The organism is Methylobacterium sp. E-066, from assembly GCF_022829635.1.
GTDB lineage: Bacteria > Pseudomonadota > Alphaproteobacteria > Rhizobiales > Beijerinckiaceae > Methylobacterium.
Genome location: NZ_JAKSYO010000089.1, coordinates 1 through 57,671 on the forward strand (window position 1 = coordinate 1; position 57,671 = coordinate 57,671).

Here is a 57,671-nt window from a genome sequence, read left to right on the forward strand (position 1 = left end):
CGTGCGACGACGACGAACGCGTGCCGTCATTGCGAGCGCAGCGAAGCAACCCAGCGCAGCGCGCGATCCCCGGACGTAGCGTTGCCCTAGGTTGCTTCGCTGCGCTTGCAATGACGGTGGGCGGTGAGAACCTATGCCCCCCGCGCCGCCGCGGCGGCGCCGTAGCCAGCCCGCCGTCCGAAGACGACGCCGGAGGTCAGACCCGAGCCGCCGGGATAGCCGTTGAAGAACACGCCGCCGACCATCTCACCGCAGGCGTAGAGGCCTGGAATCTCGCTGCCGTCCTCGCGCCGGACGCCACCGCTCTCTCCGACCTCGACGCCGCCATACGTGAAGGTGATGCCGCCGGTGACCGGGTAGGCCTTGAACGGCCCGGTCTCAATCGCTTGCGCCCAGTTCGACTTCGGCAGGGGAAGCCCCTTGGTGCCGCGGCCGTCCTTCACGGTGGGGTCGAACGGGACGGTGTCGTCCACGGCGGCGTTGAACTCGGCGATGGTGCGCTTGGCCGCCGCGCGGTCGATGCCGTCGAGCTTGTCCAGGAGGCCGTCGAGCGTGTCGGCCTCGACGAAGTGGGCGTCGTGGAACCGGTACTCGCTGTAGAGCAGGTGATCGACCTCGGCGTCGAAGATCTGCCAGGCGACGTGGCCGGGCTGCTCCATGATCGAGCGGCCGAACTGGGCGTAGGTGTAATTGCGGAAATTCTTGCCCTCGTCGACGAACCGCTGCCCCTCAGCATTCAGCATGAGGCCCAAAAAATAGCAGATCTTGCGGTAGTGCTTGCGCTCGCCGTGGGGCAGGAAGAGGTTGCCGTAATCGGGGGTGTGCAGGTCCATCGGCGTGGCGTGGCAGCCGCCGTAGAAGCCGTGCGGCTTGGCGCCGAGTGCCAGCGCCATCTCCAGCCCGTCGCCGCGATTGTGCGGGGTGCCGCGCACCCGGGCCTTGTCCCAGCCTTCGCCGATGAAGCGCGTGCGCAACTCAGGGTTCGATTCGAAGCCGCCGCAGGCCAGGATCACGGCGTTGGCCCGGAACGCGCCCTGGGGCGTCTCCACGCCGACGACGCGGCCCGCCTCGACGATCAGCCCCGTGGCCGGACAGCCGTAGCGGATTTCCCCGCCGGCCTTGGTGAAGGCCTCCAGCTCGGCCCGGGCGAGCCCGAAACCCTCGTCGTGGGTGGCGAGCGTCAGGCCGCCCCAGAACACGAAGCGCCCGTCCTTCTCGAAGGATTGCCGTGCATAGATCGGCTCGAACTTCACGCCTTGCGTCGAGAGCCAGCGCAGGGCCGCGCCGCTCTCGTCGATCAGGATGCGCTGCTCGCGCGAGAGCGGCCGGCCATCGTTGAAGCCGAGCAGGTCGGACTCGAAAGTCTGGGCCGTATAGGCGCCGAAATCGGTGCGCGGCAGGCGCGGATCGTCCGGGTCGGCCAGCAGCGGGAGCAGGTCGTCGTTGCCCTGGTAGACGAACCGCATGGCGCCGGCCGTGTAGGCGGTATTGCCGCCGGCGAGGTCCGGCTCGGCCTTCTCGATCATCAGCACCGAGGCGCCGCGCTCGAGGGCGGCGAGGCCGGCGCTCATGGCAGCGTTGCCGGAGCCGACCACCACGACATCCCATGATCCGTCCGGACGATCCTGCATCCCCGCCTCCATCGCTCTATTTCCAATATTGTATACGCTCGCATGCAATCGGCTGCAAGCGTTCCGGACGGCGTGGTTTCAGGCTAAGGCCCCGGTCGAGGAGAGCCTGGCATGAAAGCGAGTGAGTCGGAGCGCTCCAACGGCGTCGCCGCCTATGAGCGTCTGCTGCAAGCGATAGAGGACGGCGAGCTCGCCCCCGGCAGCCGCCTGCGCGAGGCGGAGCTGGCCGAGCGGTTCGCGATCAGCCGCACGCCGGTGCGCGAGGCGCTGGGCCGCCTGGAGGCGCAGGGCCTCGTCGCGCACGAGCCGCATCGGGGCGCCAGCGTGGCGCAGCTCGATTACGGCCAGGTCAGCGAGCTCTACGACATGCGCGAGGTGCTGGAGGGCACGGCCGCCCGGCTCGCCGCGATCCACGCGAGCGCGGTCGAGACCGAGATCCTGGAGGAGATGATCGCCCGCGACCGGACGCTCACCGGCGACGCGGCGGCACTGGCCCGCAACAACCGGCTGTTCCACCGGCAGATCCACGCGGCGGCGCGCAACCGCTTCCTGCAGGGCACCCTGGAGACGATGCGGCTGTCGCTGGTGCTTCTCCCCGGCGCCACGACGCTGGCGGCTCCCGAGCGCGCCGGGGAGTCCCTCGACGAGCACGCCGCGATCATCGCGGCGATCCGGGTCCATGACGGCGACGGCGCCGAGGCGGCGGCGCGCGCGCATATCCGCGCCGCCTTCAAGGCGCGGATCCGGATCTGGCAGGGGGTTTAGGGACCTCGCCCTCAGGCGTGGGCCGGAACCCGCGCGTCCCGCGGCCCGCCGCGGAACAGCGCGAGCGTCGCGACGATGCCGCAGGCGGCGGCCGCCATCAGCCAGTAGCTCGGCGCCGCCCGGTCGCCGGTCTGGTCGATCAGGTAGGTCGAGACCATCGGGGTGGCGGTGCCGAACAGGGCCGTGGCGAGGCTGTAGGCCAGGGAGAAGCCGCTCGCGCGCACGCGCGCCGGCACCACCTCGGACAGCGCCACGATCATCGCGCCATTGTAGACGCCGAAGAAGAACGACAGCCACAGCTCGACCCCGAGCATCTTGCCGAAGGTGGGATCGGCCACGAGCCAGTGCAGGGTCGGATAGGTGGTCAGCAGCGACAGGACCGAGATCGTCAGCAGCACCGGCTTGCGCCCGACCGCGTCCGAGAGCGCGCCGCCGACGGGCAGCCAGATGAAGTTGGTGATCGCCACGCACAGGGTGACGATCAGGCTGTCGGTCTCGGTGAGCTTGAGGACGTTCTTGCCGAAGGTCGGGGTGTAGACGGTGATCATGTAGAAGGTCACCGTGGTCATGGTCGACAGCATCATGCCGAGCAGCACGATCCGCCAGTTGGCGGCCACCGTGGTGAGGATCTCGCGCGTGCCCGGATGATGGGTCCGCCGGGCGAATTCCTGGGTCTCCTGCAGGGAGCGCCGGATGAAGAAGATGAACGGCACGATCAGGCAGCCGATGAAGAACGGGATCCGCCAGCCGAAATCGCCGATCTGCTGCTTGGTCAGGTAGGCGTTGAGCCCGTAGCCGATCACGGCCGCGAACATGATCGCCACCTGCTGGCTGGCCGACTGGAACGCCGTGTAAAAACCCTTCCGCCCAAGGGTAGCGATCTCGAACAGGTAGATCGAGACCCCGCCGATCTCGACGCCGGCGGAAAAACCCTGCAGCAGGCGCCCGGCCAGCACGATCAGCGGCGCGGCGATGCCGATCGTCCCGTAGCTCGGGCAGAAGGCGATCAGCACCGTGCCGCTCGCCATGATTGCCAGCGTAACGATGAGGCCCTTCCGGCGCCCGATCCGGTCGATATAGGCGCCGAGGACGATCGCCCCGAGGGGCCGCATCAGCGCGCCGAGCCAGAAGGTCCCGAAGGTCAGGAGCAGCTCGGTGGTCTCGTTGCCCGAGGGGAAGAACGCCCGCGAAATATAGCTGGCGTAGAACCCGAACAGGAAGAAGTCGAACATCTCCAGGAAGTTGCCGCTCGTCGCGCGGAGGATCGCCCCGATCCTGGATTGCAGAGTCGCCTCGACGGCGCCCGGATCACCGGCCATGACGCAACGCTCCGGATTTCGCGTTCAAACGCCGATCCATTTCATCGCGATGATCGTCCCGGTCACGGTCAGCGCGCCGCCGATCCGGGTTGCGATCTGGGCAAACGGCATCAGCGCCATGCGGTTGGCCGCCGTGAGGATCGCGACGTCGCCGGTGCCGCCCTGGCCGCTGTGGCAGGCGTTCACGATGGCGGTCTCGATCGGGTACATCCCGAGCGCGCGGCCGACGAAGAAGCCGGTGACCATCAGCGTCGAGACGGTCGACACGATGGTGATCAGGTTCACCAGGGTGAAGGCCGCCATCAGCTCGTTCCAGGGGGTGAGCGCCACCCCGATGGCGAAGAGCAGCGGATAGGTCATCGAAACCTGGACGAACTTGTAGACCACGAAGCCGCCGGCCTGAAGGTGGGGCGACACGGCGCTGCCGAGCTTGGCGAACACCGCCAGGAACAGCATCGCCACCGGCGCCGGCAGGCCGACGAGGTGGTGGGCGATGACCCCGAGCAGGTAGAGGGTGATGGCCGTGAGCCCGGCCGCGCCGATCGTGGCGGCGTCGATCTGGCCCCGCGCCGCCTCGGAGCGCGCCTGCGCGTCGCTCGATTCCATGCCCTCCGCGCCGGGCTGGAGCCGGCCCTCGCCGGTGAGGTGGGGATAGCGCTTGCCGACGGCGTTGAGGGTGCCGGCGAAGATGATCGCGGTGAGCGAGCCGAGCATCACCGGCGGCAGCACCTGGGCGAAGACGACGCCCTGCTGCTGGCCCAGGATCGCCGCGTAGCCGATCGAGAGCGGGATCGCGCCCTCGCCGACGCCCCCGGCCATGATCGGCACGACGATGAAGAAGAAGGTCTTGTAGGGGCCGAGCCCCAGGGCGGTGCCGACCAGGGTGCCGACGATGGCCGCCGCCACCGAGCCGACCGCGAGCGGCGCGAAGATCTTGAGGAAGCCCTTGATCAGGACGTCGCGATCCATGCCGAGGATCGAGCCGACGATGATCGTGGCGATGTAGATGTAGAGGAAGTTGGTGAACTTCGTGAAATCGAAGATCGCCTTCTCCATCTGCGGCGGCACCAGCTTGTAATAGACCAGCGCCGACGGGATGAAGGTCGCGAAGATCGCGCCCGCGCCGATGTTGCGCAGGATCGGGATGCGCTTGCCGATCTCCGCGCAGGTGAAGCCGCCCATCACCAGCACGGCGATCATGGTCGGCCCGTCCGGCTTGACCTCGCCCTCCTGGACCAGGACCACCAGCAGGATCGCCACGATGACGTAGAGCGGCAGCGGGATGATGCCGATCTTCATGTCGACCAGGCGCCACCAGCCCTCCGGCCAGAACCGCGACGCGCGGCGCGCGGCGACCGGGTCTTCGGCCGATGCCGGCACGGGGCTGGTCGAGGCGGAACTGGTCATCGGCTTCCTCCGGACTTCCGACCACGCGCGGGCCCTTCCGGCCTTCGCCGCACAGCCCCGGTCGCCGCGATGGTGGCGACTGGGGCCGCGCGGTCGGCGGAGATAAAGTCGATTCCGGCGTATCAGCGCCCGCCGAGACCGGCAACGCGAACCGCGGAACAAAGCGCGCAACCTGTATTGGGGACAGGGATTAAGGCGGCTTCTCAGTCTCGATGCACGGACGCGCGACGCGAAACGGCCCGGCGGGGGGCCGGGCCGAAAACGTCGCGATGCGGGGGCCGGCTCCGGGATCGGGGTCGGCCGGTCGGATCAGAAGTCGCGCTGCACGCGCAAGCGCACGTGGGTCATCGAATCCTGCGTCGCGGTCCGCGGCACGAAGGTGCCGTTGTTGATGGCGGCAACGGCACCGTACGCACCCGGGCCCTTGTCGAGGTCGATGACCCGGCCGCTCTTCACGCCGACCTGCGTGTAGAAGGCCTCGACGCCGATATCGAGGTCGGTGACCGGAGACCAGATGAGGCTGCCGCCGAGCACGTACTGGTAGGTGTCCCGCAGGGCCTGGCTCAGCTGGTAGAACCGGGTGCCGGGCACGCCGACGCCGTTGGTGCCGAAGCTGTTGCCGCTCGGGTTCACCAGGCTGAACAGCGCGCCCTGGGCCAGGCGGGCGCCGGCCGAGAAATCCTGCTCCCCGTAGGAGCCGAACAGGGCCGAGCGCCATTCCGGCGACCAGTAATGCAGGTACGACGCGACCGCCGAGAAGCTGGTCGAGGTCTGGAGCTGGCCGGTGAACGGATTGATCGACGCGTCGGCGAAGTACTGCTCGAACTTCTGAGTGTCGAAGCCGGTGTTGGACTGCGCGTAGCAGCCGGCAATCATGCAATAGCCGGCATAGCTCTGCGCGCCGTTGGCGTAGGCCCCCTGCAGGTAGAGGGTATCGCCGGGGGCAATCGACGGCAGGTTGAACTTCACGCCGCCCTGCACGCCCCAGCCCTGGACCGAATTGGCGTGCCGGATCCCGGTGAGCACGCCGCCCGCGCCCGCGGCCGTGGCGGTGCTCAGGTTGCCGACGTTGATCTCGTGCGTGGCGGCCGAGAGCTGAGCCGAGCCCCAGGCTTGGTCGACCCGTAGGGCGCCGACGAAGTCGGGCAGCCGCGAGCGCTGGACGGTGTCGACGTTGCCGTAGCGGGACGGCCGGCCGTCGGTGTAGCCGACGAAGGTGGGGGTGAGTGCGTTCCCGGACGGCGAGAAGACCGGCGAGCGGGTGTAGACCGGGTCTTCCACCGACAGGGTCGCCGACACGCCGTTGCCGAAGGTGCCCGTGTAGGCGAGCAGGTTGGTGGACGAATTGTCCGAGCCCGAGGTCGCGCCGTAGAATTCGAAATCGTGGGCGTAGAAGTCGTAGAACGACGACGCGCGACCGGCGGTCAGGCCGGCGAACTGGATGAACGCCTTGTCGACGTTCACGTATTGCTGCGCCTGGCCCCGCTCGTCGACGCCGGTGGCGCCGTAGGCCTGGCCGATGCGCAGCATCGTCCCGGAATGGATGACGCCCGTGCGGGAGGCGGCGTCGAGGCGCACGAAGGCGCGCAGGGTGCCGTAGGCGGTCTGGGTGCGGGCATCCAGGTTGAAGCGCGCCAACCCGCGATAGCCCGACGTCTCGCCGACAGCGCCCGGCTGGCGGCTGGACGATGTCTGGTAGGCCCCTTCGAACCGGGCGCGGCCCGAGATGCGCAGGCAGGTATCGGTGCCGGGGATGTAGAAGAAGCCGGCGCCGTAGGCGGAGCAGACGCGGACGTATTCGATCGGCGCGGCCTTCTTCACCGGCAGGTCGGCGGCGTGGGCGGCTCCGGCCGCGGTGAATGCGGTGACGGACCCAAGCAAGAAACGATTCAATAATCTCATCAAGACCCCCAGATATTTTGAGCCTACGGCGGCAATGCGTTTCGCATGTCCTGACTATTGCAGGATTTTTCTTATGTTTTATGTTCTGTAGAAGATTGATCCGAGACTTAGGAACCGGAATTCATCTTTCGACGTTCATCCTGCGATCGCGGTCTTTAGCGAGCAACATTTATTCCATGATTCGTCTTCGCATTTACGCTGATGTTGCTAATCCGCCACGTTAAATGTACCTATTATTGTTCGGTCTATATGCAAATATTCGACATCAAATCATTCAATGGGAAATGATCACTTGCGCTATCGCTGTTTTGACACGCGCCCGATGCAGCGGATCATCTGATCTTGAGGGGCGGCGGACGAGGCGGCCGGCCTGCTGAACCGATGGTGTTCCTGCCACTGCCGGCAGGCTGCCCTCGCCTATCGGTGGTGGGCGCCGCTTGGGCCGCCATCCTGACGGGCAGTGGCCACGCTGATCCTCGCCAGCGAATCGCAACCGCCTTCGATCACCTTCAGCCGTATGCGCAGGCGCGGTGCCCGGAAGCCATTGGCCGGGGGAGCGTCGCGACCGGTCGGCACGACGACGCCCGCAACACAAAGTGGCCCGGCGCGGAGCCGGGCCTCAAACGTCGCATCGCACGGGACCGGGACCGAAGCCCCGGTACCGATGTGTCGGATCAGAAGTCCCGCTGGACGCGGAGGCGGATCTGCGAGACCGAGTCCTGCGTCGCGGTGCGCGGCACGAAGGTGCCGGCGTTGATGCCGGCGACGTTGGCGTAGGCCGTCGGGCTCTTGTCCGAGTCGATGACCCGTCCGCTCTTCACGCCGACCTGAGTGTAGAAGCCCTCGACGCCGATATCGAGATCTCTCACCGGCGACCAGATCAAGCTCGCCCCGACCACGTACTGGTAGCTGTCGCGCAGGGCCTGGCTCAACTGGTAGAACCGGGTCCCCGGCACGCCGACGGCGTTGGCGCCGAACGCGACGGCGCCGTTCGGGCTCACGAGGCTGTAGGCCGCGCCCTGCGCCAGACGGGCGCCGGCCGAGAAATCCTGCTCGCCGTAGGAGCCGAAGATGGCGGAGCGCCATTCCGGCGACCAGTAATGCAGGAACGAGGCGACCGCCGAGAAACTGGTTGAGGTCTGCAACTGGCCGGTAAACGGGTTGATCGACGCATCGGCAAAGGACTGCGCGAATTTCTGACCACCAAAACCGGTATTGGCCTGCGCATAGCAGCCGGCAATCATGCAATAGCCGACATAGTTCTGCGTTCCGTCGCCGTAGGCGCCCTGCAAATAGAGGGCATCGCCCGGGGCGATGAACGGCGTGTTCACCTTCACGCCGCCCTGCACCGCCCAGCCCTGGACCGAACCGGTATGCGCAACACCGGTGATCACACCACCAGTGCCGTCGGCCGGGGCGGTACTCAGGTTGCCGACATTGATCTCGTGCGTGGCGGCCGAGAGTTGCGCGGAGCCCCAATCCTGCTCGACGCGCAGGGCGCCGACGAAGTCGGGCAGCCGCGAGCGCTGGATGCTGTCGATGGTGCCGTAGCGGGACGGCAGGCCGTCGGCATAGCCGACGAAGACGGGGCCAACCGGGGTCGTGGCCGTGGTCGCGTAGGGCGCGAAGACCGGCGTGCGGCGGTAGACCGGGTCTTCGACCGACAGCGTCGCCGAGAACCCGTCACCGACGGTCGCCGTGTAGGCGAGCAGATTGGTCGACGACGTATCCGAGCCGGAGGTGGCGCCGTAGAACTCGAAGTCGTGGGCGTAGAAGTCGAAGTAAGACGCCGCACGACCGGCGGTCAGACCGGCGAACTGGATGAACGCCTTGTCGACATTCACATGTTGCTGCGCGCGGCCGGCCTCGTCGACGCCGGTGGCGGCGTAGGAATGGCCGATGCGCAGCTGGGTTCCGGAATGGATGAGACCGGTGCGGGAGGCGGCATCGAGGCGCACCAGGGCGCGCAGGGTTCCGTACTCGGTCCGGGTGCGAGCATCGAAGTTGAAGCGCAACAGCCCCCGATAGCCCGACGTGTCGCCCGTGCCGGTCTGGCGCGAGTAGGTCGTCTGGTAATTGCCCTCGAACCGGGTCCGGCCTGAGATGCGCAGGCAGGTATCGGTGCCGGGGATGTAGAAGAAGGCGACGCCGTGGGTGGTGCAGATGCGGACATACTCGACCGGTTCGGCCTTCTTCACCGGCAGGTCGGCCGCGTGCGCCGCGCCGACCGTGGCGAAAGCAGCGGTAGAACCAAGCAGCAGGAAACGATTCGATAGACTCATCAATGCCCCCAGATGTTTGAAGCCGATAACGGCAACCCTCCTCGGCTTCCCCCATCTGTCGAAGGATTTTTTCTCATTTCGCTTGTTGGCGGAATATTTATTCCAAATCTGGCGGATTAATCCCGTATTTGGACGATTATCCTGCGTTTCAGTTCTTTAGCGAGCAACAGTCATTCTTGACTTTATCTGTCCATTTGCGAATTTGTTGCATAAAAGCAACGAATAAATATCAGTTTTATGGAACAATCATATAAATACACGGTGAGTCGATCATTGATTTGGAAAAGTTCTATCGCATTACTATCGTTCTTAGGCAGCGGCTGACGCGTCCGATTGTCTAATCGCGATAGCCCGCGCATCCCTGAGCGGTGGGCGCCGAGGGCGCCGGCCATCGAGCACCTCGACGGTGCTGTCGTTCCAACCGGGCTTCGGAGGCGTGCGCTGACTCGGCACCGGGTCGTCGCGCCGCAGGCCGGGGCCGTGCGTCGCTTCGAAAGCCGCAACAGAAAAAGCCCGGCGCGGAGCCGGGCCTTAGACGTCGAAATGCACCGGGCGTGAGGCCCGGCGCCGATAGGTCGGATCAGAAGTCGCGCTGAATGCGGAGGCGGATCTGCGAGACCGAATCCTGCGTCGCGGTGCGCGGCACGAAGGTGCCGGCGTTGATGCCGGCGACGTTGGCATAGGCGGTCGGGCTCTTGTCGAGGTCGATCGCCCGGCCGCTCTTCAGACCGATCTGCGTGTAGTAGCCCTCGATGCCGAGATCGAGATCCTTCACCGGCGACCAGATCAGGCTCGCACCCGCGACGAACTGGTAGGTATCGCGCAAAGCCTGGCTCAACTGGTAGAACCGGGTCCCCGGCACGCCGACCGCGTTGGTGCTGAAGGTGTTGATGCCGTTCGGGTTCAGGAGGTTGAAGGCCGCGCCCTGGGCAAGGCGGGCGCTCCGGGAAAAGCTCTGCTCGCCGTAGGAGCCGAAGACGGCCGAGCGCCATTCCGGCGACCAGTAGTGCAGATACGACGCCACCGCGGTGACGCTGTTCGAGGTCTGCAACTGGCCGGTGAACGGGTTGATCGTCGCGTCGGAAAAGGACTGGTTGAACGTCTGGCCCTGGATCGTGGCGGCGTTCGGGGACGCTGAGCCGCTGAACGCGGAATAGCCGGTGTAGAACTGGGCCCCGTCGCCATAGGCGCCCTGCAGGTACAGGGTGTCGCCGGGCGCGACGAACGGCGCATTCAGCTTCAGGCCGCCCTGCACCGCCCAGGCCTGGACGCTGTTGGTATGGGCGACGCTGACATTCGCACCGGTACCGAGCGCGATGTTGCCGACGTTCAACTCATGCGTCGCGGCCGAGAACTGGGCCGAGCCCCAGGTTTGATCGACGCGCAGGACGCCGACGAAGTCGGGCAGACGCTCGCGCTGGATGGTGTCGATGTTGCCGAAGCTTGACGGCACGCCCCGGATGTAGCCGACGAAGACGGGGCTGACCGGGGCAGCGCCGCCCGACGGCGCGAAGATCGGCGTGCGGCGGAAGACCGGATCTTCCACCGACAGGGTCGCCGACAGGCCGTTGCCTAAGGTCGCCGTGTAGGCGAACAGGTTGGTGGAGGCGACATCCGACCCCGCAGTGGCACTCGAGAGCTCGAAATCGTGAGCGTAGAAGTCGAAGAACGAGGCGGCACGACCGGCGGTCAGGCCGGCGAACTGGATGAACGCCTTGTCGACGTTCACGACCTGTTGCGCGCGGCCCGTCTCATCGACGCCGGTGGCGGCATAGGCTAGGCCGATGCGTTCCTGAGTGCCGGACCGGCCGACCCCGGAAGCGCCGGCGCGGCTGCCCGCATCGAGGCGTACGAAGGCGCGCAGGGTGCCGTAGGCGGTCTGGGTGCGGGCATCCAGGTTGAAGCGCAACAATCCGCGATAGCCCGAGGTGTCGCCGCTGTTGGTGCCGGCTTGCCGGGTATAGGCGGTGATGTATCCGCCCTCGAACCGGGCGCGACCGGAGACCCGCAGGCAGGTCTCGGTTCCGGGGATGTCGAAGAAGCCGGCCCGAAAAGCGGAGCAGATGCGAACGTACTCGATCGGCGCAGCCTTCTTGACCGGCAGGTTGGCCGAATGGGCGGCTCCAACCGCGACGAACGCTGCGGGGAAGCCGAGCACGCAACGTCTCAATAATCTCATCCCGGCCTCCGATATTTTACATCAAACTTAGAGATATTTTTTTCAACTATGCTTTATTATAATAGTAAATGCCGTTCTATATTTATAAATATGCGTCTATTGTGCCCTTTATACGTTGATAATATACATATTCTGCATTTCACAACGCACCGGAGCAAGATTTATCTCGAGAATAAAATTACATTTACGCGCTTGTTGCTGCAAAACAACATATCAGTCATAAACATTATTGGTAATATTATTGAATAGACACCGGTACTTACAGAAAATATCGCATTTTTATTTTAAATAAGTGCTGTCATATTGGAAACGAGAGGTATTTATTTAATCACGCCGGATGGGTAGGCGGCGCGACCGGCCGGCAAATTGGACCGATGTTCCCGCCGGCGGACGTCGCACAGGTCCTTCCCGGCGGCGCCGTCGATCGGGAAGCGGCACCGCTCTCAACCCGCTGGCGTCGCCACTCCGGAGCGCGCGCGACCCGGCTCGAACATGCCGAGAGACACGGGCTCGCCGATGATCGAGGTCGAGGCCGCGATATCTTGGGGAACGGCGAGCACGACGATACCCGCGACAAAAAAAGGCCCGGCGCGGGGCCGGGCCTTGAAAGTCGAAATGCACGGGGACCGGCGCCGGGGCCAAAGCCTCGGCGCCGGTGTGTCGGATCAGAAGTCGCGCTGGACGCGGAAACGGACCTGCGAGATCGAGTCCTGCGTCGCGGTGCGCGGCACGAAAGTGCCGTTGTTGATACCGGCGACGTTGGCATAGGCCGTCGGGCTCTTGTCCTGGTCGATCGCCCGGCCACGCTTCAGGCCTATCTGCGTGTAGTAACCCTCGACCCCGATATCGAGGTCCTTCACCGGCGACCAGATCAGGCTCGCACCGGCGACGAACTGGTAGGTGTCGCGCAGCGCTTGGCTCAGCTGGTAGAATCGCGTGCCCGGCAGACCAACGGTGTTGGACAGGGGCGACGCAGTCACGAGATTGTTGATCAGGCCCTGGCTGAAGCGAGCCGTCTTCGCAAAGTTCTGCTCGCCGTAAGAACCGAAGAAGGCCGAACGCCATTCCGGCGACCAATAGTGCAGGTACGATGCGACGGCCGTGACCGTCTGCGACGTTTGCAGCTGACCGGTGAACGGGTTGATCGTCGCGTCCGAGAAGTACTGCGTCAGCTTCTGGCCCTGGATAGTGGCCGCGCTCTGCTGGTAGGAGCCACTATAGGCGGAGTAACCCGTATAGAGCTGCGCGCCATCGGCGTAGGCGCCCTGGAGGTAGAGCGCGTCGCCCGGCGCGATGAACGGCGTGTTGATCTTCAGGCCGCCCTGCACCGCCCAGGCCTGGACGCTGTTGGTGTGAGCGATGTTGACGTTCGCGCCAGCGACCGGGGTCGTTGCGATATCACCGACGTTCAGCTCATGCGTCGCGGCCGACAACTGAGCCGAGCCCCAAGCTTGGTCGAGGCGCAGGACGCCGACGAAGTCGGGCAGGCGCTCGCGCTGGACGGGATCGATGCTGCTGACGACGGTCGGAACGCCCCGGGTGTAGCCCACGACAACCGGGCTGGTGAGCGGGCTTCCGGAGGGGCCGTTCGGCGCGAAGATCGGCGTGCGGCGGAAGACCGGATCTTCGACCGACAAGGTCGCCGACAGGCCGTTGCCGAAGGTCGCCGTGTAGGCGAACAGGTTGGTCGAGGCGTTGTCCGAGCCGAGGGTGGCGGCGGTGATCTCGAAATCGTGGGCGTAGAAGTCGAAGAATGACGAGGCGCGACCGGCGGTCAGGCCGGCGAACTGGATGAATGCCTTGTCGACGTTCACGTATTGCTGCGCGCGGCCGTTCTCATCGACGCCGGTGGCGGCATAGGCCTGGCCGATCCGCTGCTGGGTGCCGGACTGGCCGATTCCGGAATAGCCGGTGCGGCTGCCAGCATCCAGGCGCACAAAGGCGCGCAGGGTGCCGTAGGCGGTCTGCGTGCGGGCATCCAGGTTGATGCGCAGACGCCCCTGATAGCCCGATGTATCGCCGTTGTTGGTGCCGGCTTGGCGCGAGTAGCTGGGCATGTAGCCGCCCTCGAACCGGGCGCGGCCGGAGACCCGCAGGCAGGTGTCGGTGCCGGGGATGTAGAAGAAGCCGGCCCCGAAGGCGGAGCAGACGCGGACGTACTCGATCGGCGCCGCCTTCTTGACCGGCAGGTCGGCGGAATGGGCGGCTCCGATCGCCGCGAAGGCGGCGGCCGAGCCGAGCAGTGAGCTCTTCAAGAGCTTCATAGATATCTCCAAAGCTTCGAGACTCGATAACAACAACGACTCCGGATTATCCGGTCGTCGCAGCGTTTATTTTTGTTTTATCTGCAAATTTGACGGCAGACTTCAGAGATATCTCGCGTCCGAGATTCCTCTTCGCCGGTCCATATGGTGGATCCGCGCTTATCCGAGCAACATCGATTTCATATCGACTCAATGATTGCTTTATGTTGTTGCACACTCGCAACGTGCTGGAAGTAGTTATAAGTATTATTTTTCGGAATTTGGATAATATAACTATCGCCACGTCGGATATTTATTACGATTTATATCGGCCATATATCAGAAACTTGGATAATTACATTCCGTCACTTGCAACGGATGCAGACATGCCTTGGCGCATGGGCCCAGCGCTCGCATTGGCCCGCAGAACCGCCTCGTACATCTGTTGAGCCGGCAAGGTTCAGCACCACATCGTCCAAACGCGACGGCCACGAAGGCCGGCGGCTGGCGCGCCCGCGCTGACGGTGATTCGAACGGATGGGAGAATCACTTCGGGGATGCGCGCATTCTGGCTGCCGCGGCAGCGCCCCCAAGGGTTGGTCGCGCTGCCGCGCGAGTCCAATTCCACCTCGACGAGGCCGACGCCCAGGCCGGACGACTTACCGCCCCCTGGTGTGGGCGCGGGTCGAGAACATCGGGAAGGCCGCTATCGCATCCCGCCGGACTCAGCGTCCAAGGGCTTTGGCCGGGGCAATGGCCGCCTCGGTCTCGGCGTGGCATCGGATAGGTGGCCGGAGGCCGGGACAGCGTGAGGAGCGGACAGACGGTCCGCAGCGGCCTGTCCGGTGGAGCGAGACGGCGCCCGACACGAGTCGGGATACGCGCGAGGCAGCGCCATCGATTCGCGGCGCAGCACCAGGCGGGATACGCGGCACCGGTCGGGCCTGAGCCATGCCTCGGCCGAGGTGGGCCACGAGAGGCTTGGCGGAAGGACTACGGGCGACGCCTGGGACGCCTGGGATGCAAGATCCCGCCTGTCCGTGCTGCGCGCAACGAAAAAGGCCCAGCCGAGGGCTGGGCCTTGAGATCCGTGATGCACGGGGGTCGGCGCCGGGATCGTATCCCCGGCGCCGCGTTTGCGGCTCAGAAGTCGCGCTGGACGCGCATGCGGAATGAGGAGTTCGAGTCTTGCGTCGTTGTACGCGGCACAAAGGTGCCGTTGTTGATGCCGGCGACGTTCGCGTAGGCGGTCGGGCTCTTGTCCTTGTCGATCACGCGCCCGTTCTTGACGCCGATCTGGGTGTAGAAGCCCTCGACACCGATATCGAGGTCCTTCACCGGCGACCAGATCAAGCTCGCACCGACAACGTACTGGTAGGTGTCGCGCAAGGCTTCGCTAAGATTGTAGAATGTCGTGCCAGGCGTACCGACGGCATTCTGACCGAAGGCGTTCGTGCCGCCCGGGTTGGCCAACGAGAACGCCGCGCCTTGGGCAGCGCGCTGGCTATTCGAGAAATTCATCTCGCCGTACGACCCGAACACGGCCGAGCGCCACTCAGGCGACCAGTAGTGCAGATACGAGGCAACGACGCTGAAGCTCGTAGACATTTCCATCTGGCCGGTGAACGGATTGACGGTCGCGTCGTTGAAGAACTGGTTGAACTTCTGGCCCTGGATGGTTGCCGCGTTCTGCGAGTACGAGCCACTGTACGATGAGTAGCCGGTGTAGAGCTGTGAGCCGACGCCGTAAGCGCCTTGTAAGTAGAGAGCATCGCCCGGGGCGATGAACGGCGCATTGATCTTCAGGCCGCCCTGCACCGCGTAGCCATACGCGTTGCTGGTGTGCGGGATGCTGATGTTGGAGCCGGTGCCGGTGCCGGCACCGTTGGCGACGTTGCCGACGTTCAACTCGTGCACAGCAGCCGAGACCTGCGCGGAGCCCCAGGCCTGGTCGAGGCGGAGAGCGCCGACGAAGTCGGGAAGACGCTCGCGCTGGATCACGTCAACAAAGCTGTAACGCGTCGGCACACCGTTAGTGTAGCCGATGAACACCGGGGCGGGCGAGTTCGTCTGGGCGAAATTAGCGATCGATGCGTTGTTCGTGATACCCGCCGGGTTGTTCGACGGCGAGTAGATCGGGCTGCGGCGGAAAACCGGGTCTTCGACCGAGAGCGTGGCTGACAGGCCGTTGCCGAAGGTCGCCGTGTAGGCGAGCAGGTTGGTGGAGGCGATGTCCGAACCCGCGGTGGCGGCGGCGAACTCGAAATCGTGGGCGTAGAAGTCGAAGAACGAGGACGCGCGACCGGCGGTCAGGCCGGCGAACTGAATGAACGCCTTGTCGACGTTCACGAACTGCTGGTCGCGGCCGAAGCTATCGATGCCGAGGCCCGGGAAGGCCTGGCCGATACGCTGCTGGGTGCCGGAGGTGCCGACGCCGGAATATCCGGTGCGGGCACCAGCATCGAGGCGCACGAAGGCGCGCAGGGTGCCGTAAGCGGTCTGGTTGCGGGCATCGAGGTTGATGCGCATGCGGCCCTGGAAGCCCGAAGTGTCGCCGACGTTGGAGCCGTTTTGGCGCGAATAGCTGGTCTGGTACCCACCCTCGAACCGGGCGCGGCCGGAGAGACGCAGGCAGGTATCGGTGCCGGGAATGTAGAGGAAGCCGGCGCCGTAGGCGGAGCAGACGCGGACGTACTCGATCGGGACCGCCTTCTTGACCGGCAGGTCGGCGGCGTGGGCGGCTCCGATCGCGACGAACGCGGTGGCGGAACCGAGCAGCGAGCTCTTCAAGAGCTTCATAGACATCTCCAAAGCTTCGAGACCCAATGATGCGGACATGTCCGGTTCTCCGGATCTTGCCGCACGTCTTGTAGGTTTGGCCTGCGTCTTAGGTGGCAGGCTCCTGCGGGCTCTCGCTTGGCGATGCCCCCGTGCACGATCACCATGTGCGAACGGGTTTCGGCGAGCAATCAGAATTCGGCTCGGATAAATTGGTTCCTGTGCGATGTTGCCGCCCGGCAACAATATCAGAACGCCTTAGCCGGCAACAGCTTGCCGGATGTAATGGTATGCTTGCCGGAGCGGCAGCGGTGCTGCCGAACCGGGCACGGCCGGTGCCGCCCCGACCGGCCGGAAGGGTCGGGGCGATCAGACCGTGTGGGATCTTCGCGAGTCACCGGCATCGCGCTGTCCGGGCGTCGGACACCCCGGTTCGGGGGGATGCGCCCGGCATCGGCTCACATCGGCGGCGTCAGGCCGTCCTTGCCGACGGCGACGCGGCGCGCCGTGATCGTGCCATCCGCGCCGCGCGCGGCGACCACGAACGCCTTGGCGCCGGGCGCGATCGCGCCCGCATCCGCGGTCTCGAAGGTGACCACCGGAGCCTGAGGCGGGACCAGGACCTGGATCGACTGGCCCTTGCCGTAATCGACCGTGAGGGTGCGCTCCGCACCGCTGCCGCTCGCCTTCACGGTGCCGTTGGTCATCGCGCTCTTCACCCGGGGGGCGTCCGGCGCGGTCGACGGCCCAGCGGCCTTCACGGTGCCGTTGGTCATGGTGCTCTTCACCGCCGAGCCGCCGGTGCGATCGGGGATCACGTCCCAATCGTAATGGCCCTCGCCGGTACCGCGCATGGATTCCGGGAACAGCACGACCTCCAGGGCCACCGGCGGCTCGCCCTTAGTGGCGGTGCCGATGAAGACACCATCCTTGATCTGGTCGAGCTGGGCCGGGACCACCCAGGACACCTTGGCGTCCGGCGCCAGGGTCATCCGCTCGCTCTTGCCGTCCAGGGTCTTGAGGGTGAAGCCGCCGTCCGCGACGGCCTCGATCGTGCCGCGCAGGCGCTCGGGCGGCGCGGCGGCCTGGGCCTGGGTGCCGAGCGTCAGCAGGCTCGCCAAGGCGAGTGTCGGGAGTTTTGCCATTTAGGGGTCCTCTCGCCGCGGAGACATGCGCGGCGAGCGTGACCTGGGACTCGGGGCGTCCGTGTCAGCCCCAAGTGCCTGTGACATCGCGACCGCCGGGCGGGGCGGTCACCCGGCCGGACCCGGAGCCGACGCTCAGGCCGGAAGCGCCAGCAGGGCCAGGCCGGCCGCCGCGACGGCGGTGCCGAGCGCCGGGGCGGCCCGCGTCGCGCCGAGCCGCGCGGCGGCGATGCCGAGGCCGATCCCGGCGCCGTGCAGAAGCGCGGTGGCGGCCAGGAAGCCGAGGCCGAAGGAGAGGCCCGAGGCAGTCTCCGGCATCTCGGCGCCGTGGGCGTAGCCGTGGAACACCGCGAACACCCCGACCAGGCTGGCGAGCAAGGCCACCGGCGCCCGCAGGCCGACGATCGCGGCGAGGCCGAACACCACGATGGAGAGCGCGATCCCGGTCTCGGTGTAGGGCAGCGCCACGCCGGCCATGCCCAGCCCCGCCCCCACGCTCATCAGCGCCAGGAACGATAGCGGCAATGCCCACAGCGCCCGGCCGCCGCGTAGCGCAGCCAGCAGGCCGACCGCGACCATCGCCAGCACGTGGTCGGCCCCCATCAGCGGGTGCAGGAAGCCGGCCTCCGCGCCGAGCGCAGCCCCGTGACCGGGATGCGCCAAAGCCGCCTGCGGCAGCAGCGCGAACGCCGCCGGAAGGCCAGCCAGGGACGAGACGAGGGGTGCGGCGAGCAGGCGCTTCATCGGTGATCCTTCGCGAGTCTGCCCACGATGTAGCGCCGATCCCGCAGCTCTGCGAGGGGCGCCGCGCGGGGGGGGCCTCAGAGCGTCATCGCCGCGTGGACCGCGTCCGGCTCCAACGGCTCCAGGAACGCCGCCCCGATGCCGTGCTCGTAATGCCGGGCGACCCGGGCCGCCCGGCTGCCGACCCAGATGGTCTCGCCGAGCTCCAGTGCCTGGTCGACCAGCAGGGCGATGCCCGAGGCCGAGACGTTGAGGACGTGCCCCGGGAAGGTCACCCCGGATTCCAGGGTGATCACGACGGTCTTCTGGGCCGGCACGATGCGGCGATGGCCGCGGATCGGCTCCAGGGAGAAGTTCTGGGCGCGTGCCAGCGTCACGAATTGCCGGGCCAGCCCGTTGAGCGTCGCGCGGCCGCCGCGGACCCAGACGACGAAGTCCTGGCCGGACACCTCGGTGATCCGCACCTCCAGCTGCCCGATATGGCGAATGCTGCAGGTCAGATCCTCACCCGCCGCCAGCCGGGCTGAGGACCGGAGCCGGATCCCCTCCGCGGTGACGTCGGCCGTAACTGCGTAGAAATCCGGCCTGCGGATGTTCCAGCAGAGAGCAGGCAGCACGACCATGTGCCGTTGGCTCGTCATGCCGGTCATCGACCTGTCATCGGTGTTCGATCCATCGACGGGCTTCTGCGATGGCGAAGCCTGCGAAGGTCTTCCGCAATTCATTAAAATCGATTCGTCTGTGGGTCGTCATCCAACGGAGACTTCAATCTACAACTCCAGGGCGCATGCAGGCCTGTAAAGGCTCAGCATCGCGAGCAACGGCGGAACTCCGGCTTCCGGTGCGCGTAACGGTCACGCCTTCGGGCGCGCCGCGCGGGAGGAGATGGGCCTTGGAGATCATCCACGACGACCCGCCGATGCCGCAAGAGATCGCCGCGGGCTTCTACCCGGCCTTCGAGGACGGCTGGCGCCGCGCCGAGATCGCCGGCCGTTTCGGGATGCTGGCCTTCGTGGCGATCTGTGCGCTCGGCCTCCTCGGGCACGGGCCGTTCAGCGAGCGCACCCGCACCAACGCGGACGATTCGATCACCATCCGGTACGAGCCGGTGGTCCGGTTCGGCGCCCCGACGATCCTGCGGCTCGACACCCGCGTGCCCCCGGGCGGCGACAAGGTCGCGGTGACCATCGCCAAGAACCTCGTCGACCTGTTCGGGCTGGAGAGCATCACGCCTCGGCCCGAGACCTGGCAGATCGCCGGCGCGAACATCCGGCTGGTCTTCCCGGTGCAACAGGGCGAGACCCGCGCGCTGATCCGCTTCACCGGGTCGCCGAGCTTCCACGGCGGCGTTGACCTCACGGCCCATCTCGACGCCGGCGAGACCCTGTCCTGGTCGCAATACGCGGTGCCGTAGCCATGAACACCGTCGTCAAGGCCGCGGCGGCCTATCTCATCGTCCTGTTCGTGATCCGGCTGATCGGGCGGCGCACGGCGAGCCAGCAGGCGCCGATCGACATGGTCGTGCTGTTCCTGTTCGGCGGCCTGAGCGTCAGCGCGGTGCTCGGCGACGACCATTCCTTCACCGGGGCGATGAGCGCGCTGCTCACGGTCGGGCTGATGCACGTCGCCGTCTCGTGGCTGAAGCTGCGCGTCGTCTGGTTCGAGCGGATCGTCGACGGCACGCCGATCGTGGTCTATCGCGACGGCATCTGGGACGAGGCGCGCATGCGCCAGCTCCGCATGCAGCAGGCCGACATCCGCACCGCCGCCCGCCAGCAGGGCCTGGACGATCTCGACAAGGTCGCGGTCGGCATCGTCGAGCGCGACGGCAAGGTCTCGATCATCGAGAAGGCGTGACCCGAGCCGCCGAGCTTGCATCGGCGCCCTCGGGGGCGCTGCGGATCATTTGAATATAGGATACGGTTTCGAGCCGGCGCCGACAGGGTCGAGCCGGCGGTTCGACATGAGCGGCGGCGGCCTCTCCGCTCCAACGGGGCGGAAGGCCGGCGGCTCGATCGCACAGGACAGGATTTCCCGTGAGAGACTTTTCCGCACCCGGACGCTCCCCGGTCTATGCCGCGAACGCCGCCGTGGCGACCTCGCACCCGCTCGCGACCCTGACGGCCGTCGAGGTGCTGCGCGCGGGCGGCAACGCCGTCGATGCCGGCATCGCCGCGGTGGCGGTGCAATGCGTGGTCGACCCGCTGATGACCGGCATCGGCGGCGATTGTTTCGCCCTCTATGCGTCGGCCGGCGCGTCCAAGCCGATCGCGCTGGACGGCTCGGGCCGGGCGCCCGCGGCCGCGACCCCCGACTGGTACGCCGAGCACGGCGTCGCGATCACGCCGACCTCGCCGCACGCGGTCACGGTGCCGGGGGCGGTCGGAGCCTGGGACCTGCTGGTGCGCCAGCACGGCACCCGTCCCTTGAGCGAGCTGCTCCAGCCGGCGATCGGCTATGCGGAGGACGGGTTCGTGATCCAGCAGCGCGTCGGCTGGGACTGGCTGCGCTGCGCCCCCCGGGTCGCGGGCGATCCCCACGCCGCCGCGACGTACCTCCCTGGTAGCGCGGCCCCGGCGATCGGCAGCGTCTTCCGCCTGCCGAAGCTCGCGGCAACGCTCCGGCGCATCGCCGAGGAGGGCCCGCGCGGCTTCTATGAAGGACCGGTGGCCGACGACATGGTCCGCCGCCTTACCGAACTCGGCGGTCTGCACACCGCGGACGATTTCGCCGCCGCCCGACCGGACGTGGTCACGCCGGTCTCGACCCGCTACCGCGGCTACGACGTCTACGAATGCCCACCCGCCGGCCAGGGTCTCGCCGCGCTGATGATGCTGAACGTGCTCTCCCATTATGACGTGGGCGCGCTGTCGGATCTCGACCGGCTCCACCTGTTCGCCGAGACCTGCAAGCAGGCCTATCACCACCGCGACGTGCTGTTCGGCGACGCCGACCTCGCCCGGGTGCCGGTGGAGCACCTGCTGTCGGATGCCTGGAAGGCCGCCGCCCATGGGGCGATCGACATGGGTCGGGCGCGGCCGCCCGAGATCTATCCCGAGATCGCCCGGGAGGTCGCGGAGGAGCGGGCCCACAAGGACACGGTCTATCTCTGCGTGGTCGACCGGGACGGCAACGCGCTGTCGCTGATCAACTCGGTGTTCCAGGGCTTCGGCTCAGGGATCCTGGCGCCGGAGAGCGGCGTGCTGCTGCACAATCGCGGCCTGTCCTTCCGAACGGAGGCCGGACACCCGAACAGTATCGGGCCGGGCAAGCGGCCGATGCACACGATCATCCCGGGCATGCTGATGAAGGACGGCCGGGCGGTCGCGCCGTTCGGCGTGATGGGCGGCCATTACCAGGCCATGGGCCATGTCGAGTTGCTATCGGGCATCCTCGACCGGGGCCTCGACGTCCAGGCGGCGCTCGATGCCCCCCGCAGCTTCGCCTATGGCGGCAGCCTGGAGCTGGAGGGCGGCATCCCCGACGCCGCGATGGCGGGCCTGATCGAACGCGGCCACCCGGCGATCCGGGCGCCGCTGCCGCTCGGCGGCGGTCAGATCATCTGGATCGATCGGAAGGCCGGCACGCTGGTGGCCGGCTCGGACCCGCGCAAGGACGGGGCGGCTCTGGGGTATTGAGGGGCAAGCCCCCTTCACGGCTACCGGACCAAAGGTGTCCGGACGCGGCGCGGGTGCCCTATCCCGTGCGAGAGGGGACAGGGTCAGGGGTGCGACCTCTCCGGAAAGACCGGGGATCCCTCAACTCAACCCTCTCTCCGCAAGCCTACGATGTTCACACATCGCTTCTGAATGAGCTGACGGCCGGACACACGCACGTCTCCCTCCCCCCCTCTGCGGGGGAGGGTGGGCCTCGCGTCAGCGAGGGTCGGGAGAGGGGAGCGACGGTGCAGAATAGGGCGCTCGCACTCACGCTTGCTCTGCTTCATCCGGAAGCCGGGTTCCCCTCTCCCGACCCCTGCTGACGCAGGGGCCACCCTCCCCCGCAGAGGGGGGAGGGAAGGCGCGGGGTGGTTTTGGAGCGCCATACCCGTCGATCGGACGGTGATCCCGAACGCGATGTGTGAATCTGGTAGCCCCGCAAGCGGGGCGAGGGGATGATCGCCCGCGCGCCTCAGCGAACGCGCAGGCTTTTGCACAGCGGGTCGGAACCCGCTCCGTCAATCCGCAAGCTGCGCGGCCGGCGTGGTCCCCTCAGGCCCGCATCCGCACATAGGTCCCCGGCGCCGGGCCGAGGGACGGAAGCGCGTCGCCGCCGGGCTTGCGGGCCGGCACCCGCTCGGGGGCCTGCGCCTCGATCCACTGGAACCAGTAGGGCCACCACGAGCCCTTGGTCTCGGCTGCGGCGGCGATCCAGTCCTTCAGCTCGCCCTTGACCGGGCCGCCGGTCCAGTAGCCGTATTTCGGCTTGTAGGGCGGGTTGACCACCCCGGCGATGTGGCCGGAGCCGGCCAGCACGTAATCGACCTTGCCGCCGAAGATCTTCGAGCCCTCGAACACCGAGATCGCCGGGGCGATGTGGTCCTCCCGGGTGGCGAGGTTGAAGATCGGCACCTGCACCTTCGTCAGGTCGAGCCGGACGTTGCCGAGGACCATCTTGCCCTGGGCCAGGCTGTTCTCGAGATAACAATTGCGCAGGTAGAACGAGTGGTTCGCCGCCGGCATCCGGGTGGCGTCGGAATTCCAGTACAGAAGGTCGAACGCCGCGGGCGGCTTGCCCTTGATGTAGTTGTTGACGACGTAGGACCAGATCATGTCGTTCGGCCGCAGCATGTTGAAGGCGTTGGCCATGCGGCTGCCCTCCAGATAGCCGCGCTCGGCCATCCGCGCCTCGACCTCCCGGATCTGTTCCTCGCCGGCGAAGACCTTGAGGTCGCCCGCATGGGTGAAGTCGACCTGGGTGGTCAGCAGGGTCGCGCTCTTGATCCGGCGGTTGCCCGTGGCGGCCTGCATGGCGAGCGTGACGGAGAGCAAGGTCCCGCCGACGCAATAGCCGGCCGCATGCACCTCGGTCTCGCCGGTGGCGACGCCGATCGCGTCGATCGCTGCCTCGATGCCCTCGCGCATGTAGGACTCGAAGTCCTTGTCGGCGTGGCGCGCGTCCGGGTTCACCCAGGAGATGCAGAACACCGTCAGCCCCTGATCGACCATCCACTTCAGGAAGCTCTTCTGGGGATTGAGATCGAGGATGTAGAACTTGTTGATCCAGGGCGGCACCATCAGGAACGGGCGCTTGAGCACGGTCTCGGTGGCGGGCGCGTACTGGATCAGCTCGATCAGGTCGTTGCGGAACACCACCTCGCCGGGGGTCACGGCGATGTTGCGCCCGACCTCGAACCCGCTCGTATCGGTCTGGCGGACCCGCAGCTGGCCGCCACCGGCCTCCAGATCCTCCTCGTACATCTTGAGGCCGCGCACGAGGTTGGCGCCGCTCTCCTTCAAGGTGTGGCGGATCAATTCCGGGTTGGTCGGCAGGAAGTTCGACGGCGACAGCATGCTGGTGAGCTGGCGCAGGTAGAACTGCGCCTTGTGGCGGGTGTGCTCGTCGATGCCCTGGGCCTCGTCGACCAGTCCCTCGGCCCAGCGGGTCGCGATCAGGTAGCCCTGCTTGAGGAAGTCGAAATACGGGTTGGTCGACCATTCGGCATCGCTGAAGCGCGCGTCCCGGGGTTCCGGGACCGCGACCGGATCGGCCTGCTGGCCCTGGAGGCGCAGGTAGGTCGAGCCCCAGAGCGTCAGGAACGCCTGAGACAGCCTGGCCTGGGCCTCGGCGCTCCGGTTCGGATCCGACATCCACGCCTCGGCGACCTGGCCCAGCGTCTTGACCGCCTCGTTGATCTCTCCGGAGGTGCCGCCGGCTTGGGCTTCGGGCGTGAGCATGCGGGCGGCGCTGCGCCCCAGCGCCTCCACGAACTGCCCGGCATTGCGCGACAGGGCCTCGATATCCGGCATCGGCGGTGTGATGCCGTCCGGCATCGCGCCGTTGGCCAGGGAAGTCCGAGCGGCTGCCGGGTCCGGCGCCTGCGTTCGCTGGCTCGTCACGCGTGCCTCCCTGTGTATGGTTCGGCTCGACTGATCATGAGCCTCGTTTCCGACAAATTAGGGAGTGAGCGAGAGGTTGCACCAGCCCGGATGCACAGGTCGTCGAAACATCCGGGCGTTCTTCTCATACCTTTGTGCCCATCCTGTGTGCCCATGCGTCGTCCGTTTTTGAACCCGGCTTCGTCCGCCGCCCGGCCTTCCGCACGGCTAAAACCGGCGCGGGGCTTCGCGCTGGCTGTCCTGGCTCTGTCGGCTGGTCTGCTCGCCGCCTGCTCGGGGGATGCGGTGCGCACGCTCGCCACCGATGCCGGCTACGGCCCCCGGGTCGTCGCCGCGCCGGATTTCGTGACCGAGTCGCGCGGCAAGGAGGCGCCGGCCTTCATGCCGGTGGGCGTCGACGCGCCCAAGCGCCCGGTCCGGGCCAAGTCGTCCGAGGGCCAGAAGGCCCTGGAGGCGGAACTCGAAGGCGCCCGCGGCCGCAACGAGTCCCGCGGGCGCGCCGCCGAGAGCGCCGGGCGGGGGGCCGCCGCCACGATCAAGCCGGCACCCGCGGCGGCGCAATAGCGCGCCCGATCCGGCCCGGATTTTTGAGGGTCGGCGGCGGCGCGCAACTCTGATAGAGCGATTCGTTCGCGCGCCCGCCATGAACGAGAGACGCCGGATTCGGGACGCGCCGATGGACACGCCGATGACCGATTTCCACCGCATCAAGCGCCTGCCGCCCTACGTGTTCGAGCAGGTCAACCGGATCAAGGCAACCGCCCGAGCCCAGGGCGCCGACATCATCGATCTCGGCATGGGCAACCCCGACCTCGACGCCCCCAAGCACGTCATCGCCAAGCTGTGCGAGACGGCCGGGCGTCCGCGGACCGACCGCTACTCCGCCTCGAAGGGCATCGCCGGGCTGCGCAAGGCCCAGGCCGGCTACTACCAGCGCCGCTTCGGCGTGAGCCTCAACCCCGACACCCAGGTGGTGGCGACGTTGGGCTCGAAGGAAGGCTTCGCCAACATGGCCCAGGCGATCACCGCACCGGGCGACGTGGTGCTGGTGCCGAACCCGAGCTACCCGATCCACGCCTTCGGCTTCCTGATGGCCGGCGGCGTGATCCGCTCCGTGCCGGCCGAGCCGACCCCGGCGATGTTCCCGGCCCTCGAGCGGGCCATGCGCCACTCGATCCCGAAGCCGGTCGCCCTGGTGGTCTGCTACCCGTCGAACCCGACCGCCTACGTCGCCGATCTCGATTTCTACCGGGACCTCGTCGCCTTCGCGAAGCAGCACGAGCTGATCCTGCTCTCGGACCTCGCCTACGCGGAGGTCTATTTCGACGGCAACCCGCCGCCCTCGGTCCTGCAGGTCCCGGGCGCGATCGACTGCACGGTGGAGTTCACCTCCCTGTCGAAGACCTATTCCATGGCCGGCTGGCGCATGGGCTTCGCGGTCGGCAACGAGCGCCTGCTGGCGGCGCTCTCCCGGGTGAAGTCGTATCTCGATTACGGCGCCTTCACGCCGATCCAGGTCGCCGCGACCGCGGCGCTGAACGGCCCGGACGACTGCATCGACGAGATGCGGGCGACCTACCGCAAGCGCCGCGACGCGCTGGTGGAGTCCTTCGGCAAGGCCGGCTGGACGATCCCGTCGCCCGCGGCCTCGATGTTCGCCTGGGTGCCGATCCCGGAGCGCTACCAGGAGATGGGCAGCCTCGAATTCTCGAAGCTGCTGCTCGAAAAATCCGACGTGGCCGTGGCGCCGGGCATCGGCTTCGGCGAGTTCGGCGACGCGTATGTCCGCATCGCGCTCGTCGAGAACGAGCAGCGGATCCGGCAGGCCGCGCGCAACATCCGCCGGTTCTTCGACGGCGGCGACAAGACCCTGCACAACGTCGTGCCGCTGGCCCGGGCCGTCTGAGGCCGGGCCGAAAAGTTGTTGCCGGCGGGCGACAGGCGCCGTCAAAGGCGTCGTCGTCCCCCGCCGGCGCTTGTCAGAGCGGATCGCGATGCGCAGGGTCGGGCACGGGGGTCCTCCCGCGTCCCGAGTGTTGCATGCGCCGCCTGAACCTCATCGCCGCCCTGCTGCTCGCCGCCGCGGCCTCGGCCTGCGCGCCGAACCCGATCATCGCGCGGGATCCGGTGCCCGCGCCGGGCCCGACGGATGCCTATGCCTGCGACTCGAAGCCGTTGCCGGTCAACGCCTTCATCTCGGATTGCCGGCCGGTGCCGGCGAGCCCGCAGGTGGTCCTGCGCGCCCGCGGCTGACCGGGGTCCGGTTAACCGGTCGGTCCGCATGCGCCGGACAGGCCGCCCGCGATAAGCTAGAGTGTAGGCCTGACGCCGGCCTGGCCGGCCCCGTGACGGAGCATTGCGTGAGCACCAAGACCCTGATCGCCGCCGGATTGCTCGGTCTCGTCGCCCAGGCCGCCGCCGCCGAGCCGGCCTTCCCGCCGGGGATCCCGCAGCCGCGCGCCTACGTGTTCAGCGCGCCCAACGGCCCGACTGTGCTTCAGGCCGAGGGCTGCTGCCAGGTGATCGTGCCGCCGGGCCGCCCCGACCTCGCCGTGCCGCCGGTCCCTGTGGCCCAGGTGATGAACGGCGGCGGCTTCGGCTATACCGGCTTCGACTATTACAACGACCAGATCACCGAGGGCCGGTTCGGCGCGCAGCGGCGTCCGAAGGAGTACGTGATCGCCCCGTCCTACATCGTGCCGCCGCGCTACTGAGCGGATCCGACGCGCGAGCAGAGCGAAGCGATCCGGCAACGCGCCGTCTCGTGGACGAGCGCGATGCCGCGTGAGGATCCGGCCGCCGTTTACAGGCCGGCCCCCGGGCGGTATCACCCGGCCCGACACCGCAACCCCATTCCCGAAAAACCAAATGCGCGCCGAGATCGAGCAAGCCTCGGATGCCGCCAAGCAGTCTATAGGGCTGCTGAGGAGGCATCTTTGACTGGGATACTGTCGATAAACGCCTCGCGGAGCTGAACGCAGCCTCCGAGAACCCCGACCTGTGGAACGACGCCGACGCCGCGCAGAAGGTCATGCGCGAGCGCCAGCAGCTCGACGAGGCGGTCTCGTCCATCCGCAAGCTGGAGCGCGACCTCGAGGATGGCGCGACGCTGATCGAACTCGGCGAGATGGAGGGCGACGAGTCCTCGATCCGCGAGGGCGAGGCTGCGATCCTCGCCGTCGAGAAGGAGGCGGCCAGCCGCCAGGTCGAGACCCTGCTGTCCGGCGAGGCCGACGGCTTCGACACCTACCTCGAAGTCCATGCCGGTGCCGGCGGCACCGAGAGCCAGGACTGGGCGAACATGCTCCAGCGCATGTACGCGCGCTGGGCCGATCGCCGGAAGTACAAGGTCGACATCGTCGAGTGGTCGGACGGCGAAGAGGCCGGGATCAAGGGCGCCACGCTCCTGATCAAGGGCCACAACGCCTATGGCTGGCTCAAGACCGAGTCCGGCGTGCACCGGCTGGTGCGGATCTCGCCCTACGATTCCAGCGCCCGGCGGCACACCAGCTTCGCCAGCGTCTGGGTCTATCCGGTGATCGACGACCGGATCGAGATCGAGATCAAGGAATCCGACTGCCGGATCGACACCTACCGCTCGTCCGGCGCCGGCGGCCAGCACGTCAACACCACCGACTCGGCGGTGCGCATCACCCACAACCCGACCGGGATCGTGGTGGCCTGTCAGCAGGAACGCTCCCAGCACAAGAACCGCGCCACGGCGTGGAACATGCTGCGCGCCCGGCTTTACGAGGCCGAGCTGAAGAAGCGCGAGGAGAAGGCCAGCGCCGAGGCCGCGGCCAAGACCGATATCGGCTGGGGCCACCAGATCCGATCCTACGTGCTTCAGCCCTATCAGCTGGTGAAGGACCTGCGCACCGGCACCCAGTCCACCGACCCGGACGCGGTGCTCGACGGCGCCCTGGATCCGTTCATGGAGGCCTCGCTGGCCCAGCGGGTCTATGGCGGTGCGGAAGAGGTCGAGGACATCGACTGAGTCTTCTTGTGAGTCGGGACGGTTGCTGCCTCCCGCGCGTTTTCCTCCCCCGCTGAGCGACGACCTTCACACATCGTTGCCGGATGGAAGCAACGGCCGGACCCAGGCGCGTCTCCCTCCCCCCTCTGCGGGGGAGGGTGGGCCTCGCGTCAGCGAGGGTCGGGAGAGGGGAACCCGGCTTCAGGACAAGGCGTGACCGGCATTACGGGCAAAGCCCAATCCTGCACCGTCGCTCCCCTCTCCCGACCCCCTGCGAGGGCCACCCTCCCCCGCAGAGGGGGGAGGGAGGGCCGCGGTGTCTCCAGCGTATCCTGCCGACCCCAATGTATGAATCCGCTCGCCCGCTAAGGGGGGAGGGTGCCTCCCGGGAGGGTGCCTCCCGAAGCGGGTCGGGAAAGCTCACTGTCCGGTCGTGCGTAACAGTGACGACGGTCCCAAAGCTCACCGGCAGTTGTAGCCGAGGGGGCGCGGGAGCCGTCCGCCACGCGTGGCCGATCTCCCCTCAATACTTCCGCACCAGCGGCGCCGGGGCGGCCGGCGGCGGGGCGCCGAACACGTAGCGGAAGCCGACCGAAACAATGTCGGCGCTCGAATCGACCACGCCCGCGAAGGCGATGTTGCTGACATTGTAGTCGCGCCCGATCCCCGCGAGCACGCGCGACCGGTCGAGGAAGAAGTGTGAATAGGCCAGGTTCAGGGTCAGGCGCTCGTTCCAGCGGTAGCTGGCGCCCACGGAGGCGATGTAGCGATCGCCGTCCGGCAGCCGCACCGAGCGGTTGCGGAAGTCGATCGGCGAGGATTCGTAGGCGAAGCCGGTCCGCATGGTCAGGTTGGGGGCCGCGTCGTACTCGGCACCGATCGAGTAGGTGTAGCCGTCCTTGTAATTCAGCGGCAGGTTGTTGACCGGCACGCCGAGGCGGTTCGACACGATCCCGACCGTCCCGAGCCGGGACCACTGGTCCCACTCGAAGCCGAGATCGACCCGGGCGACCGGCGAGATCGCCTGGACGAGGCCGACGCTCAGCTTGTCCGGCGTGTTGAGCTTCGCACGCACCTGCCCGGCCAGCGGCGCCAGCGCCACCAGCGGCACGCCGATCGAGCCATCGATGTCGTGGTGGACCGACGAGCGGTAGCCGATGCCGATCACGGTGCCGTCGCGGGGCGTCAGCGTGGCGCCCGCCGTGAAGCCGACGCCCCAGGATTCGCCCTTGAGGAACCCGCTCGGATAGAGGGACGGCGCGATGCCGGGGATCGGCAGCGCCTGCCGCAGGGTCAGCCGGAAATATTCGATGTTCGGGCCGGCGGCGAGCGACAGCCACTCGTTGACCTTGAACCCGATCACCGGATTGAATGCCAGCGTGAAGATCCGGGACGAGCGGCCATAGACCTCACCGGCCCAGACCTGGTTCGGCTTGGTCACGAGGCCGAAGGGCGCGCCCGTCGAGAGGCCGAGCCACAGGCGGTCGTTGAGCTGGTAAGAGGTCGCCCCCGCGGGCACCACGGCGCCCTGACCGATATCGCCGGAATTGCCGAGGCCGGCAAAGCCGGGATTGGTGCCGGGCGCGGTCCGGATCTCGGAGGAGAGGCCGATATAGGTGAGATTCTGCTCCGCGACGAAGCCGGGGTTCATCGTGATCGTCGCGGGGTTCCAGAAGATCGACGAGACACCGCCGGAGCCGGCGGCCGCGCCCGCGAAGGACAGGCCCTGGGCCTGGGTGCTCTGCTCCCGGATGCCGAACGCTCCGGCCCGGGCCTCCCCGGCGCCGAAAGCCGCCACCGAGGCCGCGAGCACCACCGCGCGCATTGTCCCGCCCATCTCGCTCCCCCGAACCGGTTGGTTTGCCCGGCGCCCTGATTCGACCTTGCGTACCGGCCCGGCGCTGTTGCCGGTATGGTGCAGGTTTCCGCCGGTGGATCGCAACGACGATTTCTATTCCGGCTCGGGCGTAGCGTTCTGATCAGCGGCCGAGAAGCAGCGGGTTTTACTCCACACAGGCGCAACGAAAACTGATCTTTCGCAACACAGACTGTTCTTCTCCGAGCCGTCGCGACTGTGAACAATAGATCATGGCGCATTGAGATATGCACTTTTTCACCATGATGTTGCCAAGTTGTGACACCCGGGGATCGTGTCTGATCGATTGGATGCGCTTGCACCGGCGGGGATGCGCGGCCATGGTCCCGGCGTCCGGCGCAGACCGGTTCCAGGGAAGGATGAGGAGTCGCGGCGATGAAGCTCTTTCGGCACGGCCCGAGCGGCGACGAGAAGCCCGGCCTCGTGGATGCGCAGGGCGGCCTGCGCGACCTCTCGAGCCTCGTGCGCGACATTGCCGGGCCGGCGCTCGCGCCCGAATCCCTCGCCCGGCTGCGCGCCGTCGATCCCGAGAGCCTGCCGAAGCTGCCGCCGGATACGCGGCTCGGCCCCTGCGTCGGCGGCACCCGCAACGTCATCGCCATCGGCCTCAACTTCGCCGACCACGCCGCCGAGACCGGCTCGCCGATCCCGGCCGAGCCGATCATCTTCAACAAGGCGCCGTCCAGCCTGTGCGGGCCGAACGACACGGTGATCATCCCCAAGGGCTCGGCCAAGACCGACTGGGAGGTGGAGCTCGCCGTGGTGATCGGCCGCCGGGCGAGCTACGTCCACGCCAACGAGGCGCTCAGCTACGTGGCCGGCGCCTGCATCTGCAACGACGTCTCCGAGCGCGAGTGGCAGCTGGAGCGCGGCCCGACCTGGACCAAGGGCAAGAGCGCGCCGACCTTCGGGCCGCTCGGCCCCTGGCTGGTGACGCTGGACGAGATCCCCGACCTCAAGAACCTCGCCATGAGCCTCGACGTCAACGGCGAGCGCCGCCAGACCGGCTCGACCGCGACGATGATCTTCGACGTGCCCCAGCTCGTCGCCTACGCTTCGCACTTCATGCTGCTGGAGCCCGGCGACGTGATCACCACCGGCACCCCGCCGGGCGTCGGCCTGGGCATGAAGCCGCCGCGTTACCTGAAGGCCGGCGACGAGATGGTCCTGCGCATCGAGCGCCTGGGCGAGCAGCGCCAGACGGTGATCGCCTTCGACGATTGGACCGCCAAGGTCTCGGCGGGTGAACCGACCCATTGAAGCGATGCCGCCGCCTCCGCACCGGATGGCGGCGGCCCGATGGGCGCTTGATTTTGGCCACCGATCCCACTCAAGAAGACATCATGAGCCAAGCTGCCGACCCGCACGCCTCCGATTTCCGCCACGACTGGAGCGTGGCCGAGATCCGCGCGATCCATGATCTGCCGCTGCTCGATCTGGTCTATCGGGCCGCGGCCGTGCATCGGGCGTACAACGACCCGAGCGACGTCCAGCGCGCCAGCCTGCTCTCGATCAAGACGGGCGCCTGCCCGGAGGATTGCGGCTACTGCTCGCAATCGGCCCACCACAAGGGCACCGGCCTGCCGCGCCAGCGCCTGATGCCGGTGGAGACGGTGCTGGCCGAAGCCGCCGCCGCCAAGGCCAACGGCGCGACCCGGTTCTGCATGGGCGCGGCTTGGCGCAGCCCGCGGGACGGCGCGGAATTCGACTCCGTGCTCGACATGGTGCGGGGCGTGCGCGGGCTCGGGATGGAGGCCTGCGTCACCCTCGGCATGCTGACCGCCAGCCAGGCCGAGCGCCTGGCCGAGGCGGGGCTCACCGCCTACAACCACAACCTCGATACCGGGCCGGACTATTACGACAAGATCGTCTCGACCCGGACCTACGCGGACCGGCTGAACACCCTGGAGCGGGTTCGCGAGGCCGGCATCGGCGTCTGCTGCGGCGGCATCATCGGCCTCGGCGAGGGGGTCGGCGACCGGGTTGCGATGCTGCAGGTGCTGGCCAACCACGCGCCGCATCCGGAGAGCGTGCCGATCAACGCCCTGGCCGCCGTCCCCGGCACTCCGCTCGGCGACACCGCCGCGCCGGTCGATCCGTTCGACATGGTGCGGATGTGCGCCACCGCCCGCATCGTCATGCCCAAGGCCCGGGTGCGCCTGAGCGCCGGACGCAAGGCGCTGAGCCGGGAGGCGCAGGCCCTGTGCTTCCTCGCTGGCGCCAACTCGATCTTCTACGGCGAGCGCCTGCTGACCACCGCCAACAACGAGGCGGATTCCGACGCCGCCCTGCTGCAGGATCTCGGCATCCGGGTCGCCGAGCCGATCCTCGCCGCGGCGGAATAGCGGTTCAGCCCTCCGCCAGCACGATCCGGAACCGGGCCCCGCCCGCGCCCGGGTCGAGGGTGAGGGTGCCGCCGTTGATCGCGATCAGCTCGGCCGCGATCGGCAGGCCGAGGCCAGTGCCGCCCGAGCGCGTCGAGCCCTGGAACGGCGAGAACAGGTTCTCCCGGGCCCGCTCCGGCAGGCCGGGGCCATTGTCGGTCACCAGGATGGTCACCCGGCCGGGCTCGTCCCGATTGGCGGCCACCCGCACCTCGGCGTCGGGCACCCCGGCGCCGTCGAGCGCCTGGACCGCGTTGCGGACGAGGTTGGCGAGCGCCCGGGCGAGTTGCTCCGGATCGGCCTGAACCCGGCATTCGCCAGGCTCGACGACGACGCGGACGGCACCGGACGCGAGCGCGGCGAGATCCGGCAATTCCGCGAAGAGCGGCGCCAGCGGCGTGGCGCTCAGCTTCGGCGCGCGCTCGGAAACGCGCCCGTAGGCCAGGCTCGCTTCGCAGAACCGGATCGCCCGGGCGATGGCCGCCACCAGCCGCGGCGCCACGCGCTGGACCATTGGGTCTGCGGTGTCCTCCAGCCTGTCACCCAGCAGTTGCGCGCCGGTCAGCAGGTTGCGCAGCTCGTGGCTGATCTTGCTCACCGCCAGACCGAGCTCGGCGAGCCGCCGCTTCTGGCGGAGCTGCTCGGCCAGGATCCGCTGCATACGGCCCAGCGCCAGCTCGGCCTGGCCGATCTCGTCGCGGCGGCGAGACGGCGCGATGATCCGGCCGGCATCCTCCGGATTCTCGGCGAAGGCGGTGATGCTGGTGGCGAGCCGCCGCACCGGGCGCACGATCAGCACCTGCAGGACCACGAAGACCAGCCCGGCCGCGGAGGCCGCGATGATCAGCGAGGAGACCAGCAGCCGCAGCGCGTAGTCGATCATGGCGGCCCGGAGCGGCGCCTCGTCGAGCAGAATCTCGACCCGGTCGAAGCCGATCCCGCCCTCTCCGATCACCCGGATCGGATCGCGAACCGGCGCCACCAGGGTCCGCCAGGCCCCCCGGATGGTCGACAGGGCGGTGACGTCGCGCAGGTCGACGGTGTCGGAGACCGTCTCGGGCACCGGCTCGATGGCGAGCAGCCGCTGGGCGCCGCCGCCGCGCACCGCGATCGCCCGGGCGTTGACCCCGGCGAGCAGCCGGCTCTCCAGCGCCTCGGAGACCGGCTCGCCGGTGCGGCCGTCGAGGACCAGGGCGGCGACCTGTGCGGCCGCGACCCGGTCGGACATCCACTCGATCCGGTAATTGGCCACGGCCGGCACGTAGGTCAGCACCTCGGCCACCACCACGAAGGCGACGGTGACGAGGAACAGCCGCCCGGACAGGCCGAGCCGTGCCGGGCGCCGCTCGGGCACTTCGCGCGACGCAGCGGCCGCCGGAGCCGCGACCGTATCGGATTCGACGGCCACGCCCATCACGCTCCGGGCCGCCATCGCGGACCGAGATCGGCGGGGCGAAGATCGTAAAAGCTCGAGCCGTTTCCGGCCTTCGCGCAGGACATGGTCGTGGCGCCATCGTTTCGAAGGCGAGACGACAGGGGCCGTCCCGCGCGCACTATACGAGCACGATGGGGCCGGAGTTGCATGTACCTTAGAGCACCTCGAAATTCGTCCCCGCTCGGGAGTGCTGAGCGGACGGCGCCCCGCGCCGTCCTTGCGTGCGCGGCGCGGCATACCGGGGATGCGCCGCGTTCCGGGATCGCGCCTTCCCTGGGTGTGAACGCGATCCGCGTGGGCGTTGGGTGGCCGCTTTCGACCGAGACCGTGTGAGGACACGGTTTTTGCTGACGCCGGTCGCACACGAGAGGTTGGATCACAGATCGAAGCGACGGCCCTCAGAGCCTGTTTGACCGGTCTTTCCCATTCTCGCCCTCATCCTGAGGTGGCGTAGCGTAGCGGAGCCCTCGAAGGAGCCCTCCAGCCAGCCGCGCGATCCCTGGAGGGCTCCTTCGAGGCCCAGCGATCTTCGATCGCCGGGCACCTCAGGATGAGGGGAGAGATTGGGATCTCCATCGGCAGAACCATCATTCGACTGCGTACGTGCGGTCAAACAGGCTCTCAGGCCCGGATGACCGCGATCAGCAGATCGACCCCGAAGATCTGGATCCTCCGCTTCATGGAAGCCAGAACGTGGAGGCTCATCTCGGTCCTGACCTTGGCCAAGGTCCGGGTCATGACGTGGGTCGCTCCTATTCCCTTCGAGGTCTCCGCTTCGCTCCGCCACCTCAGGATGAGGGGGTTGGTGGGAGGAGCGGCGATGTCCCAAAGTCTAAAAAAACGCCTGCAGCCCCGTTTGGGCCCGTCCCAAAATCAGCGCGTGGACGTCGTGGGTGCCCTCGTAGGTGTTGACCGTCTCAAGGTTCTGGGCGTGGCGCATCACGTGGTACTCGCCCATGATGCCGTTGCCGCCGTGCATGTCCCGGGCGGTGCGGGCGATGTCGAGGGCTTTGCCGCAATTGTTGCGCTTGATCAGCGAGATCATCTCGGGGGCCATCTTGCCCTCGTCCATCAGGCGGCCGACCCGCAGCGAGGCCTGGAGGCCGAGGGTGATCTCGGTCTGCATGTCGGCGAGCTTTTTCTGGACCAATTGCGTTTGCGCCAGGGGACGGCCGAACTGCTTGCGCTCCAGGGTGTAGTTGCGCGCCCGGTGCCAGCAATCCTCCGCCGCGCCCATGGCGCCCCAGGAGATGCCGTAGCGCGCCCGGTTGAGGCAGCCGAACGGACCTTTCAGCCCGGAGACGTTGGGCAGCAGCGCGTCCTCGCCGACCTCGACCCCCTCCATGACGATTTCGCCGGTGGTGGAGGCGCGCAGGGACAGCTTGCCCTTGAGGGTCGGGGCGGAGAGGCCCTTCATGCCCTTCTCCAGGACGAAGCCGCGGATCGCGCCCTCGTGCGCGTCGGACTTCGCCCAGACCACGAACACGTCCGCGAAGGGGGCGTTGGAGATCCACATCTTGGCGCCCGAGATCCGGTAGCCGCCGTCGATCTTTTCCGCCTTGGTCTTCATCCCCGCGGGATCGGAGCCGGCATCGGGCTCGGTCAGGCCGAAGCAGCCGATCCACTCGCCCGAGGCGAGCTTCGGCAGGAATTTCTGACGCTGTTCCTCCGAGCCATAGGCATGGATCGGGTACATCACCAGCGAGGATTGCACGCTCATCATCGAGCGGTAGCCGGAATCCACTGCCTCGACGGCGCGGGCCACCAGCCCGTAGGCGACGTAGGAGGCGCCGGCGCAGCCGTATTCCTCCGGCAGGGTTACGCCGAGCAGGCCGAGCTCGCCCATCTTCCGGAACAGGCCGGGATCGGTTTTTTCCTCGGCATAGGCCTCGACGATGCCGGGCAGGAGCTGCTCCTGCGCAAAGCTTTGGGCCGCGTCGCGGATCGCCCGCTCGTCCTCGGTGAGCTGGTCGTCCAGCAGGAACGGGTCCTCCCAGACGAAGCGCGCCGAGGCCGGGGCCGACGGGGAGGCGCTGCCCGGGGGGCGCATCGGAGCGTTCATGGGATTTCCTCGCCTGCAGGATGCGGCGGGCTTCGGCCCCGCGCTTGGCGTCACCCTAGACCCGCACGGCCTGCGGTCCAACGTGCCCGGTGACGCTGGGCTCCGAGCGTCACGCCCGGCCGAGCAGCATCAGCCAGCCGAGGGTCGTCAGCGGCGCCAGCAGCGTCGAGACCAGCACGGAGGCCGCGACCATCCCGGTCTCGGTCCGGTAGCGGGCGGCGAGCAGGTAGGCGTTGATCCCCACCGGCATCGCGGCGAACAGGGTGGCGACGCCCGCGTAAGCGGTCGGCATCGCGAAGACGTGGAAGGCGAGCACCCACACCGCCAGCGGGTGCAGCAGGTTCTTCAGGCAAGCGATCACCAGCGCGCCCTTGAGATCGAACAGCACCCGGTAGCGCTTGAGCCCGGCGCCGAGCGCCACCAGAGCGCAGGTCGAGGCGGTGCCGGCAAACGCGTCGATCAGGGATTTGGGGATCCCGGTCGGGGTGAGGCCGGTGCTCTTCATCGCCATGCCGATGAGCAGAGCCACGAAGATCGGGTTCTTGAGCAGCACCAGGGCGAGGCCGCGGATCCGGGCCAGGACCGGCAGGCCGGAATCGGATTCGATCAGGAAGGTGGCGCAGCCCATCATCAGCGGCAGGTGGACGGCGAGCAGCATGAACAGCGGGAAGGCGCCGTCCTCGCCATAGGCCTGGAGGATCATCGGCACGCCGACGAACACGGTGTTCGATTGGCTCGCCGCGAAGCCGTGCAGGATCGCGCCGCGCCGCTCGATCCCGGCACGGCGCCGGGCGATCAGCGTGCCCACGAACCAGGACAGGCCGGCCCCGCCGAAATACGAGATCCAGTAGCTCCAGGCGACCTCGCCATTCATGCCCGGCCGGGTCAGCGTGGCGATGATCAGGGCCGGCACCGCGACCGCGAAGACGTATTCCGAGAGGCCGTCGCTCACCTTGTCGGACAGGAGCCCGGTGAGCGCCGCGCCCCAGCCGATCAGGACGATCCCGAAGATCGGGGCGATGATGGCGAGGGCGTTCACGAAACCGGCGGGGCTCTGGGCGGGACGGCCCGCGCATAGCATATCGCAGCCAGCTTATGCGCCCCCGGGGCGAGGCCCGAGGGCGGGTTTCCGACCTACTTGTTCTCCAGAACCTCGATCGGGTTCGTGCGCTGGCTGGCGGGCGGCTCCTTGGTGAGGTTGGCGCCGCCTTCCCGCTGCGCCTTGACGTCCTTCGGCGCACCCGGGCCGCCGACTGCCGCGCCGCCCTGGCCGGACTGAGTCGGCACGGAGCCGGAGGCCAGTTCCAGGCAGGTCACCATCTCGACATAGGACGGGTAGCCGCCGGCCTTGAACTGGCTCTCGCACTGGCGCTTGGCCGCGGAGGTGTAGCTGCCCCAGTGGTTCTCGGCCTCGCGCTTGGCCTCCCGCTCGGAGCGGAGGCAGCCGTCGTAATTGGCCTGGTCGCTGATCGAGGTGTTGGCGACCTGCGCCGACTTGCAGGTCGTCTCCACGTCGAGGTTCGGCACCGTGTCGGCCCGGGCGGATCCAGAGGCGAGGGCCAGGAGCGCGAGCGCCCCGGGGACGGAGGCACGAAAGGGGACGGGCATGGTCGTGAGGCTCGCGGTCTGTGGCGATGGTCGCCGGCGGATTTGCCGGCACAACGCGCCAGGACGGCGTTCGGCACCACGTGGCACCCGCGTCAGTCTCCGTGCGCGCCGCGCAGCGCCTGGTCGAGGTCGCCGTACAGGTCGTCGGTGTCCTCGATCCCGGTGGAGAGGCGCAGCAGGTCCGGCGGGCAGGGGCTGCCCGGACCCTCCACGGAGGCCCGGTGCTCGATCAGGCTCTCGACGCCGCCGAGCGAGGTCGCGCGCTTCCACAGCCGGACCCGCGCCGCAGTGGCGATCGCCCCGGCTTCGCCGCCCGCCACCCGGATCGACAGCATGAAGCCGAAGCCGTCCTGCATCTGTCGGCGCGCCACCGCGTGCCCGGGATCGTCCGGCAGTCCGGGATAGAGCACATGGCTCACATGCGGATGCCCGTTCAGGCGTTCCGCCAGCCGCAGGGCGCCGGCCGATTGCGCCGCCGCCCGCAGATGCAAGGTCCGCAGCGAGCGCATCAGCAGGTAGGCCTCGAACGGCCCCAAAATCCCGCCGCTGCCGGCGCGGATACCCCGGATCCGCTCCCAGAACGCGTCCGCCCTGGCGCCGGCCAGTACGCCCGCCACCACGTCGGAATGGCCGTTGAGGATCTTGGTGCCCGAATGCATCACGATGTCGGCGCCGAGTTCCAGCGGGCGGGTATGAACCGGCGAGGCCGCGGTGGAATCCACCGCCAGCCGCGCCCCGGCCGCGTGGGCGATCTCGGCGGCGGCCGCGATGTCGGTGACCGTCCAGAGCGGGTTGCCGGGGGTCTCGATCCACACAAGCTTGGTCCGGCCGGGCTCGATCGCGGCGCGCAGGGCGGCGGTATCGTCGGTGTCCACGAAGGTCAGGGTCAGGCCGCGCCGGGGCGCCTCCTCGCGCAGCCAGCGCTTGAGCGCCCAGTACATGACCGTGCCGGCCACGACGTGGTCGCCGGGCTCCAGGGCACCGAACACGGCGGTGGCCGCCGCCATGCCGGAGCCGAACAGCAGGGCGCCGGCGTCAGCACCCTCCAGCATCGCCAGGACGCTTTCGGCCTCGCGGACCGTGGCGTTGTCGGGCCGCGCGTAGCAGTAGCCCGAGCTGTAGCCGTTGTCGGGATCGCGGATGAAGGTGGTGGAGAGGTGGAGCGGCATCACCACCGCGCGGGTCTCGGGTTCGATCCGGCCCATGGCCTGCGCCGCGAGGCTGCGGCGGGACAACCCGGTCGGCGTACCGTTGCCGGTATCCGTATGCCGGTGAGGCGCGTTAGGGTCTGACATCTGGCGATTCCGGCGGATGGAAGCAGGCGCGTGCCACGGCGCACGGGCGCCTGCAACCTGCGCCTCGACCCTGGATCCTCTTGCCCGAAGGCCGGCATCCATCGTTCGGGATGATGCTTGAGCGGAGAACGACCGACGATGCTTGCCGCGACACAAGTCCCCGTAGGTCCGGCCCTGCCACGCTGGCTACGGCTGGCGGCCGCGATCGTGCCGGTGATGATCACCGCTTCGATCGGGTCGGCCGCGACCCAGGCCGAGATCCCGGGCTGGTATGCGGGCCTGAACAAGCCGTTCTTCAACCCGCCGAACTGGGTTTTTCCGGTGGCCTGGACCCTGCTCTACACGATGATCGCCGTCGCGCTGTGGCGGCTGCTCGGCGTCATGCCGCGCACCGGGCCGAGCCGCGAGGGCTGGTGGCTCGCGCTCGCTGCCTTCCTGGTCCAGATCGTCCTCAACGCCGCCTGGACGCCGGTGTTCTTCAGTGCCCACGCGATCGGCACCGGGCTGATCGTGGTGGCGATGCTGCTGGTCATGGTGCTGTGGACGATCCGCCTGTCCTGGCGGTTCGACCGGCTCGCGGCCTGGCTGCTCGTGCCCTACGCCGCCTGGGTCGCCTTCGCGACGCTGCTCAACGCTGCAATCTTGCGGTTGAACTGAGGGGCAGCGGGGCTGCGCGGGGCCCGCTCAATCGAGGTTTCCCACCCACGCCCTCATCCTGAGGTGCACGGCGATCGAAGATCGCCGGGCCTCGAAGGAGTCCTCCAGATGCCGCTGCGATCCCTGGAGGGCTCCTTCGAGGCCTCCGCTTCGCTTCGTCGCCTCAGGATGAGGGCGTGGGTGGGATGATCGTCGAGCTTCAGCGTCGATCGCGCGCGGCAGCGAGCCGGCGCGGGTCAACTGGTCCCGCCACTCGTCGTCTCGTCGCCCGCCGGCTTGCCGTCGTCGCGGGCGCGGTGGAGCATGAAGATCGCCAGCACCATCGTGAGGATCAGGCCGGCCAGCACGCCGAGCTCGATCATCGAGGCGTTGAACAGGGCCTGTTTCTCCGGCGACCAGTCCTTGGCATGGGTGATCTCCGAGGATTGCAGCGTGATCACCAGCACCCGCCGGATCGAGGCGATCAGGCCGACGATCAGGAACGGCTCGCAGGTCAGCTTGCCCGACCGCATCGAGACCCGCACCGTGTGCAGGATCTCGATCAGCATCAGCAGGAACAGCAGCCGGTCGATCACCTCCAGGATCTTCTCGGCGCCCCCGAGCGCCCGCAGCGCGTCCCAGGTCAGCCCGGCGGCGTCGATCAGCGCGGTCAGCGCGGTGATCGCCAGGAGCAGGCCCAGCGCGGCGTAGATCGTGTGCTCGGTGTGGAGGAAGATCCCGCTGGCGATCCGCGTCAGGGGCCCCTGCTGTTCGTCGTCCCTGTCGGCCATCGTGTTACTACCCCCGGTGAAGCCATGACGAACTTAGAACGTCGTTCCGAGTCCAGTATCCGGAACAATGCACGAAGCTTTATAGGTGCGTCGTTTTCTTTCGGAATTTGGTCATTGCCCGTCTCCACGGCCCTTCGGAGCCTGTTGAGTCGGTCTTTCCCATCCTCGACCTCATCCTGAGGCGACGCAGCGAAGCGGAGGCCTCGAAGGAGCCCTCCAGCCGGCCGCGCGATCCCTGGAGGGCTCCTTCGAGGCCCAGCGATCTTCGATCGCCGGGCGCCTCAGGATGAGGGGAGAGGTTGGGATCGCCGTCGATCGGAACCGTTAGGCGACTGCGACCGCGCGCTTGAGCAAGGTCTCAGTGGAAGAACGGCAGCGCATGCGGCGCCAGGTAGCCGAAGCCGAGGAGCGCCGCACCGGCCAGTCCCAAGAAACCGCCGGCGAAGACCAGGATGGCGATGCCGGTGATGACCTCGGCCGAGGCCAAGACGATGCCGATCTGAAAGGCGGCCGAGGCCAATTCGTAATGGTGGTAGCGCAGCAGCGACAGGTCGCGGCGCTCCTCGGAGGCTCGGGCCTTGGCGGTCAGCTCCTTGCGGCCCTCGCCGGTGGCGGGCTCCGATTCCCAGCGCGCCAGAGTCTTGGCCCATTCCGCGCGCTTGGCCGCGATCGCGTCCTGGTTCGGGCCGGGCGGCACCAGGGCCAGGGCTTCGTCAGCGGTCTTGAGCACCGTCGAGCGGATCGTGCGCGCCTGGAAATACGCCCACTGGTTGGCCGCCTCGACGTTGGAGCCGATGGATTCCGTCTGGGCCGCCTTGCCCAGCGTCTCGCTGAAGGCGAGGAACAAAGCCAGGATCGAGATCAGCAGCGCCACGCGCTTGTTCGAGCCCTCGATCGCCCCGTGACCACCCGACATGGTTTCCCGATTCCCCGTTGATTCGTCGGGCGCGACTCACAGCCCATCCGGGCCCGGCGCGCAATGCCGCGGCGCCCGCCCGAGCCCTATTCCGCGGCGATCCGTGGCGGCAGCCCCCGGCCGTCATTGGCCGGATGTCGCGCCTCGCTGTAGCCCGGCTCGTCCTGCGGGTCGTCGCGCTCGCCGACGAACCGGCCGAACAGACGCCCGAGCAGACGCGAGAGATCGTCCATCAGCACGAAGATCGCCGGCACGAACACCAGCGACAGCACGGTCGAGACGATCAGCCCGCCGATCACCGCCACCGCCATGGGTGCACGGAACTCGCCGCCGATGCCGAACGCCATCGCGGACGGCACCATGCCGGCGGCCATCGCGATGGTGGTCATCACGATCGGCCGCGCCCGCTTGCGGCCGGCATCGACGATCGCGGTGGTGCGGTCGACCCCGGCATGGATCTGCTCGACCGCGAAATCGACCAGCATGATCGCGTTCTTGGTCACCACGCCCATCAGCATCAGGATGCCGATCACCACCGGCATCGAGATCGGCATGTGGCAGATCAGGAGCGCCAGGATCGCGCCGCCGATCGAGAGCGGCAGCGAGAACAGGATCGTGAGCGGCTGGAGGAAGTTGCCGAACAGCAGGATCAGCACGCCGAACACCATCATCAGGCCGGCGCCCATGGCCAGCGCGAAGCCCTCGAACACCTCGCCCATCACCTCGGCGTCGCCGGTCTGGCTGATCGTGACCCCGGGCGGCAGGTTCTTGGCGGTGGGCAGGTTCATCACCTGCTTGATCAACTCGCCGAGGGCGTCGGTGCCCTGCATGTCGCCCTCGATGGCGACGCGCACGGCGCGGTCGTAGCGGTCGATGCCGGTGGGGCCCTGACCGAGGCTGACATCGGCCACCGTCGCCAGCGGCACCGCGGCGCCGCCCTTCACCGGGACCTTCAAGGTCTCGAGCTCCGAGAGCCGGCCGCGCAGGCTCTCGGGCAGCTGCACCCGGATCGGCACCTGCCGGTCGGTGGCGTTGAACTTGGCGAGGTTCATGCCGATGTCGCCGATCGTCCCGACCCGGACGGTCTCCGCGATGGTGTCGGTGGAGACGCCGAGATCGGCCGCGACCCCGGGCTTGGGGCGGATGCGGATCTCGGTGCGGTCGAGCGGCGCCGTCGACATGACGTTGACGAGGTGCGGAATCTGGGCGGCTTCGCGCTGGAGCTTGGCGGCGACATCCGCCACCACGGCCTTGTCGGGGCCGGCGATGATCAGCGCCATGTCGCGCTGGCCGCTCTCGCGCAGGGCCCAGAAGCGGATATCCGGCTCCTCGCGCAGGATCTCGGCGACTTCGGCGTCGACCTGCTTCTGCGTGCGCGCGCGGGTGTTCTTCGGCGTGAGGTTGATGGTCAGCGTCGCGAGCCGCACCTCCTGCTTGCCCGGCAATTGCCGGCCGCCATCCACGAACACGCTCTTCACCTCAGGCAGCGCCCGGATCTTTTGCTCGATCGCGTCGCTGAGCTTCACCGTGTCGGGCAGCCGGGCGCCCGGGGGCAGCTCCAGCACGAACAGCGTGCGCGCCTGGTCCTCGGCCGGCAGGAAGCCCGCCGGCAGCAGGCCCGTGGAGGCGATGGAGGCGGCAAAGCAGGCGATGCCGAGGATCAGCGTGATGAACTTGTGCCGCACCGACCACGCGACCAGCCGCGTGTAGCCGCGCATCACGATCCCGTCCGTCGTATGGTCGGGGCCGTGGTCGCGCAGGAAATAGGCGGCGAGCAGCGGCGTGATCAGCCGCGCTACCAGCAGCGACATGAACACGGCGGCCGCGATGGTCAGGCCGAACTGCTTGAAATACTGGCCGGCGATGCCGCCCATGAACGAGACCGGCGAGAAGATCGCGATGATCGTCGCCGTGATGGCGATGACCGCGAGCCCGATCTCGTCGGCGGCCTCGAGCGAGGCGCGGTAGGGCGATTTGCCCATCCGCATGTGCCGGACGATGTTCTCGATCTCCACGATCGCGTCGTCCACCAGGATGCCGGTGACCAGCGTGATCGCGAGCAGGCTCACGGCGTTGAGCGAGAAGCCCAGCGCGCTCATCACCCAGAAGGTCGGCAGCACCGAGAGCGGCAGCGCCACCGCGGCGATCAGCGTCGCCCGCCAGTCGCGCAGGAACAGCAGCACTACGATGACTGCCAGCGCCGCGCCCTCGATCAGGCCCATCATGGCCGAGTGGTAATTGCCGATGGTGTTGACGACGCTGGTGTCGATCAGGTCGAAGCGCACGTCCGGGTTGGCCGCGTGGAGCGCAGCGATCTTCTTGGCGACGCCTACCGAGACGTCGGCGTCGCTGGCGCCGCTGGCCCGGGAGACCGCGAAAGCCACCACCGGCTCGCCGTTGAAGCGCGCGAAGGTGCGCGGCTCCTCGGCGGTGTCCGACAGGGTCGCCAGCTCGTCGAGGCGGACCTTGCGGTTGCCCGGCACCACGATCGAGGTCTGCGCGAGCGTATCGAGGCTCGCCGAGGCGGCGAGCGCCCGGATCGACTGCTCCTGCCCGCCGACCTCGCCGCGGCCGCCGGCCATGTCGGCGGAGGTCAGGCGCAGCTGCCGGTTCACGTCCGCCGCGGTGATGCCGAGCGCCAGCAGCCGGTCGGGCTTCAGGGTGACGCGGATCTCCCGGGCGACGCCGCCCAGGCGCTCGACGCCGCCGACGCCCTTCACGCTCTGCAGGCCCCGGGCGACCACGTCGTCCACGAACCACGACAGGTCCTCGGGCGTCATCGCGGGCGCGGAGGCGCCGTAGATCATGATCGGCAGGCCGGCGATCTCGACCCGGGAGACGATCGGCTCGTCGATGGTGCGCGGCAGGTTCTGGCGGATCTTGGCGATGGCGTCCTTGACGTCGTTGGTCGCCCGATCCTGGTTCACCTCCAGGCGGAACTCGATGGTCGTGGTCGAGGTGCCTTCGGTGATGGTCGAGAGGATGTGCTTGACGCCCTTCACCCCGGCGACCGAGTCCTCGACCCACTTGGTGACCTGGGTCTGCAACTCGGCCGGCGCCGCGCCCGACTGGGTGATCGTCACCGAGACGATCGGGATGTCGATATTCGGGAAGCGGGTGATCGGCAGGGCGCGGAAGCTCACCAGCCCGAGGATCATCAGGACCAGGAACAGCACCACCGAGGGCAGCGGCTTCCGGATCGCCCAGGCGGAGACGTTGAGGCGCATGGCTCTGGTCCTACCGCGGGGCCGCGTCGGCCATGGGCGGGTTCGCGGGGGCGCTCATGGGCGTGCTGCCGGCCGGGCGAGCCACCGCGCGCACCCGGTCGCCGTCGCGCAAGAAGCTGCCGGCCCGCGCCACGACGCTCTCGCCGGCCGCGACGCCGGAGCGGAGTTCCGTATAGCCGTCGGACGACAGGCCCGAGGTGACGGCGCGCGCCTCGACGCGCCCGTCCTTGGCGACCAGGACGCTGGCCCGGCCGTCCGCCGCGTAGAGCAGGCTGGAGACCGGGACCGCGATGCCCTCCCGGCGCGCCACCTCGACGGTGCCGCGCGCGAAGGCGCCGATGCGCAGGGCCGGATCGTCGGAGAGGCGGATGCGGACCTTGCCGAGCCGGGTCGCCCGGTCGACCTCCGGGTAGACCCGGCGCACCTTGCCGCGCAATTGGCGGCCGTCGTCGAGATCGAGGTTTGCCGGGTCGCCCACCGTGATGCGGGCGAGCGAGGTCTCCGGCACCTCGCCCTCCAGCTCGATCTCGCCGCGGGCGATCAGCCGGAACAGGGGTTCCCCCGCCGAGGTGACCGAGGCGCCGACCCGGGCTGTGCGGCGGTTGACGATACCGGCCTCGGGGGCGCGGATGTCGGTGCGGGCGCGCCGCAGGGCGATCTCCGAGCCGGCCGCCCGCGCGGTGGCGAGGTCGGCCTGAGCCGATTGCAGGCCTCCCTTGGCCGCCGCCAGGCGGCCCTCGGCCCCCTGCGCCGCCGAGACGCGCTGCTCCAGCACCGCCGCGGTGGCGTTGCCGGTCTTGGCCAGCGACTGGGCGCGCTCCAGCGCCTGCTTGGCCTCGATATTGGCGGCCTCCGCCTGAACGATCTGGCTCCGGGCCTGGACGATGGCCGCCTCGGCCCGGGCGATGGCCGCGACGTTCGAGGCCTCCTGGGTGACGATCATCTCCTGCGACAGTTTCGCCAGCACCTGGCCCTTGGTGACCCGATCCCCCTCCTCGACCAGCAACTCGGTGATGCGCAGCCCCTCGACCTCCGGGGCGACCAGGATCTCGTCCCGGGGGACCAGCGTGCCGGTGACCACGGCGCGCTCCACGATCTCGCGGCGCTGGGCCGGGATCACGGTGACGGCCGGGGCGATGGCGGCGGCATCGGGGACGGCGGCGGTCTCGACGGCGCGGGCCGGCGCGGCGGCCAGGAGCACGAGCCCGCACAGGAGGAAGAGGCGGGACGCGCGCCCGGACGGGATCTGCAAAACGGAAGCCTCGCTGGCGGCCTTGTACGGGTCTTTCGTCTCCGTCGCTGGGTAGATCGGCGTTTTCATGGCGCAGGCATCCAGCGGTCGTGCCAGCATAGCGGCTTCGTGCGAGTCCGTCGCTGGACCTCGGGCCGCAGGTCGGGCGCAGATCAAAACAGCCCCGTTTTACCTCCTTCGACCTGCAACCGAGTGCTTAACACGCCGTTATGAGACTGAAGGTCTTCGTGCCATCGCGGAGGAATCAGTGAGCATCTTTCAGATCAAGCAGGCGACGAGCGGCGCCGTCCTCTGGACCGGCGCGGCCGACGACGAGAAGACGGCGCTCGACGCCATGGCCCGCGAGGCCGGGTATCGCGACTTCTCAGCCCTGCCGGACACGATCCGCGCCAGCGGGCTCGAAGCGGCCAAGCTGGACCTGATTTCTTAATTCAGCCGATTCCTGAGCCCCTTCATCCCGGCGTCCGTCCTCGCAGACGGGCGCCTTTTTTTATGCCTGGATTGCAACGGCCCTCACCGTCATTGCGAGCGCAGCGAAGCGACCCAGGGACACGCCGCAATCTGGGATCGCTCGCTGCCCTGGGTCGCTTCGCTGCGCTCGCGATGACGGAGTGGTTTGATCGGCCGAGCGATGTCTTGGGAAACGGCCGCGTCTCAGGCGCGTCCGAGTCGCCGGACGAGCGCCTCGATCGCCGCCGCACAATCCTGGATCGCGCTCGGCCGGTGCAGGCCCGCGATCACCGATGGGTCGAGGGCCAGGCCGGCGCGGACCAGTCCGGGCCACGCCTCGGCGGCCGGCCAGCCCGGATGGACGATGGCGGCGCCGAGCCTGTGCAGCGCCTCGGCCTTTTCTGTCTGCTCACCGTAGGCACGCTCCTCCGGCAGGCACAGGAAGCGCTTGCCCTGTCCGGCTGCCAGCGCCACGAGGCCGTCGCCGCCGCCGCCGACCAGTAGGGCCGCCCGGGCGATCCGCGTCTCGACGTCATCGACCCAGCCGTGCAGGTGCAGGTTGTTCGGGATCTCGGCGGAGCCCGATACGGGGCCAAACACATGCCAGGGCCGGTCGGGCACGGCGCGGGCTGCCGCGGCCAGATCGGCCACATCACCCCCCGCGCCGCCGCGGCCGAACACCACGACGATGGCGTCGTTCTCCTCCGCAGCCGTCTGAGCCGGCGCGCCGAGGAAGCCGGCATAATGCGTCTTGGCGCGGATCCAGTCCGGCACGCCGGCACCGTCGAGGGCTTCGGGGAAGGGCGCGAGCAGGCGCGCGGCGCTGCGGAAGGCTTCGCAATGCGGCCTGTCGGTCCGGGTGCCGGCGAGGCGCACCACCAGGGTCGGGACCGACAGGAGCCGGGCCAGCAGCGCGATTTCGACCGAGACGTCGACCACGATGAGGGCCGGGTCGGTCCGCCCGACCCATTCGGCGATGCGCGCCATCCGGGTACGCACGCCGGGATGGTTCAGGGGGGCGTAGTGCAGGGCTTCGGGCCGCTCGGCCTCGCCGTCCCGTCCGTCGAAGTCCGATCCGCCGAGCGGGCGGTCGTCGGGCAGGTCGAGCACGTCCAGGCCGCTAGTGTCGAACTCCGCCAGGGTGCCGATCAGCGTGCAGGGCCGGGGCAGGGCGGCGGCGACCGCGCGGGCGCGCTGCAGGTGGCCCGCGCCCTGGTGGTGGACGTACCAGCCGATCCCGCGGGTCACGCGGCGTCCCGCAGCGACAGGGCGAGGGCGTCGAGGTCGGCGAGCGCCCGGTCGAGGGGGCATTCCCGCGCCGGTGCGCTGCGCGATTCGAGGATGCGGTCGGCCCGCTCCACGAAGGCGATGTCGTTGGGGCAATCGCCCAGGGCGGCCAATTCGTCGGCACTGAGCCCGAGCCGGGCGCAGGCCTCGGCCCGGGCCGGTCCGGCGAGGTGGAACGCCCGGCGCAGGGCGGCCCGGCGCAGGACCAGGGCCTGCCAATGGGCCGCCTCGGGCAGGAGGTAGGGCTCGCCGTCGAGCACCCGGGCGCGGCGGGCCATCTCGGTGGCCATGCCGCCCGAGACCCGGCCCTGGTGCCGGGCCGAGACCATCACGCGCACGTCCGGGCCGTGGCGCAGGCGGGCGCCGCTCTCCCGGAGCAGGTTGACGAGGGCATTGTCCTCGCCGCAGGGCAGGGGCGGCAGCCCGCCGACCGCGCGGTAGAGCGCCACCGGGACGGCGAGGCTGGCGCCGGTATGGTCGCCGTGGCGCGGGGCCGGGTCGTGCGGCGGCGGATCGAGGATGTCCTCCAGGCGCCGGACCGCGGCCCAGTAGCGCTCGATCCGCGCGTGCAGCTCGGCGAGCCGCGGATCGGCGGCGCCGTCCGCGTCGATCACCAGTCGCCCGCCGACGACGTCGGCCGCCCGCAGCGCCCGCAGGTTGGCCGCGACCCAGTCGGCCGGCAGGCGCGCATCGGCGTCGGTGGTGAGCAGGATCCCATCCGGGCCGGTCTCGGCGTCGAGCCAGTCGGCGCCGGAATCGAGGGCCATGCGCCGGGCGGTGCCGACATGGGCCTGCACGCCCTCAAGCGCCGCCTCGATCACCCGCAGGGCCAGGGTCGCGAGGGCGCCCGATTCTTGAAGGGCGCGGACCGCCGGCACCGTGCCGTCGGTGCAGTTGTTGGCGAGCACCACCACCCGCAGCGGCGCCTCGGCCGAAAAGCCGTCCTGCCGGGCCAGGGAGGCGAGCAGCAGCGGCAGCCGCTCCGCCTCATTGCGCGCGGGGATGCAGACGACGCAGGGCCGGGCGATCGGGGCGGCGGTTGCGAGGGTCATAGCGGTTTTCCCAACCTCATCGTCGCGAACGCAAGACGGGGCGCACTTCCCTTATTCGCAAGGGCGCGGGCCCCGCAGATACGAGGGGCACACGTTCGCAGGCCGGGCGCGTCCCCAAGCGTCCGTGGGCGGTTTGATGCCTACACAACGCTTTGTTCAGGCCGCGACGCGCTCCCTCTCCCGTGCGGGAGAGGGTTGGGGTGAGGGACCAGGTTTCTCCGGAGAGGTCGCATCCCTCACCCTGTCCCTCTCCCGCACGGGAGAGGGGACCCGCGCCTTGTCCCGAAAGGTGTAAAGCCACTCGCCCTGCTGGGAGAGCGGTCCGCACTGCTTTCGTTTAAGCCCGTCCCCCGGCCACCCGCAGCGTCGGCCGGGCCCGCTCGGCGCAGCGCGCCATCACGGCATCGTAGGTTTCGAGGTAGCGCTCGGTCATGGCGGCGGCGTCGTAGAGCGCCTCGGCGCGGTCGCGGCAGGCGCGGCGCGACAGGCCGGCCGCCTCGCGGATCGCCACCGAAAGGTCGTGCGAATCGTCCGGCCGGGCCAGGCGCCCGCATTGCGCGTCGAGGATGTCGGGCATCGCGCCCCGGCGGAAGGCGGCCACCGGCGTGCCGCAGGCCAAAGCCTCGGCAACCACCAGGCCGAACGGCTCTTCCCAGCGCGGCGAGACGATCGCCACCCGGGCGCGGCCGATATGGTGCGCGAGGTCCCGGTGCGAGAGATGTCCGAGATGGGTCAGGTCCGGCCCGAGCCGCGGGGCGATCTCGGCCGCCCAGTAGCCGGGATTGAGCTTCGGCCCGGCGAATTGCAGCGGCAATCCGGCCGCGCGGGCGGCGTCGATGGCGAGGTGGAGCCCCTTCTCGGGCACGATCCGGCCGGACCAGAACACGAAGGGCGGATCATCGGGCGCGTCGGAATACGCGAAGGTCGAGAGGTCGACGCCGTTATCGACCACCTGGGCGCCCGGCACGAGGGATTGCCATTCCTGGGCGAGCGACGGCGACACTGCCAGGAAGGCCATGTCGGGATCGGCCACCTCCACGCCCGAGACCAGGGCGTCGAAGGGCGGCGTGTGCAGCACCGTGACCCAGGGCAGCCCGAGCCGGGCGCTGAGCTGCAGGGGCAGGGCGTGCAGGGAATTGTTGTGCACGAGATCGAAGCCGCCGGCCGCCACCATCTCCATCATGCGCCGGTAGGCGTCGTATTCGGCCGCGTCGATCGCCTCCTCGCGCTCGGGATCCGCCAGGGCGTCGCCAGTCGGGTCGCAGAGCATCACCGGATCGAGGGCCGGGTCCGAGCCGCGGCTGGCGAACAGGGTCACATCGTGCCCGTGCCGCTTCAACGCCACGGTGAGGAGATGGGTGTGCATCTCCAGACCGCCGGCATAGGGCTGGCCGATCGGGTACTTCAGATGTGCCAGGACAGCGATCTTCACGCGCGCACCGAATCCGGTTGTGTGGGGATCTTTGCCGGCCGCAGCGGAGCGAGAGGATTTTCGTCCGCAGCGAGCGTGGCGGGTATCATGCCCATCTTGTCTTCACCAAGCGTTGCGTCATCGAGGCCGGGAGCGACGACGGACGCAGCGCGTTCCCGACTACATAAGGGCCGCGGTCTGAACCGATGATGATCGAGACGACAGATCGACCATTCAGCCGGGTCCGCCATCCGGCCTGGGTGCGCCTGACCCACTGGACCGGCGCGGCCGCGACCCTGGCGCTGATGGTCAGCGGCACCGCGATCCTGCTGGCCCTGCCGAAGCTGTTCTGGGGCGAGACCGGGGCCAACGACGCGCCGGCCTGGATCACCCTGCCGCTGCCGGTCGATCTCGAGCAGACCGGCTGGGCGCGCAACCTGCATTTCCTGGCCGCCTGGATTTTCGTCCTCAACGGCGCCGCCTATCTGGGCCTTGCCCTGCTGCGCGGGCACCTGCGGCGGCGCCTGCTGCCGGAGCCCGCCGAGATCCGGCCGCGGGCGCTCGCCGGCGAGATCCGGGCGCACCTGCACCTGCGCGGCGGGGCACCGCCCACAGGCCGCTACAACGCCCTCCAGAAGATCGCCTATCTGGTCGTCCTGCTGGTGCTTGCGCCGCTGATGCTGCTCACCGGCCTGACGATGTCGCCCGGCATCACCGCGGCCTGGCCGGAGCTGTTCAGCCTGTTCGGCGGCCGGCAATCGGCCCGGACGATCCACTTCCTGTCGGCCTTCGCGATGGTGGCGTTCCTCGCCATCCACATCTGGCAGGTGCTGGCCAACCGGCCGGTGGAACTCATGCGCGGCATGACCGTCGGGCGGGCCGGCAACGCGGAGGAGACCCGATGAGCGCGCTGACCCGACGCCGCCTGATCCTCGGGACCGCCGGCTTCGGCGCCGCCGGCCTCGTCGGCGGCTGCGAGCCCGGGGCGCCGCAGCTGCGCCCCAACCCCTACGGCCTGAGCGACTGGCTGACCTTCGCGGGGCAGCGCCTGCTGCTGGCGCGCCAGCCGCTCGCCCGGGAATTCGGGCCCGAAGCGATCTCGGCCGTGTTCCCGACGATCAACACCACCGACCCGGACGACCCCGCCTATCGCCGTTCGAAGGCGCTGGGCTTCTCGGATTGGCGTCTGCCGGTCACCGGACTCGTCGAGCGGCCGGGCGCGTTCTCGCTGGCCGAGCTGAAGGCGATGCCGGCGCGCACGCAGATCACGCTCCATTCCTGCGAGCAGGGCTGGTCGGCGATCGGCCAATGGACCGGCGTGCCGCTGTCCCTGGTGCTCGCCGCCGTCGGGATGCGCCCGGAGGCGCGCTACGTGGTGATCCGCAGCGTCGACGGCTGGTGGGACAGCTACGACCTGTTCGACGCCCTGCATCCCCAGACGATCCTGGCCTACGGCATGAACGGCTCCGACCTGCCGGTGGCCCACGGCGCCCCTGTGCGCCTGCGGGTGGAGCGCCAGCTCGGCTACAAGTCCTTGAAATACCTCGCCAGCATCGAGGCTGTGGACCGTGTCGACGGCATCGGCCACGGCCGCGGCAGCCTGGTCGCGGGCCTCGGGTTCAGCTGGTACGCTGGCATCTGAGCCGCCCGTCGCGTGGCGGGCAAGGGGACGGGGGCTTGGCGGCGATGGATCTCACGATCGGGTTGAGCACGTTCGCGGTCGGTGCCGCGGCGCTGGCGGTGATCACGCTGGCGGCCGGCGTGAAGATGATCCCGCAGGGCCACGTCTTCACGGTCGAGCGGTTCGGCCGCTACAACCGCACCCTGGAATCCGGCCTCGGCCTGATCATCCCCTTCGTCGAGCGCATCGGCCGGCGGGTGAACGTCATGGAGCAGGTGATCGACGTCCCGAGCCAGCAAGCCTTCACCCGCGACAATGCCGGCGTGACCATCGACGCGGTGGTGTTCTACCTCGTGCTCGACGCGGCGCGGGCCTCCTACGAGGTCTCGAACCTTGACCTCGCCATGACCACCCTGACCATGACCAACATCCGCACCGTGGTCGGCTCGATGGATCTCGACCAGCTCCTCGCCCACCGGGACGAGATCAACGAGCGCCTGCTGCGGGTGCTCGACGCGGCGGCCTCGCCCTGGGGCGTGAAGATCAACCGCATCGAGATCAAGGACATCGTGCCCCCGGCCGACCTCGCCGGCGCCATGGCCCGGCAGATGAAGGCCGAGCGCGAGAAGCGCGCCTCGATCCTGGAGGCCGAGGGCCAGCGCGCCGCCGAGATCCTGCGCGCCGAGGGGCGCAAGCAATCGGCGATCCTGGAGGCGGAAGGCCGCCGCGAGGCCGCGTTCCGCGACGCCGAGGCCCGTGAGCGCTCCGCCGAAGCCGAGGCGGCGGCGACCGGGATGGTCAGCCGGGCGATCGCCGAGGGCGACATCGCGGCGGCGAACTTTTTGGTAGCGGAGAAATACGTCGACGCGGTGCGGGCGCTCGCCACCGCGCCGAACCAGCGTGTCGTGGTGGTGCCGATCGAGGCGGCGGCGCTGGCGGGCACGCTGGGCGGCATCGGCGAGCTCACCCGCGCGGTCTTCGGCGAAGCGAGCCCGCCCCGGCGCGCGGGTACGCCGCCCAACGTCGCGCCGCGGACCTGATCCGTGGCCGATCCGCTGGCGATCCTCGCGGCCCTCGGGCCGGCCTGGAGCTGGGTGATCGCCGGCCTCGTCCTGGCCGGTGCCGAGATCGTGGTGCCGGGGGTGTTCCTGATCTGGTTCGGCCTGGCGGCGCTGGCGACCGGCCTCGCCGCCGCTTTGATCCCGATCCCCTGGCAGGCCCAGACCCTGCTGTTCGCCGGCCTTGCCGTCGTCCTCGTCGGGCTCGCTACCCGCCTGCACCGCCGGGCCGGACCGCACGACGCCATCCTCAACCGCCCCGACCGCGGCCTGATCGGCCGCGAGGGCGTGCTCGCCGAGCCGATCGTCCAGGGCACCGGCCGCATCCGCTTCGACGATACGCTCTGGCGCATCGAAGGGCCGGATCTGCCCGCCGCCACGCGCGTGCGGGTGGTCGGGCTATCGGGAACGGTGCTGAAGGTGGAGGCGGTGTGAGGCGGGCGCGTTGGCGAAATACGCGCGCCGACGGCGTCTCCGAAATCCAGTCGATCAGATCCTTCGTGGGCTGACGGCGGCGCTGGCGGATCTGCGTTGCGCCGCGGTGCGACCCTTTATCGTCCCGACGGGGCGAAAGCCTTCGCGCCGTAGAGCAAACCTGCTCCGGCATCTGCATCGGTGACACTCAGGAGAAGCGTCTCACCCGACTGTGACCACCGTCCTACGCAACGATCCCAGTCGGCACAGATTGGGCAGGCGGCCGCCACGTTTCCGAGCGCGCCTTTCATCCCTGTTCCCACGAGATATCAATGACGCCTCAATTCTGGCTGTGGCTCGGCTTTGCCGGCATGGCCGCCGGCGCCGCCGTGATCCTGTTCATGGCGAAGCGCCGGACCCCTGCCGAAGAAGCCGATGGGATCATCCACGGCATCGTGCCGATCATCGCGGCCTGCTCCTACTTCGCCATGGCGACCGGGCAGGGGAGTCTGGTTCTCCCCGCCGGTCCCGATGCGGCAGACGCCATGCGGCAGTTCTACTTCGCGCGCTACATCGACTGGACGTTCACCACGCCCCTGCTGCTGCTCGGCCTGTCGCGGACCGCGATGCATTCCGGGATGCGCCGGCCGGCCGTGGTCTGGGGGCTGATCGGGTCCGACCTGATCATGATCGTGACGGCCCTGGCCTTCGGCCTGTCCAACGTCGCCGCGGTGAAGTGGACGTGGTTCGCCATCTCCTGCGGCGCGTTCGTCGCCGTGTTCTATGGGATCTTCGTGCAGCTGCGTGAGGAGAATGCCGCCGAGCGCGCCGACGTGCGAAAAGCCTTCCTGCGCAATGCCGTGTTCCTCACCGGCGTCTGGTGTGCCTACCCGGTGGTGCTGCTCATCGGCCAGGACGGCCTCGGCTTCCTGTCGCCGACCCTCGCCCTGGCGGTGATCGCGATCTTGGATCTCACCGCCAAGGTCGTCTACGGCATCATGGCCACGATGGAGACGACCCGGGCCGTCGACCGCGACTTGGCGGAGAGCCCGAAATCCGCCCCGCTGCGCCGGGCGGCCTGACGCGGATGGCGGCTCTTTCGTCCATCCTCTCCCGCGGGGAGTCTGTCCGGGCGAGCCGCCATCCCGTTCGCGCATCGGGGACGGGACTGCTGCGGCTGGTCGGGGCACTGGTCGCCGTCGGTCTTATCGCCTCCGCGCTCCTGCCGCGTGAGAGCGCGTGGCTGGTGGCGCTGACCGTCGTGATCGTCTTCGGGGTTCCCCACGGCGCTCTGGACGGGGCCGTGGCGGCGCCTCTGCTGCGCCCCCGCTACGGGAGCGTGTGGTTCGCGGTCTTTGCCGTGCCGTATCTCGGGCTTTCGGCCCTGGTGCTCCTGGCTTGGCAGGTGGCACCCCGCGCGATCTTGGCCGGGTTCCTGGCGCTGTCGGTGCTGCATTTCGGTGAGGAGGATGCCGGCCCGGGCCGGCGCGTCGAGGCCCTCGTTCGCGGCGGGCTCCCGATCGCCCTGCCGGCCCTGCTGCGGCCCGAGGAGACGGCCGGGCTTTTCGCGGTGGTCACGCGGGTGCCGATGCCGCAGCTTCCCGTGTGGTGGGCGGTCGCGGCCTGGGTCTGGGTTGCTGTTACGGCAGCCTGGCTCCTGACGGGGCGGCGGCGGGCGGCCGTGCTGATCGAGATGGCGCTTCTCGCGCTCGCTTTCTGGTCTCTGCCGCCGCTGACCGCGTTCACCCTGTACTTCGTCGGCCTTCATGGGCCCCGCCATGTCCGGGCACTGATCCGGGATCCGTCGAAGGCACCCAGTGTCGATACGATCCGGCGCGCTGTCCGCGCAGCGCTGCCTGTCTTCGGGCAGACCCTTCTGCTCGCTGCGGGTCTCTGGCCGCTCTACGCGTCCGGCGCCCCCGATGCACCGGCGAACCTGTTGACCCTGACGCTCCAGATGCTGTCGGCCCTCACCGTGCCCCACATCCTGCTCGACCGTATCGCGACCCGGTATCCCGCTGGGGAGCCGTAGCGATCGGGGCCCGGCAGCCTCAGCTGCCCCCTACCCGAACGCCCCGACCTCGTGCTGGATCATCCCCGAGATCTCCCGCACCTGGTCGAACAGCCGGCGGATCGGCTGGAACAGGTTGGCGTGCTCGGCCTCGTAGGTGCCGACATCCCTGGGGCCGGCAGGCTCGCCGAAGTTGAGGCCGAGCGTCGGGTCCGGGGTGACCGGGAAAATCTCGTCGAGGAGCTTCAGGCAGCCGTCGATGTCGAGGCGCAGGAAGCGCTCCAGCAGCTGCTCGCGGGAGATGCCCGCCTGCGGGCGGAAGCCCGGGATGTGCACCGCCAGGAACCAGATCCGGTGGATCAGTGCCAGCCGCAGGGCGTGCAGCAGGGTCAGCCGGGCCGACATGCCGGGCAGGTCGGGGGCGGCGGTGGTGAGCGCCAGCCAGTCGCGGGTCAGGCGGCCGAACAGGCCGCGCAGCGATGCCGCGAGGTCGAGACGTTCCAGGGCGCCGGCGATCACCACCAGCTCCTCCCGGCGGAAATCCTTCTGGGTGCGCCGGGCGCGCTCCAGCCACACGGCCGGGTCGAGGGTGTCGATATAGGCGCGCAGCACGTCCAGATCGCCTGCGGCCGCGGCGTGCTGCACCAGCCGGAAGGCCCGGGAGAAACGCACCGAATCCCGGCGCATGTCGCGGAACAGGTCGGGGCCGCGCTGGGCGGCCCGGCCGATCCCGTGGAGGGAGTTCGCCAGGAAACCGAGCTGGTGCAGGATCGCGTTGTTGGGGATCGCCCGCATCTGGCGGGGATGGGTGACGCGGGCCGGGCCGCCATTGTCGGTCTGGCGGGCCACCGGACGCGAGCCGGTGCGGTCGATCAGGCTCGGGCCGAAGGTGCCGAGCAGCGCGGCGTAGCCGGCATCGTCGACCAGGGCCTCCATGTCCTGGCGGGCGGCGGTGAAGAATTCGAGGGCGAAGTCCGGCTCCGAATAGATCGGGTCGTCTTTCGCGTGGGCACCCTCCGCCGGGTCGTTCAGGGCGTAGTCGGAAAAGCTGTCGTCTTCGGCGATGTCCAGCGCATAGACGTGCTCGGCGATGCGGGCGACGCTGGCCTGAGCCAGGGCCTCGGTGCCGTAGAGCAGGTAGCCGTCGGTGCCCTGGAAGCTCGATTCGAGCCGCACCTTCAGGCCGGCCTTGCGGGCGCGGTCGCGGGCATCCTCGGGGGCCAGGTAGGCAAGGCGGTCGCGCAGCGACGTCGGGTGGGCGCCCCGGCCGATCGATTCGCCGTGGGTGTCGAAGATCGCGAGCTCGACATCGGCCAGGCCGTTCTGGACCAGCATCTCGGTGATGCGCAGGCGCAGCCGCTCGATCCAGAAGGTGGCGGCGAGCTGGCCGACATAGCGTCCGGAATCCGAGTAGCCGAACTGCACGGTCAGCCGGCCGATCCGCTTGAGGTATTGGCGCCAGTGCGGGTTGCGCAGGGCATCGTCGAGCACCCGGATGCCCTGCTCCAGGGCGCTCGCGGTCTCGAACAGGGGCGTGATCTCGAGCTTGTCGGCAATGCCGTAATGGCGCGCGAGCCAGAGGGCGGCGAGCAGGGTGTAGCCGGTCTCGGTCTCGGCGATCAGGAAGCGCACCGGGTGGGTGCCGTCCACGTGCTTGAGGATCTGGGCGATGGTCATCATCAGCCGGGCGGCCGAAGCCCGCTCGGCGGCGAGCGCGCCGAAATCCACCGCCACCGGGCGGACGTCGTTTAAGAGCGTGTGGATGGTCGCGAGATGCGAGCGGCGCTGGGCGGAATCGGTGGGCTCGCCCTCCAGGTCGATGACCCGGCGCACGGCGTTGTGGATCTGGCTGGCGTTGAGCCGGAAATGCGGCAGGGCGTTCGACAGGCCGTGGGTGGCCACGCCCGAGCGCAGGATCACGATCGCCCGCTTGTCGGCCTCGTCGGCGGCTTCCAGGGCGGCGGTGAGGCCGGCGACCAGGGCGCCGGCATCGGTCTGGGCGCGCTCGCGCTCGATGATCAGGGCCAGGGCGAAGCGGTGGACCGATTCGAGCGACGGCTTGTCGCCGAGCCGGGGCGCGACCGTGAGCTGGCGGTTGACCGCGGCAAGCGCCCCCTCGGCGAGGCCCCGGACCTCCCGGCAGGCGGGGCTCTCGGGCAAGTCGCGCATCACCCGGTCGAACTGCATGCGCTTGGAGATCAGCCGGTAGCGCAGGGTGTCCCACCAACCGATATCGGTGCGCCCGTCGGTGTCGCAGCCGACCCAGCTGGCGATGGCGAAGGGGCGGGGTGTCAGCTCGGTCCAACGGTCGGGCCAGCGGGCGCGGGCGGCGTCGAGCAGGGCGCCGTTGAAGGCGTCGAGGGCGAGCCGGCCGTTATTGGCCGCCGCGCAGGCCTGCTCGAACTCGGCATCCAGGGTGATCGGCGCGTCCGGCCGGGTGGAGAGCGCGGCGGCC

At 68.8% G+C, this 57,671-nt stretch carries 45 protein-coding genes (1 of these 45 running past the window's edge); 19 read left to right on the forward strand and 26 right to left on the reverse strand.

The genetic code is table 11. From position 1 onward, the window contains the following. Positions 1-131: 131 nt before the first annotated feature. The gene (tcuA, locus tag MKL20_RS10460) at positions 132-1,631 is read right to left on the reverse strand and encodes an FAD-dependent tricarballylate dehydrogenase TcuA (RefSeq protein WP_244036619.1); all 1,500 of its coding nucleotides are present in this window, start codon (positions 1,629-1,631) and stop codon (positions 132-134) included. A gap of 111 nt (positions 1,632-1,742) precedes the next feature. On the opposite strand from tcuA, the gene MKL20_RS10465 reads away from it, so the two are divergent. Next, positions 1,743-2,396: a GntR family transcriptional regulator gene (locus tag MKL20_RS10465; protein WP_244036620.1), complete on the forward strand. Its 654-nt coding sequence runs from the start codon at positions 1,743-1,745 to the stop codon at positions 2,394-2,396. Positions 2,397-2,407: 11 nt separating this feature from the next. Here the strand turns inward: MKL20_RS10465 and MKL20_RS10470 are convergent, their stop codons facing one another. The 10 genes from MKL20_RS10470 to MKL20_RS10515 all read right to left on the reverse strand — a co-directional run bounded on the left by MKL20_RS10470 (position 2,408) and on the right by MKL20_RS10515 (position 19,036). Continuing rightward, complete coding sequence (locus MKL20_RS10470; protein ID WP_244036621.1) at positions 2,408-3,715, reverse strand: MFS transporter; 1,308 nt, start codon at positions 3,713-3,715, stop codon at positions 2,408-2,410. A 24-nt stretch (positions 3,716-3,739) separates the two neighbouring features. Continuing rightward, entirely contained in the window at positions 3,740-5,122 is a 1,383-nt protein-coding gene (locus tag MKL20_RS10475) for a 2-hydroxycarboxylate transporter family protein (protein ID WP_244036622.1), read from the reverse strand. Positions 5,123-5,431: 309 nt separating this feature from the next. After that, entirely contained in the window at positions 5,432-7,024 is a 1,593-nt protein-coding gene (locus MKL20_RS10480; protein ID WP_244036623.1) for a porin, read from the reverse strand. 674 nt (positions 7,025-7,698) lie between these two features. Further along, entirely contained in the window at positions 7,699-9,306 is a 1,608-nt protein-coding gene (locus MKL20_RS10485; RefSeq protein WP_244036624.1) for a porin, read from the reverse strand. A 580-nt stretch (positions 9,307-9,886) separates the two neighbouring features. Further along, positions 9,887-11,485: a porin gene (locus MKL20_RS10490; protein ID WP_244036625.1), complete on the reverse strand. Its 1,599-nt coding sequence runs from the start codon at positions 11,483-11,485 to the stop codon at positions 9,887-9,889. 665 nt (positions 11,486-12,150) lie between these two features. Next, the gene (locus MKL20_RS10495; protein ID WP_244036626.1) at positions 12,151-13,749 is read right to left on the reverse strand and encodes a porin; all 1,599 of its coding nucleotides are present in this window, start codon (positions 13,747-13,749) and stop codon (positions 12,151-12,153) included. Positions 13,750-14,871: 1,122 nt separating this feature from the next. Further along, the gene (locus MKL20_RS10500) at positions 14,872-16,527 is read right to left on the reverse strand and encodes a porin (protein WP_244036627.1); all 1,656 of its coding nucleotides are present in this window, start codon (positions 16,525-16,527) and stop codon (positions 14,872-14,874) included. Positions 16,528-16,964: 437 nt separating this feature from the next. Further along, positions 16,965-17,651 carry a metal ABC transporter permease gene (locus MKL20_RS10505; RefSeq protein WP_243963240.1) on the reverse strand — a complete coding sequence of 229 codons (687 nt, stop codon included), beginning with the start codon at positions 17,649-17,651 and terminating at the stop codon, positions 16,965-16,967. Positions 17,652-17,786: 135 nt separating this feature from the next. Continuing rightward, positions 17,787-18,395: a HupE/UreJ family protein gene (locus tag MKL20_RS10510; RefSeq protein WP_244036628.1), complete on the reverse strand. Its 609-nt coding sequence runs from the start codon at positions 18,393-18,395 to the stop codon at positions 17,787-17,789. A 77-nt stretch (positions 18,396-18,472) separates the two neighbouring features. Next, complete coding sequence (locus MKL20_RS10515; protein ID WP_244036629.1) at positions 18,473-19,036, reverse strand: PilZ domain-containing protein; 564 nt, start codon at positions 19,034-19,036, stop codon at positions 18,473-18,475. 251 nt (positions 19,037-19,287) lie between these two features. Here MKL20_RS10515 and MKL20_RS10520 point away from each other — a divergent pair, with 251 nt between their 5' ends. The 3 genes from MKL20_RS10520 (at position 19,288) to MKL20_RS10530 (ending at position 22,033) form a co-directional block, all read left to right on the forward strand. Beyond that, positions 19,288-19,809: a hypothetical protein gene (locus tag MKL20_RS10520; RefSeq protein ID WP_244036630.1), complete on the forward strand. Its 522-nt coding sequence runs from the start codon at positions 19,288-19,290 to the stop codon at positions 19,807-19,809. 2 nt (positions 19,810-19,811) lie between these two features. Further along, complete coding sequence (locus tag MKL20_RS10525; RefSeq protein ID WP_243944408.1) at positions 19,812-20,252, forward strand: DUF421 domain-containing protein; 441 nt, start codon at positions 19,812-19,814, stop codon at positions 20,250-20,252. Between the two features lie 179 nt (positions 20,253-20,431). Continuing rightward, positions 20,432-22,033 (forward strand): gamma-glutamyltransferase family protein, encoded by a 1,602-nt coding sequence (locus tag MKL20_RS10530; protein ID WP_244036631.1) that lies wholly within the window; start codon positions 20,432-20,434, stop codon positions 22,031-22,033. 573 nt (positions 22,034-22,606) lie between these two features. Here MKL20_RS10530 and MKL20_RS10535 read toward each other — a convergent pair. After that, positions 22,607-24,388: a PHA/PHB synthase family protein gene (locus tag MKL20_RS10535; RefSeq protein ID WP_244036715.1), complete on the reverse strand. Its 1,782-nt coding sequence runs from the start codon at positions 24,386-24,388 to the stop codon at positions 22,607-22,609. Between the two features lie 219 nt (positions 24,389-24,607). On the opposite strand from MKL20_RS10535, the gene MKL20_RS10540 reads away from it, so the two are divergent. The 5 genes from MKL20_RS10540 to prfB all read left to right on the forward strand — a co-directional run bounded on the left by MKL20_RS10540 (position 24,608) and on the right by prfB (position 28,451). Beyond that, positions 24,608-25,018 (forward strand): hypothetical protein, encoded by a 411-nt coding sequence (locus MKL20_RS10540; RefSeq protein ID WP_244036632.1) that lies wholly within the window; start codon positions 24,608-24,610, stop codon positions 25,016-25,018. A 124-nt stretch (positions 25,019-25,142) separates the two neighbouring features. After that, a complete protein-coding gene (locus MKL20_RS10545; protein WP_243963267.1) occupies positions 25,143-26,360 on the forward strand; it encodes an LL-diaminopimelate aminotransferase in 1,218 nt (405 codons plus the stop codon). A gap of 134 nt (positions 26,361-26,494) precedes the next feature. Beyond that, the gene (locus MKL20_RS10550) at positions 26,495-26,707 is read left to right on the forward strand and encodes a hypothetical protein (protein WP_147855602.1); all 213 of its coding nucleotides are present in this window, start codon (positions 26,495-26,497) and stop codon (positions 26,705-26,707) included. A gap of 107 nt (positions 26,708-26,814) precedes the next feature. Beyond that, the gene (locus tag MKL20_RS10555; protein ID WP_244036633.1) at positions 26,815-27,168 is read left to right on the forward strand and encodes a hypothetical protein; all 354 of its coding nucleotides are present in this window, start codon (positions 26,815-26,817) and stop codon (positions 27,166-27,168) included. A gap of 154 nt (positions 27,169-27,322) precedes the next feature. Continuing rightward, positions 27,323-28,451 (forward strand): peptide chain release factor 2 gene (gene prfB / locus MKL20_RS10560; protein ID WP_243963250.1). Its coding sequence is split into 2 segments (ribosomal slippage): positions 27,323-27,391 and positions 27,393-28,451, totalling 1,128 coding nucleotides; the frame shifts between segments, so codons are not numbered across the junction. A gap of 502 nt (positions 28,452-28,953) precedes the next feature. Here prfB and MKL20_RS10565 read toward each other — a convergent pair. Then, positions 28,954-30,267 carry an OmpP1/FadL family transporter gene (locus tag MKL20_RS10565; RefSeq protein ID WP_244036634.1) on the reverse strand — a complete coding sequence of 438 codons (1,314 nt, stop codon included), beginning with the start codon at positions 30,265-30,267 and terminating at the stop codon, positions 28,954-28,956. A 414-nt stretch (positions 30,268-30,681) separates the two neighbouring features. Here MKL20_RS10565 and MKL20_RS10570 point away from each other — a divergent pair, with 414 nt between their 5' ends. Together MKL20_RS10570 and bioB are read left to right on the forward strand one after the other, a co-directional pair. After that, positions 30,682-31,566 (forward strand): fumarylacetoacetate hydrolase family protein, encoded by an 885-nt coding sequence (locus MKL20_RS10570; RefSeq protein WP_243963254.1) that lies wholly within the window; start codon positions 30,682-30,684, stop codon positions 31,564-31,566. A gap of 83 nt (positions 31,567-31,649) precedes the next feature. After that, positions 31,650-32,651 carry a biotin synthase BioB gene (bioB, locus tag MKL20_RS10575; RefSeq protein WP_243963255.1) on the forward strand — a complete coding sequence of 334 codons (1,002 nt, stop codon included), beginning with the start codon at positions 31,650-31,652 and terminating at the stop codon, positions 32,649-32,651. A gap of 4 nt (positions 32,652-32,655) precedes the next feature. Here the strand turns inward: bioB and MKL20_RS10580 are convergent, their stop codons facing one another. From MKL20_RS10580 to MKL20_RS10600, 5 genes are all read right to left on the reverse strand, one after another. After that, positions 32,656-34,122 (reverse strand): sensor histidine kinase, encoded by a 1,467-nt coding sequence (locus MKL20_RS10580; protein ID WP_244036635.1) that lies wholly within the window; start codon positions 34,120-34,122, stop codon positions 32,656-32,658. Between the two features lie 835 nt (positions 34,123-34,957). Further along, positions 34,958-36,187, reverse strand: coding sequence for an acyl-CoA dehydrogenase (locus MKL20_RS10585; RefSeq protein ID WP_244036636.1), 1,230 nt, complete (start codon positions 36,185-36,187; stop codon positions 34,958-34,960). A gap of 109 nt (positions 36,188-36,296) precedes the next feature. Then, entirely contained in the window at positions 36,297-37,226 is a 930-nt protein-coding gene (locus tag MKL20_RS10590) for an AEC family transporter (protein ID WP_244036637.1), read from the reverse strand. 95 nt (positions 37,227-37,321) lie between these two features. Continuing rightward, entirely contained in the window at positions 37,322-37,795 is a 474-nt protein-coding gene (locus tag MKL20_RS10595) for a hypothetical protein (RefSeq protein WP_243971047.1), read from the reverse strand. Positions 37,796-37,887: 92 nt separating this feature from the next. Continuing rightward, positions 37,888-39,090: a trans-sulfuration enzyme family protein gene (locus MKL20_RS10600; protein ID WP_244036638.1), complete on the reverse strand. Its 1,203-nt coding sequence runs from the start codon at positions 39,088-39,090 to the stop codon at positions 37,888-37,890. A gap of 138 nt (positions 39,091-39,228) precedes the next feature. On the opposite strand from MKL20_RS10600, the gene MKL20_RS10605 reads away from it, so the two are divergent. Next, entirely contained in the window at positions 39,229-39,747 is a 519-nt protein-coding gene (locus MKL20_RS10605) for a TspO/MBR family protein (protein WP_244036639.1), read from the forward strand. A 236-nt stretch (positions 39,748-39,983) separates the two neighbouring features. Here the strand turns inward: MKL20_RS10605 and MKL20_RS10610 are convergent, their stop codons facing one another. The 4 genes from MKL20_RS10610 to MKL20_RS10625 form a co-directional block, all read right to left on the reverse strand. After that, positions 39,984-40,517 carry a phosphate-starvation-inducible PsiE family protein gene (locus MKL20_RS10610; RefSeq protein ID WP_243971053.1) on the reverse strand — a complete coding sequence of 178 codons (534 nt, stop codon included), beginning with the start codon at positions 40,515-40,517 and terminating at the stop codon, positions 39,984-39,986. A gap of 358 nt (positions 40,518-40,875) precedes the next feature. Next, positions 40,876-41,433, reverse strand: coding sequence for a DUF4337 domain-containing protein (locus tag MKL20_RS10615; RefSeq protein WP_244036640.1), 558 nt, complete (start codon positions 41,431-41,433; stop codon positions 40,876-40,878). A gap of 86 nt (positions 41,434-41,519) precedes the next feature. Further along, the gene (locus MKL20_RS10620) at positions 41,520-44,660 is read right to left on the reverse strand and encodes an efflux RND transporter permease subunit (protein WP_244036641.1); all 3,141 of its coding nucleotides are present in this window, start codon (positions 44,658-44,660) and stop codon (positions 41,520-41,522) included. Between the two features lie 10 nt (positions 44,661-44,670). Further along, the gene (locus MKL20_RS10625; RefSeq protein WP_244036642.1) at positions 44,671-45,981 is read right to left on the reverse strand and encodes an efflux RND transporter periplasmic adaptor subunit; all 1,311 of its coding nucleotides are present in this window, start codon (positions 45,979-45,981) and stop codon (positions 44,671-44,673) included. A 178-nt stretch (positions 45,982-46,159) separates the two neighbouring features. Here MKL20_RS10625 and MKL20_RS10630 point away from each other — a divergent pair, with 178 nt between their 5' ends. Next, positions 46,160-46,342 (forward strand): hypothetical protein, encoded by a 183-nt coding sequence (locus MKL20_RS10630; protein ID WP_243971059.1) that lies wholly within the window; start codon positions 46,160-46,162, stop codon positions 46,340-46,342. Between the two features lie 224 nt (positions 46,343-46,566). Here MKL20_RS10630 and MKL20_RS10635 read toward each other — a convergent pair whose 3' ends face one another. The 3 genes from MKL20_RS10635 to MKL20_RS10645 form a co-directional block, all read right to left on the reverse strand. Then, the gene (locus MKL20_RS10635; protein WP_244036643.1) at positions 46,567-47,610 is read right to left on the reverse strand and encodes a glycosyltransferase; all 1,044 of its coding nucleotides are present in this window, start codon (positions 47,608-47,610) and stop codon (positions 46,567-46,569) included. After that, positions 47,607-48,701, reverse strand: coding sequence for a glycosyltransferase (locus MKL20_RS10640; protein ID WP_244036644.1), 1,095 nt, complete (start codon positions 48,699-48,701; stop codon positions 47,607-47,609). The genes MKL20_RS10635 and MKL20_RS10640 overlap by 4 nt, the downstream gene beginning before the upstream one ends. A 337-nt stretch (positions 48,702-49,038) precedes the next feature. Continuing rightward, positions 49,039-50,133 (reverse strand): glycosyltransferase family 4 protein, encoded by a 1,095-nt coding sequence (locus MKL20_RS10645; protein WP_243971066.1) that lies wholly within the window; start codon positions 50,131-50,133, stop codon positions 49,039-49,041. 185 nt (positions 50,134-50,318) lie between these two features. Here MKL20_RS10645 and MKL20_RS10650 point away from each other — a divergent pair, with 185 nt between their 5' ends. The 6 genes from MKL20_RS10650 to MKL20_RS10675 all read left to right on the forward strand — a co-directional run bounded on the left by MKL20_RS10650 (position 50,319) and on the right by MKL20_RS10675 (position 55,237). Then, positions 50,319-51,017: a cytochrome b/b6 domain-containing protein gene (locus MKL20_RS10650; RefSeq protein ID WP_244036645.1), complete on the forward strand. Its 699-nt coding sequence runs from the start codon at positions 50,319-50,321 to the stop codon at positions 51,015-51,017. Then, the gene (locus MKL20_RS10655) at positions 51,014-51,754 is read left to right on the forward strand and encodes a molybdopterin-dependent oxidoreductase (protein WP_244036646.1); all 741 of its coding nucleotides are present in this window, start codon (positions 51,014-51,016) and stop codon (positions 51,752-51,754) included. Before MKL20_RS10650 ends, MKL20_RS10655 begins: the two co-directional genes overlap by 4 nt. Before the next feature lie 44 nt (positions 51,755-51,798). After that, the gene (locus MKL20_RS10660) at positions 51,799-52,773 is read left to right on the forward strand and encodes an SPFH domain-containing protein (protein ID WP_244036716.1); all 975 of its coding nucleotides are present in this window, start codon (positions 51,799-51,801) and stop codon (positions 52,771-52,773) included. Between the two features lie 3 nt (positions 52,774-52,776). Next, positions 52,777-53,226 (forward strand): NfeD family protein, encoded by a 450-nt coding sequence (locus MKL20_RS10665; RefSeq protein WP_244036647.1) that lies wholly within the window; start codon positions 52,777-52,779, stop codon positions 53,224-53,226. A gap of 311 nt (positions 53,227-53,537) precedes the next feature. Continuing rightward, positions 53,538-54,287: a bacteriorhodopsin gene (locus MKL20_RS10670; RefSeq protein WP_244036648.1), complete on the forward strand. Its 750-nt coding sequence runs from the start codon at positions 53,538-53,540 to the stop codon at positions 54,285-54,287. Positions 54,288-54,451: 164 nt separating this feature from the next. Beyond that, on the forward strand, positions 54,452-55,237 hold the full coding sequence (locus MKL20_RS10675; RefSeq protein WP_244036649.1) for a Brp/Blh family beta-carotene 15,15'-dioxygenase: 786 nt from the start codon (positions 54,452-54,454) through the stop codon (positions 55,235-55,237). A 30-nt stretch (positions 55,238-55,267) separates the two neighbouring features. On the opposite strand, the gene MKL20_RS10680 is transcribed toward MKL20_RS10675, so the two are convergent. Further along, positions 55,268-57,671, reverse strand: partial view of a phosphoenolpyruvate carboxylase gene (locus MKL20_RS10680; RefSeq protein WP_244036650.1) — the 3' portion only. The gene runs 473 nt beyond the window's last position; 2,404 of the gene's 2,877 nt are visible here — the last part of the coding sequence; its start codon lies beyond the right edge, outside the window; it ends in the stop codon at positions 55,268-55,270.

Coding starts and splice junctions, on each gene's coding strand:
- tcuA (WP_244036619.1), bottom strand. CDS start 1,631: ATGCAGGATCGTCCGGACGGATCATGGGATGTCGTGGTGGTCGGCTCC.
- MKL20_RS10465 (WP_244036620.1), top strand. CDS start 1,743: ATGAAAGCGAGTGAGTCGGAGCGCTCCAACGGCGTCGCCGCCTATGAG.
- MKL20_RS10470 (WP_244036621.1), bottom strand. CDS start 3,715: ATGGCCGGTGATCCGGGCGCCGTCGAGGCGACTCTGCAATCCAGGATC.
- MKL20_RS10475 (WP_244036622.1), bottom strand. CDS start 5,122: ATGACCAGTTCCGCCTCGACCAGCCCCGTGCCGGCATCGGCCGAAGAC.
- MKL20_RS10480 (WP_244036623.1), bottom strand. CDS start 7,024: ATGAGATTATTGAATCGTTTCTTGCTTGGGTCCGTCACCGCATTCACC.
- MKL20_RS10485 (WP_244036624.1), bottom strand. CDS start 9,306: ATGAGTCTATCGAATCGTTTCCTGCTGCTTGGTTCTACCGCTGCTTTC.
- MKL20_RS10490 (WP_244036625.1), bottom strand. CDS start 11,485: ATGAGATTATTGAGACGTTGCGTGCTCGGCTTCCCCGCAGCGTTCGTC.
- MKL20_RS10495 (WP_244036626.1), bottom strand. CDS start 13,749: ATGAAGCTCTTGAAGAGCTCACTGCTCGGCTCGGCCGCCGCCTTCGCG.
- MKL20_RS10500 (WP_244036627.1), bottom strand. CDS start 16,527: ATGAAGCTCTTGAAGAGCTCGCTGCTCGGTTCCGCCACCGCGTTCGTC.
- MKL20_RS10505 (WP_243963240.1), bottom strand. CDS start 17,651: ATGGCAAAACTCCCGACACTCGCCTTGGCGAGCCTGCTGACGCTCGGC.
- MKL20_RS10510 (WP_244036628.1), bottom strand. CDS start 18,395: ATGAAGCGCCTGCTCGCCGCACCCCTCGTCTCGTCCCTGGCTGGCCTT.
- MKL20_RS10515 (WP_244036629.1), bottom strand. CDS start 19,036: ATGACGAGCCAACGGCACATGGTCGTGCTGCCTGCTCTCTGCTGGAAC.
- MKL20_RS10525 (WP_243944408.1), top strand. CDS start 19,812: ATGAACACCGTCGTCAAGGCCGCGGCGGCCTATCTCATCGTCCTGTTC.
- MKL20_RS10535 (WP_244036715.1), bottom strand. CDS start 24,388: ATGCCGGACGGCATCACACCGCCGATGCCGGATATCGAGGCCCTGTCG.
- MKL20_RS10540 (WP_244036632.1), top strand. CDS start 24,608: ATGCGTCGTCCGTTTTTGAACCCGGCTTCGTCCGCCGCCCGGCCTTCC.
- MKL20_RS10545 (WP_243963267.1), top strand. CDS start 25,143: ATGACCGATTTCCACCGCATCAAGCGCCTGCCGCCCTACGTGTTCGAG.
- MKL20_RS10550 (WP_147855602.1), top strand. CDS start 26,495: ATGCGCCGCCTGAACCTCATCGCCGCCCTGCTGCTCGCCGCCGCGGCC.
- MKL20_RS10565 (WP_244036634.1), bottom strand. CDS start 30,267: ATGGGCGGGACAATGCGCGCGGTGGTGCTCGCGGCCTCGGTGGCGGCT.
- MKL20_RS10570 (WP_243963254.1), top strand. CDS start 30,682: ATGAAGCTCTTTCGGCACGGCCCGAGCGGCGACGAGAAGCCCGGCCTC.
- bioB (WP_243963255.1), top strand. CDS start 31,650: ATGAGCCAAGCTGCCGACCCGCACGCCTCCGATTTCCGCCACGACTGG.
- MKL20_RS10580 (WP_244036635.1), bottom strand. CDS start 34,122: ATGGCGGCCCGGAGCGTGATGGGCGTGGCCGTCGAATCCGATACGGTC.
- MKL20_RS10585 (WP_244036636.1), bottom strand. CDS start 36,187: ATGAACGCTCCGATGCGCCCCCCGGGCAGCGCCTCCCCGTCGGCCCCG.
- MKL20_RS10595 (WP_243971047.1), bottom strand. CDS start 37,795: ATGCCCGTCCCCTTTCGTGCCTCCGTCCCCGGGGCGCTCGCGCTCCTG.
- MKL20_RS10600 (WP_244036638.1), bottom strand. CDS start 39,090: ATGTCAGACCCTAACGCGCCTCACCGGCATACGGATACCGGCAACGGT.
- MKL20_RS10605 (WP_244036639.1), top strand. CDS start 39,229: ATGCTTGCCGCGACACAAGTCCCCGTAGGTCCGGCCCTGCCACGCTGG.
- MKL20_RS10610 (WP_243971053.1), bottom strand. CDS start 40,517: ATGGCCGACAGGGACGACGAACAGCAGGGGCCCCTGACGCGGATCGCC.
- MKL20_RS10615 (WP_244036640.1), bottom strand. CDS start 41,433: ATGTCGGGTGGTCACGGGGCGATCGAGGGCTCGAACAAGCGCGTGGCG.
- MKL20_RS10620 (WP_244036641.1), bottom strand. CDS start 44,660: ATGCGCCTCAACGTCTCCGCCTGGGCGATCCGGAAGCCGCTGCCCTCG.
- MKL20_RS10625 (WP_244036642.1), bottom strand. CDS start 45,981: ATGAAAACGCCGATCTACCCAGCGACGGAGACGAAAGACCCGTACAAG.
- MKL20_RS10640 (WP_244036644.1), bottom strand. CDS start 48,701: ATGACCCTCGCAACCGCCGCCCCGATCGCCCGGCCCTGCGTCGTCTGC.
- MKL20_RS10650 (WP_244036645.1), top strand. CDS start 50,319: ATGATGATCGAGACGACAGATCGACCATTCAGCCGGGTCCGCCATCCG.
- MKL20_RS10655 (WP_244036646.1), top strand. CDS start 51,014: ATGAGCGCGCTGACCCGACGCCGCCTGATCCTCGGGACCGCCGGCTTC.
- MKL20_RS10660 (WP_244036716.1), top strand. CDS start 51,799: ATGGATCTCACGATCGGGTTGAGCACGTTCGCGGTCGGTGCCGCGGCG.
- MKL20_RS10670 (WP_244036648.1), top strand. CDS start 53,538: ATGACGCCTCAATTCTGGCTGTGGCTCGGCTTTGCCGGCATGGCCGCC.